Origin of the sequence: Saccharothrix sp. BKS2, assembly GCF_047689505.1 — a bacterium.
GTDB lineage: Bacteria > Actinomycetota > Actinomycetes > Mycobacteriales > Pseudonocardiaceae > Actinosynnema > Actinosynnema lopnurensis.
Genome location: NZ_JAUQOL010000006.1, coordinates 1 through 56,657 on the forward strand (window position 1 = coordinate 1; position 56,657 = coordinate 56,657).

The following is a 56,657-nucleotide window of genomic DNA, read 5'->3' on the forward strand; positions in this document are numbered from 1 at the left end:
TCAAAGGAATCCTCTTGACGAGGATCATAAATTTACTGGCTATTCGGCACGCTGTTGAGTTCTCAAAGAACACGCGCTCACCGTCACTCCGCACTGTTCCCAGTGGCGTCGATCCGGGGCTGGTGTCCCGCGCTCCGTTCCGGTCTGTCCGGCCCGTTCCGCGCTGGCAGAGAGAAAGTTACACGCCGCCCAACGCGGAGACAAATCGGGGTCCGGAAGGGCGGTTTGCGCAGGTAGGACCCCCTGCGAAGGCCCCGAAACCCGATCATGTGTGACCGGGACCACTCACACGAGTTTTCCGTGCGGCGAGGACGGCAGGTGCACGGCCACGGACAGACCCCCGCCGGGCACCGCCGAGGCGTGCACCTGACCCCCGTGAGCTGCGACGGCGGCCCGCACGATGGACAGGCCGAGGCCGGTGCCGGTGCGCGCGGTCCGGTCGGCGCCACCCCGGCGGAACGGCTCGAACAGCTCGTCGACCCGGTCGGGGGCGATGACGGGCCCCGAGGAGGAGACCCGGAGCAGGGTCCACTCGGGCCCGCCCTCGGTCTGCACGTCGATCCACCCGTTGGGCAGGTTGTGCCGGACGGCGTTCTCCAGGAGGTTGCCCGCGATCCGCTCCAGCAGGGCGGGGTCCCCGACGGCGGGCGCCGGGTTGGCGCGGAACGAGATCCGCACGCCGCGCTCCCCCGCCTCGCCCCGCACGGCCCGCCACGCGGACCCGACCACGGCGTTGAGGTCGACGGGCTCGTGGACCGCCAGCCCGAGCCCGTCCGTGCGGGCGAGCAGCAGCAGGGCGCTGACGAGTTGTTCGGCCCGCTCGGTGGCCGCCCGCACCACGGAGGCCATGCGGCGCAGCTCGGCGACGTCGGCGTCCGGGTCGGCCAGCGTCACGTCGAGCTCGGTGCGGACCACCGCGAGGGGGGTGCGCAGCTCGTGGGAGGCGTTGGCGACGAACCGGCGCTGGGACTCGAACGCGGCCTGGAGCCGGTCGAGCATCTCGTCGAAGGTGTCGGCCAGCTCGGCCACCTCGTCGCGGGGGCCGTCCAGGCGCAGGCGCTCCCCCAGCGACTCGGCGGACAGGCGGCGGGCCGCGTCGGTCACGTCGTGCACGGGTTGGAGGACGCGCCCGGTGATGGTCCAGGCGAGCAGCGCGGCGGCGGCCACCACGCACAGGAAAGCGACGGAGCCGGTCCTGAGCACGTCCTCGCGGGCCTGCTCGCCGAGGACGTCCATGAGCAGGGCGGCGTCGACCTCGCGCCCGTCGACGATGACCGTGCTGCCCTCGGCGAAGCGGGGGGAGGACGCGATGACCCGGCCGACGAGGAGCCAGCCGAGCAGGAGCAGCAGGCCGCTGACGAACGCGACCAGGCCGGTCGCGAGGAGGGTGAGGCGCGTCCGCAGCCCGGGTCCGCGCCTGCGGGCCAGCTCAGAGCTCAGCGGAGCCTGCCGTGGGCACCCGGTAGCCGGAGCCGACCACCGTGTCGATGATGCCGGGTTCGCCGAGCTTCTTGCGCAGGGTCATGACGGTGACCCGGACCGTGGTGGTGAACGGGTCGGCGTTCTCGTCCCACACGCGTTCGAGCAGCTCCTCGCTGGAGACCACGGAGCCCTTGGCGGCCAGGAGCACCTCGAGGACGCCGAACTCCTTGCGGGTCAGCTCGACGGGGCGGCCGGCGCGCCGCACGGTGCGGCGGGCGGGGTCCAGCTCGACGTCGCGGGCGGTGAGCAGGGGCGGGGTGGCGGGCGTGGCGCGGCGGGCCAGGGCGCGGACGCGGGCGACCAGCTCGGGGAACGCGAAGGGCTTGGCCAGGTAGTCGTCGGCGCCCAGGGACAGGCCGGCCACGCGGTCGTCCACGCCGGCGCTGGCGGTGAGCATCATGACCCTGGTGAGGGCGCCGGAGCTGAGGATCTCCTTGCAGAGCTCGTCGCCGGACATGCCGGGCAGGTCGCGGTCGAGCACGACCACGTCGTACCGGGTGACGGTCGACTTCTCGTGGCCCGTCTCGCCGTCGTAGGCGACGTCCACGGCCATGCCCTCGCGCCGCAGACCGCGCGCGATCGCGTCGGCCAGCGGCACCTCGTCCTCGACTACCAGGATCCGCACCTCACAAAGGTGCCACATCTTCCTGAGAGGCTGCTTAGTGAGGAACGGGGGAGTTCACGAGATCAAGAAAGGTTCACGGGATCAAGAGCGGTCGCTCGCCGCTGGGCAGGCCGCCGGGGGGAAGGGCGTGGGCTCGTGTTCCCCCGTACGGCCTGCCTGAGGCAACCGCGCTGTCAAGGGGTGTCGCGAAGGGCGTGCGACACCCCTTGACAAGCGCGGTGGGGCTGCGCCCAGGCCATACGGGGGAACACGAGTTGCCCCTGGTGTGGTCTGCGACGCGGTGTGGTGGTGGTTACTTCTCCGCTGTTGCGTTCAGGTCTGCCGGTTCTGCGGCGGCTACCCACTCGGTGATGCGTCGGGCCACGTCCTGGGCGGTCAGGCCGAGGTCGGCCAGGACTTCGTTGCGCTCGCCGTGCTGGTGGAACTGCTGGGGGATGCCCAGGTCGCGCAGCGGGACGTCCACCGAGGCGTCGCGCAGGGCGGCGGCCAGGGCCCAGCCGAAGCCGCCGTGCCTGCCGCCGTCCTCCACGGTGACGACCAGGCGGTGGGACGCGGCCAGGTGGATCAGGTCCTGCTGGACCGGGAAGATCCAGCGGGGGTCCACGACGGTGACGCCGATGCCCTGGTCGGCCAGGCGCTGGGCGGCGGCGACGCCGAGTTCGCCGAAGGCGCCCACGGCGATCAGGAGGACGTCGTCGCCCTCGCGGCGCAGGACGTCGACCGTGCCGACGCGTTCCAGGGCGGGCAGGTCGGGGCCCACCGACGCCTTGGGGTAGCGGATCACGGAGGGGGCGTCGGGGATCTGGACGGCCTCGCGCAGCTGTTCGCGCAGGGAGGCGGCGTCGCGGGGGGCGGCGACGTGGATGCCGGGGACCAGGCCGCAGATGGACAGGTCCCACATGCCGTGGTGGGAGGCGCCGTCGGGGCCGGTGATGCCGGCCCGGTCGAGCACGACGGTGACGCCCTGCCGGTGCATGGCCACGTCGAGGAGGAGCTGGTCGAACGCCCGGTTGAGGAAGGTCGCGTAGATGGCCACCACGGGGTGCATCCCGCCCATGGCGAGGCCGGCGGCGGAGGTCATGGCGTGCTGCTCGGCGATGCCGACGTCGAAGCAGCGGTCGGGGTAGAGGCCGGCGAACTTGTCCAGGCCCGTCGGACCGCGCATGGCCGCGGTGATGGCGACCAGGTCGGGGCGCTCGCCGCCGAGGGTGGCCAGCTCGTCGGCGAACACGTGGGTCCAGGTGCGCTTGGACGGGCCGATGTTCTCGCCGGTGATGGGGTCGATGACGCCGGTGGCGTGCATCTGGTCGGCCTCGTGGTTCTCCGCGGGGGCGAAGCCGTTGCCCTTGCGGGTGACGGTGTGCACGATGACCGGTCCGCCGAAGGACTTGGCGCGGCGCAGGGCCGACTCCAGGGCGGCGTGGTCGTGGCCGTCGACCGGGCCGATGTACTTGAGGCCGAGGTCCTCGAACATCGCCTGCGGGCTGATGGCGTCCTTGATGCCGCGCTTGGCCGCGTGCAGGGCCGCGTAGAGGGGCTTGCCGAGGATCGGGGCGGCCTGGATGGCGTTCTTGCCGCGTTCCAGGGCGCGCTCGTAGCCGGGCTGGAGGCGCAGGGAGGACAGGTGGTCGGCCAGGCCGCCGATGGTGGGCGAGTAGGAGCGGCCGTTGTCGTTGACCACGATCACCACGGGGCGGTCGGTGCCTGAGGCGATGTTGTTCAGCGCCTCCCAGCACATGCCACCGGTCAGGGCGCCGTCGCCGACGACGGCGACGACGTGCCGGCGCTGGCCGGTGAGCTGGTACGCCTTGGCCAGGCCGTCGGCGTAGGACAGGGCGGTCGAGGCGTGACTGTTCTCCTCGACGTCGTGCTCGCTCTCCGCCCGGGAGGGGTAGCCGGACAGGCCGCCCTTCTGGCGCAGGGTGTCGAAGCCCTCGCGGCGGCCGGTGAGGACCTTGTGCACGTAGCTCTGGTGCCCGGTGTCGAACACGACCGAGTCGTGCGGGGAGTCGAAGACCCGGTGCACGGCCATGGTGAGCTCGACGACGCCGAGGTTGGGCCCGAGGTGCCCGCCGGTGCGGGAGACCTTCTCGACGAGGAAGCGCCGGATCTCCTCGGCTAGGCGGACCAGCTCCTCGGCGCCGAGCCGTTTCAGGTCGGCCGGTCCGTGCACGGATTCCAGCAGCGTCACTCGCTCCACCTCGCCCTGTGGTTCCACTCCCCGTTTCGTCCGGTCAGTCTACGGACCACTCGCTGAGACGGTCGGTCGACGCGGTGGGCACCAGCAGCGCGACGCACTCCACGTGGTGCGTCATGGGGAAGGCGTCGAAGGCCCTGAGCCGGGCCAGCTCGTAGCCGTGCGCGGCGAACGCGGCGATGTCGCGGGCCAGGGCGGCCGGGTCGCACGCCACGTACACGACGCGGGAGGGGCGGCGGTCGGCGATCGCGGTGACGACCGCCTTGCCCGCGCCCTTGCGCGGCGGGTCGAGCACGACCACGTCGGGCGGCTGGTCGGTGAGGTCGGGGCCCTCCAGGACGGCTTCGGTGCGGCCGACGTGCCAGCTGACCTGCGGCAGGTCGGCCAGGTCCGTCCGGCCGTCGGCCACCGCGCGGGCCGAGGACTCCACCACGGCCACCGAGCCGGTCGCGCCGACCTGCCCGGCCAGCACGGAGGCGAACAGGCCCATGCCGCCGTAGAGGTCCCAGGCGTGTTCGCCGGGCCGGGCGGCCGCCCACTCCCCCACCACGCGGGCGAAGGTGTCCGCGGCGGCGGGGTGGACCTGCCAGAAGCCGTCCGCGCGCACCCGCCAGGTGCGGCCCGCGGCGCGCTCGGTGGCGATGCCGCTGCCCCGGCGGCGGCGGGCGGGGCCGGGCACGGGGCGGCGGCCGCGGGGGGTGGTGGGCGGGCCGATCTCGATCAGGTGGTCGTGGCCGTCGGCGTCGTGGGTGGCGACCAGCTCGGAGCCGGGCGGCCAGGTGCGGCCGAGCGCGCCGTCCAGGGCTCCGGGCACGGTGATGACGCAGTGGTCGACCGGGATCACCCGGTGGCTGCGGTGGGCGCGGAACCCGGGCCGGCCGCCGGGGCCGACGGCCAGGCGCACCCTGGTGCGCCAGTCCTCGGGGCCGCCGGGCAGGGCCTCGACGACGACCTCGCGGTCCAGGCCGGCCAGCCGCCGGAGCTGCTCGGCCACCACGGCGGCCTTCAGCGCGCGCTGCGCGGGCCACGAGGCGTGCTGCCAGTCGCACCCGCCGCACAGGCCGGGGCGGGCGAACGGGCACGGCGGCTCGACGCGGTCCGGGGACGCCTCGACGACCTCCACGGCGTCGCCGCGGCAGAACGAGCCGCCGGTGTCCTCGGTGATCCGGACCACGACGCGTTCGCCCGGCAGCGCGTGCCGGACGAACACCACGCGGCCCTCGTGCCGGGCCACGCAGTGCCCGCCGTGGGCGACCGCGCCGACCTCGACCTCGATGAGCCGCTGTTCCCAGGTGGTGCTCACGTGCGCTTCCGCTCCTCTTGACCGCGGTTGTCCAGGCCGCGGCGGACCGCGCCGGGCGGGACCACGTCGTCCTTGTGCATGACCTTCCTCGACGAGGCCAGCTGCCACGGCACGCTGGTGACCATGACCCCGGGCTGGAACAGCAGCCTGCCCTTGAGCCGCAGCGCGCTCTGGTTGTGCAGGAACTGCTCCCACCAGTGTCCCACCACGTACTCGGGGATGAACACGGTCACCACGTCGCGCGGGTTGTCGGTGCGCACGCGCCGCACGTAGTCCAGCACCGGCTTGGTGATCTCCCGGTAGGGCGACTCGATCACCTTCAGCGGCACCTTGAAGTTCTCCTTGCCCCAGTCCTGGACCAGGCGGCGGGTGTCGGCCTCGTCCACGTTCACCGTCACCGCCTCCAGGATGTCGGGTCGGGTGGCCTTGGCGTAGGCCAGGGCCCGCAATGTGGGCATGTGCAGCTTGGAGACCAGCACCATGGCGTGGTTGCGGGCGGGCAGCAGCTTCTGCCGCTCCTGCTGGCGCAGCTCCTCGGCGACCCGGTCGTAGTGCTTGCGGATCGCGGTCATCAGGGCGTAGATGGCCGCCATCACCGCGATCGCGATCCAGGCGCCCTTGGTGAACTTCGTGATCAGCACCACCACGAGCACCGACGCCGTCATGGCCAGGCCGAACCCGTTGATGGCCTGCGACCGGCGCATCCGGCGGCGGGCGTCCTCGTCGGTCTCGCCGGCCAGCAGCCGGTTCCAGTGCCGGATCATGCCCGCCTGGCTCATCGTGAACGAGACGAACACGCCCACGATGTAGAGCTGGATGAGCTTGGTGACCTCGGCGTCGAACGCCAGCACCAGGATGATCGCCGCGCCCGCGAGGAAGACGATGCCGTTGCTGAAGGCCAGCCGGTCGCCGCGGGTGTGCAGCTGGCGGGGCAGGTAGCGGTCCTGGGCGAGGATCGAGGCGAGCACCGGGAAGCCGTTGAACGCGGTGTTGGCCGCGAGCACGAGGATCAGCGCGGTGACGGTCGTGATGAAGAAGAAGCCGACCGGGAAGCCCTCGAACACCGCGCCCGCGATCTGGGCGATCATGGTCTTCTGCTCGTAGCCCTCGGGCGCGCCGACCAGCTGGTGCGCCGGGTCCTCGGCCATCTTCACGCCGGTGAGCTGGGCCAGCACGATCAGGCCCATCAGCATGGTGACCGCGATCAGGCCCATCAGCAGCAGCGTGGTGGCCGCGTTGCGCGACTTCGGCTTGCGGAACGCGGGCACGCCGTTGCTGATCGCCTCGACGCCGGTCAGCGCGGCGCAGCCGGAGGAGAACGCGCGCAGCACCAGGAACACGAACGCCAGGCCGACCAGGTGGTCGTCCTCGGCGCGCAGCTCGAAGCCGGCGCTCTCGGCGCGCAGGTCGTCGCCCGCGACGACGCCCCGGTACAGGCCGTAGCCGACCATGAGCAGGACGCCGGCCATGAACGCGTAGGTCGGCACCGCGAATGCGCTGCCCGATTCCCGGATACCCCGGAGGTTGACCGCGGTGAGCAGGACGATGGCGACCACCGCGAACTCGGCCTTGTGGGTGGCCACGAAGGGGATGGCCGAACCGATGTTCGCGGCGGCGGAGGAGATGGAGACGGCGACGGTGAGGATGTAGTCGACCAGCAGCGCGCTCGCGACCGTCAGCCCGGCCCGGCGACCCAGGTTGACCGTGGCCACCTCGTAGTCGCCACCGCCGGAGGGGTAGGCGTGGACGTTCTGCCGGTAGCTCGCCACCACCGTCAGCATGACGACGACCACGACCACGCCCACCCACGGCGCCAGCGAGTAGGCGGACAGCCCGGCGACCGAGAGGACCAGGAAGATCTCCTCCGGCGCGTAGGCCACGCTCGACATCGCGTCCGACGCGAAGACCGGCAGGGCGATGCGCTTGGGCAGCAGCGTGTGGGCTAGCCGATCGCTGCGGAACGGCCTGCCCACCAGGAGGCGTTTGGCCGCGGTTGCGAGCTTGGACACGGGGCGAAAGCGTAAGGGGTCCCCGTCCCCTGGTCGGAGTAGTCGTGGGTAGGTTCTGCGTAAATGTCGCTCAGGAGGCTTTCGTGCACGTGGTGATCATGGGGTGCGGCCGGGTGGGCTCCTCCCTGGCCAGGGCCCTGGAGCGCCTGGACCACCAGGTCGCGGTGATCGACAAGGACGTCCAGTCCTTCCGGCGGCTCGGCGCCGACTTCCACGGGCAGCAGGTCGTCGGCAACGGCTTCGACCAGCGGGTCCTCATCGAGGCGGGCATCGAGCGGGCCGGCGCGTTCGCGGCCGTGTCCAGCGGCGACAACTCGAACATCATCTCGGCGCGGGTGGCGCGGGAGACGTTCGCGGTGGAGGCCGTGGTCGCCCGCATCTACGACGAGAAGCGCGCCGCCGTCTACGAGCGGCTGGGCATCCCGACCGTGGCGACCGTGCCCTGGTCGACCGACCGGTTCCTGCGGATGCTGATCCCCGAGGGCACCGCCACGGTGTGGCGCGACCCGTCCGGCACGGTCGCGGTGCTGCCGCTGGACCTGCACGAGGACTGGGTGGGGCGCTCGGTGCGGGACCTCCAGCAGGTCACCGGCTGCCGGGTGGCGTTCATCATGCGGTTCGGCACGGGGGTGCTGCCGGACTCGAAGACGGTGCTCCAGGCCGATGACCAGGTGTACGTGGCGGCCCTGTCCGGCACCGTCACCGACGTGGCCGCCGCCGCGGCCCAGGCGCCCGAGGAGAGCTGAGTGCGTATCGCCATTGCCGGTGCCGGCGCGGTGGGCCGGTCGATCGCCGCGGAGCTGGTGGCCGACGGTCACCAGGTCATGCTGATCGAGCGGGACCGGAACCACTTCGAACCGCACACCGTGGACCAGGCCGAGTGGGTGCAGGCCGACGCCTGCGAGCTGTCCTCGCTGGAGGACGCCGGGATGCAGCTGTGCGACGTGGTGATCGCCGCGACCGGGGACGACAAGGTCAACCTGGTGGTGTCGCTGCTGGCCAAGACCGAGTTCGCGGTGCGGCGCGTGGTGGCCCGGGTGAACGACCCGGCCAACGAGTGGCTGTTCACCGAGTCGTGGGGCGTGGACGTGGCCGTCTCGACGCCGCGGATCCTGTCGGCGCTGGTCGAGGAGGCCGTGACGGTCGGTGACGTGGTGCGGCTGATGACGCTGCGGCAGGGGCAGGCGAACCTGGTGGAGATCACCCTGCCGGAGGACACGCCGCTGGCCGGGTCGCCGGTGAACTCGCTGGACCTGCCGCGGGACGCCGCCCTGGTCACCGTCCTGCGCGGCGGGAGGGTGATCGTGCCCTCGCCGGACGACACGCTGGAGGGCGGGGACGAGCTGCTGTTCGTGGCGGCGGCGGACGTGGAGCGGGAGATCCGGTCCTCGCTGGGCTACTGAGGGACCGGTGAGCGGGTGCGGGGGTCCCGGGAACGGGACCCCCGCGGCCGCTCAGCGCTCGTCGGGCCTCGCGACCACCCGGTCCTCGTCGGTCGGCCTGGGCGGGGTGGCCAGCTGCTGGTAGACGTCGGGCCGGCCCTCGGCCGCCTGCGCACGCAGGCGCTCCTCGGCCTCCCGGTTCTCCTCCTCCTCGCGGGCGATCGCCGCCTTGAGGCGCTTGTCCGACCGCCGCACCGCCCACACCGTCGCCACCAGCGCCACCGCCATCAGCGGGTAGCCCATGGCCAGCCGCGCCGCGGCCAGCCAGCCCACGGACGCCTCGTCGTACAGCCACCGCTGCACCGCGAACCGGGCGAAGAACACCAGCGCCCACACGAGCGTGGCGATGTCGTAGTCGCGGACGCTGGCGCGGTCCTTGCGCCACGCGCTGCCCTGGCCGTTGAGCATGTTCCAGATCACGCCCGCCAGCGGCCGGCGCACCAGGATCGACAGCACGAACGCGCCGCCGTAGACGAGGCTCTGCCAGATGCCGTACAGGAAGAAGCCCTTGGCGTCGCCGGTCCGGTAGGCGATGAACGCCGCGATGCCGACGCCGAACACCGCCGAGACGGCGGGCTGGACCGACCCCTTGCGCAGGGCCAGCACGACGCCGATGAGCACCGCCGAGCCGAGCGCGGCCCAGATCGCCGGTGTCAACCCGGCGAAGGCGTTCACCAGCACGAACACGACCACCGGGAGCGAGGAGAACGCCAGCCCGCTGACGCCGCCCATCTGCTCCAGCAGCGTGGGCTGCTTCTCCTTCTCATCAGCCTGTGTCATGAAGCGTTCTGCAGCTCGTAGTAGGGGTTGTAGAGCACCTTGCGGCCGTCGCGCACCGCGATCCGGCCCCTGGCCTTGATCGTGCGGCCCGGTTCGATGCCCGCGATCCGGCGGCGGCCCAGCCACACCAGCGTGACGCCCTCGGTGCCGTCGAACAGCTCGGCCTCCAGGGTGGCGGCGGCGTCGCGGGGGCAGAGTTCGACGCTGCGCAGCCTCCCGAGGACCGTCACCTCCTGCCCGGACTTGCAGTCACACGCCCGCACGGCTCCGACCGCCGCGACTTTTCGCGACAGGTCGTCGGCGTCCAACTCGCTTGCGTCGGCGCTCAGCCGACGCACGAGGCGGCGCCAATAGCCGCCCCCGGTACCAGTCATCCCCGACTCCAGGAGAGTGCGCGGGGCCTCGACAGCGAAGCCCGTCTGACAGCCAGGGTAACCAGCCACCCCCGATCGAGTATCCGACTGGGGGAGGATCTACGGCCATGAGCCCGTCGCCCGCCGTTCTCCTGCCCGGCACCGCGTCCGACGAGGTGTTCGTGGCCCGGGTGTTCGGGCGCCCGCTGGCCGAGGCCGGGTTCGCGCCGGCCACGCCCGCGGTGCGGGGGGTGCGGGAGTGCTTCGAGGCGCTGGACGCGGCCTGGTCGGGCACTCCCCTGCTGGTCGGGGGCATCTCGCTGGGCGCGCACGTGGCGACGGCGTGGGCGGTGCGGCACCCCGGGCGGTGCGCGGGCGTGCTGGCGGCGCTGCCCGCGTGGCTCGGCCCGGCGGGGGGCGCGCCGGCCGCGCTGGCGGCGGCGGCGAGCGCGGCGGCGGTGGAGGCCGCGGGGTTGGAGGCGGCGCTGACCGGCGTGGACGGGTGGCTCGGGGAGGAGCTGCGGCGCGCGTGGCCCCGGTACGGGGGGCGGCTGGCGGGCGTGCTGCGGGAGGCCGCGGGGTCGCGCGCGCCTACGGCGGCCGAGCTGGGCGGGGTGGTCGTGCCGGTGGGGGTCGCCGCGTGTGCCGACGACCCCGTTCACCCGTTGGCGATCGCCCGGACGTGGGTGGACGCCCTGCCTCGTGGCGCTCTGCGCACGACGACGTTGGCGGCGCTCGGCGCGGACCCGGAGTCGCTGGGCCGCGCCGCGCTCGCCGCGTACGCCGAGGCGTCGGGGATGGCCCTCCCGGGTTGAGCCGGTCGGACCGCCCCCGCCGGGTCAGCCCTGCTGCTGGGCCTGGATGTGCCGGGCGATGGCCTCGGGCAGCTCGACCGGCAGCGGTGTGCGCACCGGCATCGGCTGCTCACCGCGCACCACGACCGTGTCACGCATCAGCACGTACAGGGCCTGCGCCGCCGGGACGGCCATCTCCTCGTTCGGCGCCGCCGCGATGCCGCGCAGCATCCACCGGGGGCCGTCCACGCCCACCACGCGCAGGTGCACCTCGTTGTTGCGCGCCGAGATCTCCTCGCCCCACTCGCCGTTCTCCCGCAGGATGCGGAAGCCGTCGGACTTGAACTGGGCGATCATCTCGCCGCTGACCTCCGGCCACAGCCGGTCGTTGCGCGGCGCGGCGAACGCGCTCACGGTGAGCTGGCCGACACCGGTGAGCAGGTGCACGGCGCGCACCGCGCCCGCCTGGTCCATCTCCACCTGGAGCTGGGCCCCGTCCGGCACCGGCAGCCGGATCGAGCCCAGGTCGAGCCGGTTCAGGCCGTCGTCGGGGGCCTGCGACTCGTCGAACGGGCCCTCCTCGGGCCCGTCCTCGCCGTCGAACTCGGCCTCGGGTTGCGCCGTCCCCCGGTTCGCGGAGTGCCTACCGCGCTTGCGGCGCTTTCCGAACATCGCCTTCACCCCTCCGTCCGGGCGAGCACCTCGTGCCCGCCAGTAGAGCCGTAGCCGCCGGCCCCGCGCGCGGACCCGGGCAGCTCCTCGACCTCGCGGAACACGGCGTGCTCCACCTTCTGCACCACCAGCTGGGCGATCCGGTCACCGCGCGTGAGCACGATGGGCTCGCGCAGGTCGTGGTTGACCAGGCACACCCTGATCTCGCCCCGGTAGCCCGCGTCGATCGTGCCCGGTGTGTTGACCACGCTCAGCCCGACGCGCGCGGCGAGCCCCGAACGGGGGTGCACGAACGCGGCGTACCCCTCGGGCAGCGCGACGGAGATCCCGGTGCCGACCACGGCGCGCTCACCCGGTTCGATCACCACGTCGGCGGTCGTCACCAGGTCCGCGCCGGCATCACCCGGTCGGGCGTAGGCCGGGAGTGGCACTGAGGGATCGAGCCGGGACAGCAGGACCTCGACGCTGGGCACGGCGCGCGAGACTACCCTGGTGGTGTGAGCGAGAGTGCTGTGACCGCCCCGACCGCCTTCCGCGAGCGGTTGTTCGTGCCGTGGTGGGGCTGGCCGCTGCCGCTGGCCGCGGCGGCCCTGCTGGCCGCCGAGATCCACATGGGGTTCCCGGGCGTGCGGTCGTGGCTGCCCTACGTGGTCCTGCTGCCCCTGGCGGTGCTGCTGCTGGCGCGGCTGGGTTCGGTGAAGGTCGAGGTCTCCGGGGGCGAGCTGCGCGTCGGCGAGGCCCACGTGCCGCTGGAGCTGCTCGGCGAGGTCGAGGTGTTCGACGCGAAGGGCAAGCGCCGGGCCATGGGGCCGAACCTCGACCCGATGGCGTTCGTCGCCCACCGCGGGTGGGTGGGGCCGATGGTGCGGGTGCGGCTGGAGGACCCGCGGGACCCGACGCCGTACTGGCTGTTCAGCGTGCGGTCGGCGGAGGAGCTGGCGGCGGTGCTGCGGAAGCGGTGAGCGCCCGCGGTGGCGTTCGCCGGCGGCCCTGGGCCAACAGGACTGCCCCAACGGGACTGGGCGCCACCCCGGCGGAGGGGTGAGCGCCCAGGTCTGGTCGTCGGTGCTGGTGTCGGTACCGGTGCTGGTCTGGTCGTCGGTGCGGGCCTGGTGGTCGTCGGTGCCGGTTCGGTCGTCGGTGCCGGTCGGGCTCGGGCTCGGTCTGCTCAGGCGCAGTCGCGGCAGATGTACTGACCGCCGACTTCCTCGGCCAGCCTGCTGCGGTGGTGCACCAGGAAGCACTTCGAGCAGGTGAACTCGTCCGCCTGCTTGGGCAGGACCTTGAACGTGAGCTCCTCGCCGGACAGGTCCGCACCAGGCAGCTCGAAGTTCTCGGCGGTCGCGTCCTCGTCGATGTCGACGACCCCGGACTGCGTTTCGTTGCGCCGCGCCTTCAGCTCCTCGAGGGAGTCCTCAGCGAGTTCGTCCGCCTCGCTGCGACGCGGCGCGTCGTAGTCGGTCGCCATCTTTCCTTCACACCCCTGCGGTCAACGGAGACTGTTCGTTCGCTGGTTAACGTCCCAGCGCCCCTGTTTGTGCCCTCCGTCCCCAGTGACGGAGGTCTCGCTCTCGCGGCCGGGCGCCAACCCCCTGTCGTCGACGCTTCCCGGTGTCCGGCCCTGGGCGGAGCGCCGAGAGGGTAGCTCATTGTTCGGGCCGTCGTGCAGCGGGTTCCCCCTAATTGAGCAGAAGGGTGACAGGCCCTTCACACGCTGGCCCTATAGGCTCTGGGGAGGCAGTGACCACCCGTCCCGCACGCCCCACGGCGCCCTGAGCGCCGTCAACCGTCCGCGACCGGGTGACAACGGCGTGCCACCACCGGCCCGAGGCGCGGGGCGGTGGGGCGCGGCCTAGCCTGATCACCATCAGCACTGCGCCAGGGGGAGGTCGGCGGACGTGGGACCCGGTACGGGAGGAAACGGGTCGTCGCGGTACCGGAAGCGGCGGCCGTTGCCGGCGCTGGTCTTGTTCCTCGTGCTGGCCGTGACCGCGGTGGTGGTGTGGAACCGGGTGCTCTCCGAGGCCGGTGACGTGGACGCGGCGATCCGCTGCGACCCGCCCGGCGGGGCGCCCGCGTCGGGCGCGCCGGCGTCGACCACGCCGAGCCCGGGGACGGTGCTGGCGCACGACGCGCTGGACCGCACCGACCCGGTGCCGGCGGGCGAGGTCCACTTCCGGGTGTTCAACGCGAGCACGCAGCGCAACCAGGCGCGGTTCGTGGCGACGACCCTGGTGGAGATGGGGATGACCCAGGCGGCGGACCCGGGCAACGACCCGGTGTACCCGGCGCAGGACATGACCTGCCGCGGGCAGATCCGGTTCGGGGCGCCCGGCGCCGGTGCCGCGCGCACGCTGAGCCTGGTCGAGCCGTGCCTGGAGCTGGTGCGCGACGAGCGGCAGGACGCGACCGTGGACGTGGCGATCGGCAAGAAGTTCGGCGAGGTGAAGCCGAACAGCGACGCCCGCAAGGTGCTCGACCAGCTGGCCGCGTGGGCGGAGCAGCAGCCGGAGCAGCAGGGCGGCCAGGCCGCCGAGGCCGCCGCACCGCCGTCGCTGAACGCCGCGAACCTCCAGGGCGCGCGCGAAGTCCACTGCTGACCCCCGCGTCCTCCACCCGCCGTGCGCGGGGTGGAGGACGCGGTCGGGGTCAGATCCTGGCGAAGTCGGCCTCGACGAGGGCCTGGACGAGGGCCTCGGCGATGCCGGGCGCGGCGGCGAAGGTGGCGTCCGCCCCCAGGGCCGGGTGCTCCCCCGGCAGGTGGACCACGGCGCCCGCCTCGCGGGCGATCAGGGCCCCCGCGGCCCAGTCCCAGCGGTTGAGGGCGTGCTCGGCGTAGGCGTCCAGGCGGCCGGCGGCCACCGCGCACAGGTCCAGGGAGGCCGCGCCCGCCCGGCGCATGTCGCGGACCCGGGTGGACAGGGCGGCCCAGGTGTCGGCCTGCCGCTGTCGGCGGTCGGCCCGGTAGGAGAAGCCGTAACCCAGGAGGGACACGTCCAGGCGGGTGGCGTCGGAGACGGACAGGCGCCGGTCGTCCAGGAACGCGCCGCCGCCCGCCGAGGCGGTCCACAGGTGGCCGGTGGCCGGCTCGTAGACCACCCCCGCGATGGACTCGCCGTCGACCTGGGCGGCGAGCGAGACGGCGTAGTGGGGGATGCCGTAGAGGTAGTTCACCGTGCCGTCGATCGGGTCGACGACCCAGGTCAGGCCCTCGACGGCGGTCTCGCCGCCCTCCTCCTCGCCGAAGACCGGTTCACCCGGGCGCAGCGCCGCGAGCCGCCGGCGCACCAGCTGCTCGGCCGCCCGGTCGCCCGCCGTGACGACGTCGGTCGGGGTGCTCTTGGTGTCGACGTCCGCCACGGCGGAGTCGCGCATGTTCCTCGCCAGGTCACCGGCTTCGCGCGCGACGGCGGCGGCGATCCCGACCAGGGGGAGCGGATCGAAACGCAACTGTTCCTCCTGCGTCACTCTCACGGGACTATCGGAGAAGTGCAGGCTAATCTCAGCGGCCACGGTCACTGAATCGAGTAGGAAGGGCCACGGGGATGGGCATGACCCGCGGGTTCGGCGTGGACATCGGCGGCTCCGGCATCAAGGGCGGGCTCGTGGACCTGGAGGCGGGTGCACTGGAGGGCGAACGCCTGCGCATCACCACGCCGCAGCCGTCGACGCCGGACGCGGTCGCCGACGTGGTCGCCGAGATCGTCGAGAAGTTCGGCTGGGAGGGGCCGGTGGGCGTCACCCTGCCGTGCGTGGTGCAGCACGGCGTGGCCCGCTCCGCCGCCAACGTGGACAAGAAGTGGATCGGGACGGACGCCGCCGGGCTGTTCGCCGCCCGCCTGGGCCGGCCGAAGGAGCAGGTCGTCGTCATGAACGACGCCGACGCCGCGGGCGTGGCCGAGATGCGGTTCGGTTCCGGTCGGGACCGGAACGGGCTGGTGGTGCTGCTGACCTTCGGCACCGGCATCGGCAGCGCCCTGTTCCTGGACGGCAGGCTCGTCCCCAACACCGAGTTCGGGCACCTGGAGGTCGACGGCCACGACGCCGAGACCCGCGCGGCCGCCTCGGTGAAGGAGGACAAGGACCTGACCTGGGCGGAGTGGACGCCCCGGGTGTCCCGGTACATCTCGGTGCTGGAGAACCTGATCTGGCCGGACCTGGTCATCGCGGGCGGCGGGGTGAGCAAGAAGGCCGAGAAGTGGCTCCCGCTGCTGGAGGTGCGGACCGAGGTGGTGGCCGCGGCGCTGAAGAACGACGCGGGCATCGTCGGCGCGGCCGTGGCCGCCGCGCACGACCTGGCGCCCTGACCCACCCTGGGCTCCGCTCAGTACGGGGCCCTGAGCTGCGAGAACGCGTGTCGACCCCCTTCGGTGCACGGCGGGGCGCAACGGCACGCGGTTCTCGTCGTTACAATGGAACGGTGCCCCGCTGACGAACGATCCGGCGGGGGATCCCCCGTACTCCGGCGACCGAGGTTCGCGCCCTTCGGTTTGCCTTGATCGACAGTCGCGAAAGGGCGTACGTGGCAGCCGCGAAGACGACCCAGGCAGCTCAGGCTGACGCCGAGGAGACGCCCAAGGCCACCTCGGCGAGGAAGGCCCCGGCCAAGAAGCCGGTGGCGAAGACCGCCGCGGCGGGCAAGACGACGACGCGGGGACCGCGCAAGGCGGGAGCCAAGGCGGCGCCCGCCGGGCCGGCCAAGGCGAAGAAGGCGGACGGTGACGAGCCGGAGGGCCTCGAAGGGCCCGAGGGCGAGGACCTGGTCGACGACGTCGAACTGATCGACGAGCCGGTCGAGGAGGAGCCCGCCGAGGAGGAGGCCAAGCCCGGCGAGGGCGACTTCGTCTGGGACGAGGAGGAGTCGGAGGCCCTGCGGCAGGCCCGCAAGGACGCCGAGCTGACGGCCTCCGCCGACTCGGTCCGCGCCTACCTCAAGCAGATCGGCAAGGTCGCCCTGCTCAACGCGGAGGAGGAGGTCGAGCTCGCCAAGCGCATCGAGGCCGGCCTCTACGCCGCGGAGCGGGTGCGCCGCGCCGAGGACGAGAGCGAGAAGCTCACCCCGCAGCTGCGCCGCGACCTGCGGTGGATCGTGCGGGACGGCGAGCGGGCCAAGAACCACCTGCTGGAGGCCAACCTCCGCCTGGTGGTGTCGCTGGCCAAGCGCTACACCGGTCGCGGCATGGCGTTCCTGGACCTGATCCAGGAGGGCAACCTGGGCCTGATCCGCGCGGTGGAGAAGTTCGACTACACCAAGGGCTACAAGTTCTCGACGTACGCCACGTGGTGGATCCGCCAGGCGATCACCCGCGCGATGGCCGACCAGGCCCGCACCATCCGCATCCCGGTGCACATGGTCGAGGTCATCAACAAGCTCGGCCGCATACAGCGTGAACTGCTCCAGGACCTGGGCCGCGAGCCCACCCCGGAGGAGCTGGCCAAGGAAATGGACATCACCCCGGAGAAGGTGCTGGAGATCCAGCAGTACGCCCGGGAGCCCATCTCGCTGGACCAGACGATCGGCGACGAGGGCGACAGCCAGCTCGGTGACTTCATCGAGGACTCCGAGGCCGTGGTGGCGGTGGACGCGGTGTCGTTCACGCTGCTCCAGGACCAGCTCCAGTCGGTGCTGGCGACGCTGTCCGAGCGCGAGGCGGGCGTGGTGCGGCTGCGGTTCGGCCTCACCGACGGCCAGCCGCGGACGCTGGACGAGATCGGCCAGGTCTACGGGGTGACGCGGGAGCGCATCCGGCAGATCGAGTCGAAGACGATGTCGAAGCTGCGCCACCCGTCCCGCTCGCAGGTGCTGCGCGACTACCTGGACTAGGCGACGGATCGAGCGAACGCCCCCCGACCACATCGGTCGGGGGGCTTTTCGCGGTGCGGTGACGAGCCGGTGAACCGGACGAAGACGTCCGGATGGTGGAACACGAGGGCGTGTTCGCTCTGGGCTGACCGAAGTGTCACCGATCACACCGGAGCGCTCCCGACGCCCACCTTTCGGCCCAGCGGCGGTGATCCCGATGCCGTATCCGCAGGTCGGAAACCCGTGGCGCGACAGCGGAAAGTGAGGACGCACCCGGTGAACCCGCGGCAGGTCGCAGGTTCGAACCACTCGACCGCCGGGTAGAGGGACAGTGACGCGGGTCGCCACGGCCCAGGGAACACTGACTTACGCCCGTGCGTCTGCAAGAGTGGAAGCAGCGAACACGGCGCACCCGCCAGATGCGAGGTGGTCGCAGCTAGGTGTGAGGGCACCGATCCCCGGTGCCGGGACGGAGGGAGATTTCCATGACTACCACGCTCACCCGCCCCGCGTTGACCGCTGCCGACCGCTGCGACCGCTGCGGGGCCGCTGCCCAGGTTCGCGCCGTACTCCCCTCCGGGGGCGAGCTGCTGTTCTGCGGGCACCACGCCCGCGAGCACAGCACGAAGCTGCGCGAGCTCGCTGCCGAGTTGCAGCAGGGCTGAACACCGCGAGCCGCCCTCGGCTCGTGGCACCCTAGCCGTCTGGGGCGGGGATCCCACCGGGATCCCCGCCCCCTGCATGTCCGGCCCTCGAGGACCGTTCCCGGATCCCGGGAACGGGTCGGCCCCCGGGAACGGGTCCGGGGGCCTGGGAACGGGTCCGGCCCGAGGACGGGTTCGGCCCGGGAACGGGTCGGGGTCTGGGAACGGGTTCGGCCCGGGGACCGGTCGGGGCCTGGGAACGGACCGGACACCGGGAACGGGTCCGGCCCGGGGAGCGGGTCCGGGAACGGGTCAGACCTCGCCCAGCACGGGCTCGAAGGCCAGTTCGGCCGCCCCGACGAGCTTCGCGTCCCGGCCCAGCGGTGACGACTCGATGCGGGTGCCGCCGACCGCGCGCGACACCAGGGACCGCTCCTGCACGGTCCGCCGCAACCGGTCCACCAAGGACTCGGGCAGCGCGGTGAACAGGTCCCCCAGCACCACCAGCTCGGGCCCCAGCATGTTGACCGCGGTCACCAGGCCCATGGCCAGCCACTCGGTGAACTCGCCGAGGCGGTGCGCCACCGAGTCCGGCGAGCCCGCCAGCGAGCGCAGCTCGGCCACCACGGCGCCGCGCGGGGAGTCCTCGGGCAGCGCCAGCGCCCGGCACAGGGCCGCCTCGCCGACCTCGGTCTCCCAGCAGCCGTGGCAGCCGCAGTAGCAGCGCCTGCCGCCGGGGCGGACCACCATGTGGCCCAGCTCGCCCACGTAGCCGCCGGTGCCGCGCAGCGGTTGCCCGCTGGAGATGACGCCGCCGCCGATGCCGACGTCGGCGGAGATGTAGACGACGTCGGACGAGCCGCGGGCGGCGCCCCGGGTGTGCTCGGCCAGCGCGCCGAGCTCCGCGTCGTTGCCGATCTGCACGGGCACCTTCAGCACCGCGGCCAGCCGCTCGCCCAGGGCCACGTCGGTCCAGTGCAGGTTGGGCGCCTCGTGCACGAGCCCGTCCGAGCGGCGCACCACGCCGGGCACGGACACGCCGACCCCGACGGCCCGCGCGTCCAGCTCGTCGGCCAGCAGCTTGGCCGAGTCGGCGATGTGCGTGATCACCTCGCCGGGGTCGCGGGACCGGTGGTGCAGGTTCCACGAGTCCCGGCCGAGGATGTCGCCGCCCAGGCCCACCATGGCCATCGCCACCTGCTCGACGCGGATGTCGATGGCCATGACCACGGCGGCGTGGGGTTGGGGCAGCACCAGCAGGGACGGGCGGCCCGCGCCGGAGCGCTGGGCGGGCACCCGCTCGGCGACCACACCGGACTCGGCCAGGCCGTCCACCAGGGCTTTGATCGTGCTGCGGTTGAGACCCAGCTCAGCCGCCAGCGACGCCCTGGTGGACGGTCCGTCCACGTGCAGCCGGCGCAGCAGCGCCGAGCGGTTGTGCCTGCGGACCTCGTCCGGCCGGGCACCCGCGGTCGGTGAACTCACGTCAACGGGTGGAACTCGCCGCCCGGCGACGGGACAGCGCGTCGATGCTCGCGGCCAGCAGCAGCACCAGGCCGGTGACCACGTACACGACGGCGGCGGGCTGCTTGAGCAGGCCCATGCCGTTGTAGATGGTGGCGAGCACCGCGCCGCCGATGACCGCGTCGCGCAGCCTGCCCTTGCCGCCGAACAGCGACACGCCGCCGATCACGGCCGCGCCGACCGCCATCAGCAGGGTGTTGCCGCCACCGGCGTTCGGGTCGACCGAGCCGACCTTCGAGGAGTACACGATGGCGCCGATGGCCGAGGCGGAGGAGGCGATCACGAAGACGCTCATCCGGATCTGGGCCACGTTGATGCCGGCGCGGCGGGCGGCTTCCTGGTTGCCGCCGACGGCGTAGACGTGGCGGCCGTAGCGGGTGCGCTCCAGCACGAACGTGCCGAGGACCAGGAGCACGAGCACGAGCGGCACCACGTACGGGACACCGGCGATGACGACGAAGTCGCTGGCCGAGCGGTTCACCGTCAGCGCGTAGGTGGCGGCCGCGGCGAGCACCACGACGATGCCGACCTTGGTCAGGATCAGCGGGGTGGGCTGGGCGACCAGGCCCCTGCGCAGCCGGCTGAAGTGGCGGCCGAGCACGAGCGCGGCGTAACCGCCCGCGGCGATGGCGAACAGCGCCCAGGAGCCCGCGGTGCTGAGGTTGCCGTTGGCGACGTTGAACAGCACGTCGTTGCGCAGGCCGAGGGTGCCGCCGTCGCCGATGAGCTGGAGGACGACGCCGCTCCAGGTCAGGAACAGGCCGAGGGTCACCACGAACGACGGGATGCCGACCTTCGCGACCAGGAAGCCGGTGACGGAGCCGATCGCGGCGCCGACGCAGATGGCGAGCAGGATCTCGACCCACGGGTTGGCCGGGACGCCGATCAGCGAGACCAGGAGCGCGAAGCCGGCCATGCCGGCGGCGGGCCAGAGCTTCACGGCCGCGGCGAGCGCGATCGCCAGCACCAGCACGGCGCAGTACATGATGAAGACGGTGTTGCCCATGCCGCCGAGCAGGTTGCCGTTCTCGACCAGGTGCAGCGCCATCACCGACGCGGTGACGCCGGAGGCGGTGCCCGCGGACAGGTCGATCTCGCCCAGCAGGAGCACGAACACCAGGCCCATGGCGATGATGACGATGCTCGCGCCCTGCGCGAGGAGGTTGGCGATGTTGCCCAGCGTCAGGAAGGTGTCCGCCAGGGAGCTGAACACGATCAGCAGCACCACCAGGCCGAGCAGCGCGGGCAGGGAGCCGAGCTCGCCGCCGCGCAGGCGGGCCACGTAGTCCCGCAGCGCCTCGCCGGTGGACTGGGAGGTGGTGTCGATGCCGAAGTCGGAGATGGCGCCCTGGGGGTCCTTGGGCGACGTCTCGCTGGTGGTGTTGGTCATGCTGCGTTCCTCGTCCTGAGCCCTCGGCGTCAGATGGTGGCGGATTCGGCCCGGGCGATGCCCAGGTCCCCGGAGCGGCCGGCGGTGATCAGCTCGACCACCTGGCCGTGCGTGACGTCCTTGGTGTTGACCTCGGCGGCCATGCGGCCCAGGTAGAGGCACGCGATGCGGTCCGCGACCTCGAACACGTCGTTCATGTTGTGGCTGATCAGCACCACGCCCAGGCCCTGCTCGGCCAGCCGGCGCACCAGGTCGAGCACCTGGCGGGTCTGCGCGACGCCCAGCGCCGCGGTCGGCTCGTCGAGCAGCACGACCCGGCTGTTCCACAGCACGGCCTTGGCGATGGCGACGGTCTGCCGCTGGCCGCCGGACAGCGACGAGACCTGCGTGCGCACGGACTTGACCGTGCGGACCGACAGCGAGGTCAGCGTCCGGCGGGCGGCCTGCTCCATGTCGGCCTCGTCGAGCATCCCCAGCTTGCCGCGCTCGCGGCCCAGGAACATGTTCTGGACGATGTCGAGGTTGTCGCACAGCGCCAGGTCCTGGTACACGACCTCGATGCCCATGTCCGCGGCCTCGCGCGGGCCCGAGATGTGGACCTGCTTGCCGTCGAACAGCACCGTGCCCGAGTCGGTCGGGTGGATGCCCGCGATGCACTTGACCAGCGTGGACTTGCCCGCGCCGTTGTCGCCGACGAGGGCGGTGACCTGCCCGGGGTGAACGGCGAAATCGATGTCGTGCAGCACGTGCACGGGACCGAAGGTCTTGTTGATGCCGCGCAGCTCGAGGATCGGCTCGCTCACTGGTTTCCTCCTGTGTCCCCACTCGCGGGTGGGCGCGCCGGGGCGGGGTGCGGCAACCGCACCCCGCCCCGGCGCGAGCGTGGACTACTTGATGCCGAGCTCGGTGCAGGTGGCGGCGAGGTCGGTGACGCAGACCTCACTGGCCTTGACGAAGCCGGCGTCCACCACGGTCTTGACGTTCTCCTTGGTGATCAGCTGGGCCTCCAGCAGCACCGACTTGACGGTGCGGCTGCCCTTGGTGTCCTCGACCGAACCGGTGGCGAGCGCGTCGGCGCCGGCCTTGTCGCCCTTGGCCAGGGCGGCGGCCAGCTTCGCGGTGGCGTTGGCCTCGGCGTCGATCGGCTTGAACACGGTCATGAACTGGTCGCCGCGCAGGACGGCCTGGAGGCCCTCCGGGGTGGCGTCCTGGCCGGTGACCGGGACCTTGCCGTTCAGGCCGTACTTCTTGAGCACGGTGATGACCGCGCCGGCGAGGCCGTCGTTGGCGGCCACGACGCCGTCGACCTTCTGGCCGTTGCCGGTCAGGATCTGCTCGAAGGTCACGCCGCCCTGCTGGTTGTCCCAGTCCGGGATGGCCTGCGACTGGACCAGCTTGTAGTCGCCGGAGCCGTACTTGGGCTCCAGGACCTTCTTCTGGCCGTTGTGGAACAGGGTGGCGTTGTTGTCGGTCGGGGCGCCCTCGATCTCGATGACCTCGGCGGGCTTCTTGCCCGGCGCCAGCTTCTCCAGGCCCTGGACCAGGCCCTGGCCCTGGAGCTCGCCGACCTTCTCGTTGTCGAACGAGACGTAGTAGTCGGAGCTGCCGCCCAGGTTCAGGCGGTCGTAGTCGATGACCGGGATGCCCGACGACTTGGCCTTCTGCGCGACCGACGCGCCGACCTCGCTGTTCGGGGTGGCGATGATCAGGACCTTGACGCCGGCGTTGATCATGCCGTCCGCCAGGGTCGAGAACTTCTGCACGTCGCCCTGGGCGTTCTGGATGTCGGGGTCGAGCCCCTCGGCCTTGAGCGCCTTCTCCAGCAGCGGCTTGTCGAAGCCCTCCCAGCGGGCCGAGGACTTGGTCTCCGGGAGGATGACGCCGACCTTCGTGCCACCGCCCGAGGCGCTGTCCGTGTTGGTGTCCGTCGTGGTGTCGCCACCCGTGGACGTGTTCGCGCCACAAGCCGTCATGGCCAACGCAAGGCCCGTGCTTGCGGCGATGAGAGCGAGGCTCTTGCTGCGCATCCAGCCATCCCTTTCACGCAGGTGCATAAATGTTGTGGCGCACAACGTATGCCCCCACCCACGGTGACCGGAAGCACACTTGACCGATAAAGAGGGCACGATGCGCTAACAGCGAGGTAACCGAACGGACATCCAACTACGCCGAACGGCCCAGTTGGTCACATCCGGTCACGAAAGGGACGGTTCGGGGGTTTGTTCTGGCCCGCAACGGCCGGAACCGGTACCGCCGGGAAAGATCATCAAGACCGTGACGCGGGGTGGCTCACCACGAACGCAGCGTGGCGATCCGCTCCTCCAACTGCTCGATGCTGGCCATCGCCGTGGGCGGGCCGCCGCAGTACTCGCGCAGCTGGTTGTGGATCTTGCCGTGCGGCTTCCTGGTGCGGTGGTGGTGCATGGCCACCAGCGTGTTGAGCTCCTTGCGCAGCTGCGCCAGCCGCTCCTGCACGCTCGCGGGGCGGGCCGCCGGGGCGATCGGCGCGGGCGCGGCGGCGGCCGCCGCGTTCCGCTTGCTCGCCTCCACCAGCTGCTTCTCCTGCCGCTGCCGCAGCAGCGCGCGCACCTGGTCGGGCTCCAGCAGACCGGGCAGGCCCAGGTACTCCTGCTCCTCGTCGCTGCCCGCGAACGCCGCCGTGCCGAACGAGGAACCGTCGTAGATCACCTGGTCCAGCTCGGCCGACGCGCCCAGCGAGGTGAACGCGCGCTCCTCCTCGCCCGGCTCGTCGTCGACCCTGTTGGCCTGCGACAGCAGGTCGTCGTCCCAGCCGTCCTTCTCGCGGTGGGGCTTGCCCAGGACGTGGTCGCGCTGCGCCTCCAGCTCGCTGGCCAGGCCGAGCAGCACCGGCACGCTGGGCAGGAACACGCTGGCCGTCTCACCCCTGGCCCGCGCCCGCACGAACCGGCCGATGGCCTGGGCGAAGAACAGCGGGGTGGAGGCGCTGGTCGCGTACACGCCGACAGCCAGCCGCGGCACGTCGACGCCCTCCGACACCATGCGCACCGCGATCAGCCAGCGCTCCTGCGAGGCGGCGAACTCGGCGATGCGGCCCGACGCCTTGGGGTCGTCGGAGAGCACCAGGGTGGCCGCCTGGCCGGTGACGCGCTGGAGCACCTCGGCGTACGCCTTGGCCACGGTCTGGTCGGTCGCGATGACCAGGCCGCCCGCGTCGGGGATGCCGCCGTTGCGCAGCTGCGTCAGCCGCACGTCGGCGGCCTTGAGCACCGAGGGCATCCACTCGCCCGACGGGTCCAGCGCCACCCGCCACGCCCGCGCGGTCTGCTCCTGGGTCAGCGGCTCGCCCAGCCGCGCGGAGAACTCCTCCCCCGCGCTCGTGCGCCACGCCGCCTCGCCCGAGTAGGCCAGGAAGATCACCGGCCGGACCACGCCGTCCTTGAGGGCGTCGGCGTAGCCGTAGGAGTGGTCGGCCCGGCTGCGCTGCGCGCCGTCCGGGCCCGGCTCGTAGGTGACGAACGGGATCGGCGAGTCGTCCGAGCGGAACGGGGTGCCGGTCAGGCACAGCCGCCGCACCGCCGGGGTGAACGCCTCCCGGATCGCGTCGCCCCAGGACTTGGCGTCGCCGCCGTGGTGGATCTCGTCGAGCAGGACCAGCGTCTTGCGGTTCTCCGTGCGCACCCGGTGCAGCATCGGGTGCGCCGCGACCTGCGCGTACGTCAGCGCGACGCCGTGGAAGTCGCGGGAGGTGACCGCGTTGGTGTTGCGGAAGTTCGAGTCGATGGCGATGCCCGCCTCGGCCGCCGCCCGCGCCCACTGGTGCTTGAGGTGCTCGGTGGGCGTGACGATGGTGATCGCCTCGACCGTGCGGTCGGCCAGCAGCTCGGCCGCCACGCGCAGGCCGAACGTGGTCTTGCCCGCGCCGGGCGTCGCGACGGCCAGGAAGTCCTTGGGCCGGGCGGCCAGGTACTTGGTCAGCGCGCGGCGCTGCCAGGCGCGGAGCGGGCGGGTTGCGACGACCTGCGGCTGCGACAACCTCGGAACCCCTCCAGCGCTGATCACCTGCGGTGCGGACCTGCGTGATCACCTGCGGTGCGGACATGCGAATGCCCTCGGTGCGGGTGACCGTCGAGGGCGAGGGACAGCCTACCCGCTGCGGCCGCCCCGCACGGCTCGCGGCACGGACCCGGGTTCCGGTGACGCGGAATCGGCCCGGATGCACCATGCTTGACCTCGCGATGGGTTCGCCTCGGGACGACAGGGCGCGCAGCTCGGGCCGCAAGGGTCCACTGCGCCTGTTGGCGCGCACCTGGTCCAAGGCGTGGGCGGGCAGCATCTTCTCCGAATCCGCCGAGGCCGCGTTCTGGCAGACCCTGTCGTTCCCGCCGCTGCTGCTGGGCCTGCTGGGCAGCCTGGGCTACGTCGGCGACTGGCTCGGGCCGGACGTGGTGGGCGCGGTCAAGGACCGGATCATCTCCACCTGCCGGACGATCTTCAGCCAGGACGTGGTCAACGGGGTGATCGTGCCCACCGTCGACCAGGTGCTGACCACCGGCAAGGGCGAGATCGTCTCGGTCGGCTTCCTGATCTCGCTGTGGGCCGGGTCCTCGGCGATGTCGTCGTTCGTGGACGCGATCACGGCCGCGCACGACCAGTACGGGGTGCGCAACGAGGTGTGGCAGCGGATCTTCGCGCTGCTGCTCTACATGGCGAGCCTGGTGCTGCTGGTCATCGGCCTGCCGGTGCTGGCGCTGGGCCCGGACGTGCTGCCGCGGCTGTTCCCCGACTCGTGGGAGCCGACGATCGGCAGCTGGCTGAGCGCGTTCTACTACCCCGCCATCGGGGTGCTGCTGGTGCTGGCGCTGGCCACGCTCTACAAGGTGGCGCTGCCGAACAAGCTGCCGTGGCACCGGCTGGTACCGGGGGCCGTGCTGGCGATGGCGGTGTTCCTGCTGTCGTCGATCGGGCTGCGGCTCTACATCCGGTGGATCACCACCACCGGCTACACCTACGGCGCGCTGGCCACGCCCATCGCGTTCCTGCTGTTCGCGTTCTTCATCGGGTTGGCGATCACCCTCGGGGCCTACTTCAACAGCGCGTTGCAGGAGATGTGGCCGGCGCGGATGACCCGGCGGCAGCGGCGGCGGTGGCAGCGGCTGGAGATCGAGCGGGCGGCCGAGCGCATCCGGTCCGGCGAGGACCGGCGGGTGCGGGAGCGGGGCGGACCGGGGGCGGAGGACCCGCCCGCGAACGTCACCGGCGTCACCGGCGGCCCCGCCGGGCACCTGGCCGAGCACCCCGCCGACCGTCCCGCCGAGAACCCCGCGGCGCCCGCGGTGAACGGCGTCGCGGAGCCCACCGTGCCGCTGGGGGTCGAGCGGCCGGAGGAACCCCCGCCCGTGCGGCGGCTCCTGGACTGATCGGCTCCCCGGCACCGAGCCCGGGGCTCGGGGCTCCGAACCCGGCTCAGGACGACGACGCCCCGGTGCCGGTCCGCGCGGGACCGGCACCGGGGCGTCGGGAATCGGGGCGTCGGGGGTCGGGGACCTACTCTCCGCCGCCGCCCGCGGGCAGGCCGTCGTAGATCCGCTTGCAGTCCGGGCACACGGGCGAGCCCGGCTTGGGCGACTTCGTCACCGGGAAGACCTCGCCGCACAGGGCCACCACGTGCGTGCCCATGACCGCGCTTTCCGCGATCTTGTTCTTGCGCACGTAGTGGAACATCTTCGGGGCGTCGTCACCGGTGTGGTCGGTGCCTTCCGGCCGGGTCTCCACCTCGGGGAGGGTCTGCGTACTCACCCGCCCAGCGTACCTGGGAAGATGGCCGCTCGTGAGCACGCCGAGCATCACCGAAGAGGTCGAATCCGCCCTGGCCGGGAACCGGCCGGTGGTGGCGCTGGAGAGCACGATCCTGTCGCACGGGCTGCCGCCCGGCCGCAACCGCCAGGTCGCCACCCGGATCGAGGACGCGGTGCGCGCGGCGGGCGCGGTGCCCGCCACGATCGCCGTGCTGGGCGGGGTGCCGAAGGTCGGGCTGACCGCCGCGGAGCTGGACCGGGTCTGCGACCCGGCGAACGACCTGGTGAAGCTGTCGCGGCGGGACCTGGGCGCGGCGTTCGCGCTCCGGCGGGACGGGGCGACCACGGTCGCCGGCACGGCCGCGCTGGCGCACGCCGCCGGCATCGGCGTGTTCGCGACCGGCGGGCTGGGCGGGGTGCACCGGGGCGCGCGGGAGACCTGGGACGTGTCCGCGGACCTGGACGTGCTGGCGACCACGCCGGTGCTGGTGGTGTGCTCCGGGGTCAAGTCGATCCTCGACGTCGGGGCCACGCTGGAGCTGCTGGAGACCCGGTCGGTGCCCGTGCTGGGGTACCGGGTGGACCGGTTCCCGGCGTTCTACCGGCGCGAGTCCGCGTTCGACGTGCCGTGGCGGGTCGAGTCGGCCGCCGAGGCCGCCGCGGTGGTGGCGGCGCACCGCGCCGGGGTGACCGGGTCGTCGGGCGTGCTGCTGGCCAACCCCGTGCCCGCGGCCTTCGAGATGCCCGCCGACCTGCACGAGCGGCTGTTGACCGAGGGGCTGGAGCTGCTGCGGTCGCGCGGCGTGCACGGCAAGCAGGTCACGCCCGTGCTGCTGGAGCACTTCCACACCGCCAGCGGCGGGGTGAGCCTGGACACCAACGAGGAGCTGGTGGTGTCCAACGCGGTGCTGGCCGCCGAGGTGGCCGTGGAGCTGGCCGCGGCGGGGGGCGGTCGGTGACCGCGGTCGTGGTCGTGGGCGACGCCGGGCTGGACGTGGTGGCCCGGCACACCGGCCCCGTCGTGCACGGCGGCGACACGCGGGCCTCGGTGACCATCGAACCCGGCGGGGCCGGCGCGAACACCGCGGCGTGGCTGGCCTCCTGCGGCGCGTCCCCGGTGCTGCTCACCCGGGTCGGCGCGGACCCGGCGGGCAGGCAGGTCCGGGCCGAGCTGACCGCCGCCGGGGTGCGGTGCGCGTTCGTGGTGGACCCCGGCGCGGCGACGTGCTGCGTGGTGGTGCTGGTGGACGGCGCCGGGCAGCGGACCATGCTGCCCGACCGGGGCGCCAACGCCCGGTTCTCCCCCGGCGACGTGGACCCCGCGCTGCTGGGCGGCGCCTCCCACCTGCACCTGTCCGGGTACGTGCTGCTGGACGCGTCGTCGCGGGCCGCCGGGGTGGCGGCGCTGCGGGCGGCGCGGGAGGCCGGGTTGACCACGTCGGTGGACCCGCAGTCGGCCGCGCTGTTCTACGACGGCTTCCTGGACGACGTGCGGGGCGTGGACCTGCTGCTGCCCAACACCGAGGAACTGGTGGGGCTCACCGGGTCGGCGTCGCCCGGAGCCGCGCGGGACCTGCTGGACGTGGTGGGCGCGGTGGCGCTGACGGCCGGTGCGGGCGGGGCGAGCTGGGTGGACGCGGACGGGGTGGTGTCGGTGCCCGCCGAGGACGTGGCGTGCGTGGACTCGACCGGGGCCGGTGACGCGTTCGACGCCGGGCTGCTGGCGGCGTGGCTGACCGGGGCGTCCCGGCGGGACGCCCTGCTGGCCGGTGTGCGGGCGGCGGCGCGGGCCGTGTCGGCGGTGGGGGCGCAGCCCGCCGGCCCGCCACCGCCGGGTTCGCTCAGCCGTCGATGACCTGGTGCGGGCGCGCCTCGACGGCGCGGTGCTCGCGCACGAAGCGGTTGGGCTTCTCCGCCTTGCGGGGCGGCCGGTCGTTGGCGATCAGGACCGCCATCCAGGGCAGCGGCACGGACAGCACCAGGAAGGCGAGCGCCAGCCACCAGGTCTCGTAGAAGACCATCGCCAGGACCAGGCACGGGATGCGGGCGCCCATCACGATCGCGTACTTGCGCTTGCGGGCGGCGTGCTGCTCCTCGTAGGAGGGAGCCGCCGCGGTGATGAGCACCGGTGTGCTGTCGCGCTCGGGGTTGGTCACGACATCACCTCCAATGGCTCCATGGTCCCACCAGGGACCGGGGACGACACAACGGGTGGAGGGTGATTCGCGCCGCGGTTGCGGCCGTTCGGGTCCGTGGCGGACCATCCCGCCTGTGGTGGCGCTGGATCGGCTGGTGGACGTGCTGGGGAGCCTGGGCACGCACCTGTGCTGCGCGCCGCGCGGGCGGGACGTGGAGCTGCGGGGCGTGGCGCTGCACGACCCGGCCGAGCACACCGCGGCGGCGCCCGACGACGTGCTGCTCGGGCTGGGGCTGCCCTCCCACGCCGCGGCGGCCCGGCTGGTCGGCGGGACCGCGGCGGCGGCGGTCGTGCTGCACGGGTCGCCGCCGCTGGACGAGCGGGTGATCACGGCGGCGCGGCGGTCCGGGGCGGCCGTGCTGCTGGTGGACCCGTCGGTGCCGTGGGGGCAGCTGGCGAACGTGGCGCAGACGCTGGTGCTGGGCGGGCAGGGCGCCGGCGACCTGTTCGCGGTGGCCGACGCGATCGCGGCGGTGGTCGGCGGGCCGGTGACCATCGAGGACCAGCAGTCGCGGGTGCTGGCCTACTCGTACCGGCAGCAGGACGTGGACCAGGTGCGGGTGCAGACCATCCTGGGTCGGCGGGTGCCGGAGGAGGCGCGGCGGGCGCTGGACTCCTACGGGGTGTTCGCGCACCTGGCGCGGTCCGACGAGCCGATCTTCGTGCCGAAGCTGACCGACCAGCTCGGCGGGCGGCTGGTGGCGGCCGTGCGGGCGGGGCGCGAGCTGCTGGGGTCGGTGTGGGTGGAGGTCGACGCGGCGGTGGACGCGGTCCGGCACGCGGCCCTGGTGGACGGGGCGCGGACGGCGGCGCTGCACCTGCTGCGGGCGCGGGCGTCGGCGGACCTGGAGCGGCAGGCAGAGGCGGACCTGGTGATCGAGGCGCTGGAGGGGGGCGCGCCGGGCACCCTGGCCCGGCTGGGGCTGCCGTCGACGGGGTTGCGGGTGATCGCGGTGCAGGCGCACGCCGGGGAGGGCGAGCACGGGGCGGCGCTGCTGGCGTTCTCCCGGGCGACCTCGGGGTTCGGCTGGTCGCGGCCCGGCCGCTCGGCGCTGTTCGGCAACGTCCTCTACACCGTGCTGCCGTGCGACGAGGACGCCGCGGCGGCGGTGGACTGGGTCCGCGCCCTGGCCCGTGAACTCCCCGCCGAGGCGGTGGTGGAGGCGGGCATCGGGGGCCGCGCGGACGCCGGCTCGCTGACCGCGTCGCGCACGGAGGCCGACGAGTGCCTGGCCCTGTCCACCGGCGACCCGGTCGTCTACGACCGGTCCTGGTCCCTGGTCCTGCTGCGGCGGCTGGCGAGCGTCGCCCGGACCGGCCGCGTGCCCACCCGGGGCCCGGTGGCCGACCTGCTGCGGCACGACGCCGAGCACGGCACGCACTACGCGCCCACCCTCCGGGCCTGGCTGGCCGCGCAGGGCGACGCGCGCGAGGCGGCCCGCGCCCTGGCCGTGCACCCCAACACCCTGCGCTACCGGATGCAGCGCATGTCCGAGGTGACCGCCGTCCCCCTGGACGACCCGACCCAACGCCTGGCCATGGCCATAGCCCTGACCATCACCCCACCCCCCTAGACCCCCGCGAGTCGTACGTCCAGACCTCGCGTGTCGTACGTCCAGACCCCCCGAGTTACACGTTCAGACCCCCGCGAGTCGAACGTTCACGACCACCGTGTCGAACACTCGGGACAGGCGAGTTCACCATTCGCGGCCGTGCGAGGGTTACTCGCAAGTAACCGCTGACCAGGCACGGAACGACGCGAATGGTGAACTCGGGGGTCCTGAACGTACGACACGGTGGGTCTGAACGTACGACTCGCGGGGTCTGGGCGTACGACTCGCGCGGGGTGGGCGGGCGGGGGTGGGTGGGGCGGGGGACGATGGCGCGGTGGTTCCTGATCTTTCTGTTGAGTTGACCGGTCGGTTGCGCGAGGCGTTCCTGGAGGTGGGGTACGACGCGGACGGGGTGCTGGGGGTGCTGGGGCCCCGGGCCCACGCGGCGCTGGGGAGGGGCGAGCCGGAGGCCGCGCGGCGGGCGTCGCGGGACGCCGGCCCGCTGGGCACGCTGATCCGGCTGTTCCTGCTCGGGGACGCCGAGGACGAGAAGGCCGTGCGGCGGGCGCTGCCCGGGGTGGACCTGGACGCGGCGATCGGCAACGAGGTGCTGCGCGGCGACGGGGCCGAACTGCGGGCGGGGCTGGACGTCCGGCCCTACGGCGACGACGAGGGGTCGTGGTGGGTCGTCGCCGACCTGGACTCCGAGCAGCGCGGCGGACCGGTGCCCGCCGACCACGTGCTGGGCGTCGGGCACGCCTCGATCAGCCTCGCCCGCGCCACCTCCCGGCGGCCCGTCGGGACCCTGCTGGACCTGGGCACGGGGTGCGGGGTGCAGGCCCTGCACGCGAGCAGGCACGCGGGGCGGATCACCGCGACCGACCTGTCCGAACGCGCGCTGGCCCTGGCCGCGGGCACGTTCCGGCTCAACGAGGTCGACGTGGAGCTGCGCCGGGGCGAGTGGTTCGCCCCCCTGCGGGGGCGCCGGTTCGACCAGGTGGTGTGCAACCCGCCGTTCGTGGTGGGCCCGCCGCGCGTCGACTACGTCTACCGCGACTCCGGGCTGGAGGGCGACGACGCGAGCGCACTGGTCGTGCGCCAGATGCCGGCGTTCCTGGCCGAGGGCGGCGTGGGCCAGCTGCTCGCCTCCTGGCTGCACCGCCGGGGCGAGGACTGGGCCGACCGCGTCAGCGCCTGGCTGCCCCGCGGCGGCGGCGTGGACGCCTGGTTCGTGCAGCGCGACGTGGCCGACCCGGCGCTCTACGTCGGCACCTGGCTGCGCGACGCCGGGGTGGACCCGCGCGGCGACGAGGGCCGCGCCAAGGCGGGCGCCTGGCTGGACTGGTTCGCCGAGAACGAGGTGGAGGGCGTCGGCTTCGGCTTCGTCACGCTGCGCCGCACCGACACCGAGCACCCCGAGGTCGTCTGCGAGGACCTGCGCCACGCCTACGACGACCCGCTGGGCCCGGAGTCGGCCGCCTGGCTCGACCGGGTGGCCTGGCTGCGCGCCCACGGCAACGACGACCTCCTCGCGACCAGGTTCACGGTGCCGCCCACCGTGCTGCTGGAGGAGGTCTCGGAGCCCACCGGGGACGGCTGGGAGGCGGTCGTGCGCCGCCTGCACCGCACCGACGGGCCCGGCTGGCAGCACGAGCTGGACGAGACCGCGGCGCGGCTGCTGGCGGGCTGCCGCGGCGCGCTGCCGCTGGCGGACCTGATCGCGCTGCTCGCCTACGCCCAGGACCTGGACGAGGACGCGCTGACCGCGGCGGCCCTGCCGGTGGTGCGCGACCTGGTCCGGCACGGGATGGTGGCGCCCGCGTGAGGGCCGTTGTGGCGAGGGTCACAGAGGCGTCCGTGGTGGTGGCCGGTGAGATCGTGGGCGAGATCGCCGAGCCGGGCCTGTTGGTCCTGCTCGGCGTGCACGTCGACGACACCGCCGAGCAGGCGTCGCCGATGGCCCGGAAGTTGCACGAGCTGCGCGTGCTGCGGGACGAGCAGTCGTGCGCCTCCACGGGCGCGCCGCTGCTCGTGGTAAGCCAGTTCACCCTCTACGGCGAGACGAGGAAGGGCAGGCGGCCTTCGTGGACGGCCGCCGCGCGCCCGGAGCACGCCGCGCCGTTGGTGGACGCGGTGGTGTCGGAACTGCGGTCGAGGGGCGCCCGAGTTCAAACAGGACGGTTCGGCGCCATGATGTCCGTGCGGAGTGTGAACGACGGCCCGTTCACCGTGTTGGTCGAAGTCTAGATCCTTCTCAGGCAATCCTCAGGATTCACCGGGCAACCGCTGTGACGGCAGTGACGTCTTCAAGGTCGAGGAAGCGGGAACCATTTCGGTCGGGTTTGCGTTCTCCTCAGTGTCAGACCACCGAAAGGTGGGACCGCGCAGCGCAGCGCGGAGTGCGCGACACGACCGCACTGCCAGCCCGCGACAAGGGGGAGGGAGCTCCATGACCGTCCCGAAGGTCTTCGACCGCGAGGTCGGGAACGAGCAGACCACGACCAGCGCCGAGATGGACCTCGACGCCCAGGGACCGGCCGCCGACCTCGTTCGGGTGTACCTGAACGGCATCGGCAAGACGGCGCTGCTGACAGCCGCCGAGGAAGTGGAACTCGCGAAGCGCATCGAAGCGGGGGTGTTCGCGCAGCACATGCTGGAGACCAAGTCCGGTCTGCCCGATGTGCGCCGCGGCGAACTTCGTGCGCTGATCCGCGATGGCCACGTCGCCAAGAACCACCTTCTCGAAGCGAATCTGCGGTTGGTCGTATCGCTGGCGAAGCGGTACACCGGTCGCGGAATGCCGCTGCTGGACCTGATCCAGGAAGGGAACCTGGGTTTGATCCGCGCGGTCGAGAAGTTCGACTACACCAAGGGTTTCAAGTTCTCCACCTACGCCACCTGGTGGATCCGCCAGGCGATCACCCGCGGAATGGCGGACCAGGGCCGCACCATCCGGCTCCCGGTCCACCTGGTGGAGCAGGTCAACAAGCTGGCGCGGATCAAGCGCGACCTGCACCAGCAGCTCGGCCGCGAGGCGACCACCGAGGAGCTGGCCCGGGAGTCCGGCCTGACCCCGGAGAAGGTGTCCGACCTGCTCGACCACGCCCGTGACCCGGTGAGCCTCGACATGCCCGTCGGCGCCGAGGAGGACGCCCCGCTGGGCGACTTCATCGAGGACTCCGACGCCACGGACGCGGAGAGCGCGGTCATCTCCGGCCTGCTCCAGGACGACCTGCGCCGGGTGCTGGCCACGCTGGAGCCGCGCGAGCAGTCCGTGATCCGGCTGCGCTACGGCCTGGAGGACGGCCAGCCGCGCACGCTCGACCAGATCGGCAAGCAGTTCGGCCTGTCCCGCGAGCGGGTGCGGCAGATCGAGCGCGAGGTCATGGCGAAGCTGCGGCAGGGCGACCGCGCCGCCCGGCTGCGCGCCTACGCCAGCTGACGGGCCGGCCCCGGGGAGCAACGCGGTTTCACCCGTTCAGCCGGGTTGACGCGCGGCGCTCGCCGGGGCACGGTCGGGCATTGCGAGCCACGCGACACCTCCGCCCCATCTCGCGGGGTGTCGCACACCGAGGAAGGTCGGGGCGGTCGGGGGCCGGCCCGGCCTTCCGTGTTCCCGCCCCCGGTCCGCAGAACCCCGGGTACCCGGAACCGTGGGCACTCAGAGCTCCAGGTACTCGGCCAGCTTCGCCCGGAAGAACGCGACGTGGGCCTCCCGCTCCTCGCCGGTGTACCCGCGCGGCACGCCCTCCACGATCATGACCAGGCACAGGTACGCCCGGTAGAGCGCGATCCTGGCCCGCTCCGCCGCGGTGAACCCGGCCACGCCGTAACCGGCCAGGTAGTCCTCGTCCGGCTCGGTGAACAGGGCGACGGACACGACCTCGGCCAGCGGGTCGCCGAAGAACGCGCGCTCCGGGTCGATGATCCCCTCCACCCGGCCGTCGGCCACGAAGACGTTGCCCTCCCACAGGTCGAAGTGCACCAGGACTGGTGACGTCACCTCGTCGAGCAGGTGGGCGCGGGCGGCGAACGCCGGGCGCACGTCGGGCAGCTCCACGCCGAACCGGTCGGCGTCGGCGAGCACCGCGGCGACCATGTTCCCGAACGCCTCCCGCCACGTCGCCCCGCCCGGCCCCTGGACGTAGCCGAACGAGTCGCCGGTGACGCCGTGCAGCCGGCGCACGATCCCGCCCAGCTCGCGGCGCAGCGCGGCCCGCTCGGCGTCGGACAGCTCGGCGGCGTGCCACGGCGTGCCGCGCAGGGCGGTCATCACGAGCAGCCCGTCCTCGTGCAGCAGGACCCGGGGCGCGGGCACCCCGCGGTCGGCCATCAGCCCGAACACCAGGGCCTCGGTCCGCATCAGGTCGCGCTCGTAGGTGAGCAGCGGCACACCCGTCGGCGGCGCCACCTTGAGCACGACCTCGCGGCCGTCGGCGGCGGTGAGCCGGTAGGCGGTGTTGAACATGCCGTCGGTCAGCTCGACGTGCGCCGCGAGCGGCGAGCCGAGCACGCGGCGGAGCAGGGCGTCGAGCTCGGGCTCGGGCAGTTCGCGCTTGGTGAGGCTGAAGACCACGACGCGAATCACACCACGGCCTGGCGGACGCGGCGGCGTGATCGGTATAGGTTCGGCGGAACCCGAACGCGCGCAAGGGAGCCCGCGACGTGCCCGCAGCGAACCCACCGCACAACCTCCTGGCCCCGGCCTTCGAGTACCGCGAGGTACTGCCGCTGGCCAGGGACAACCACACCGAGTACCGCCTGGTCAGCCCGGACGGGGTGTCGGTGGTCGAGGCCGCCGGCCGGACGTTCCTCCAGGTGGAGCCGGCGGCGCTGACGCTGCTCGCCAAGGAGGCGGTCCGCGACATCCAGCACCTGCTGCGCCCCTCGCACCTGGCGCAGTTGCGCGCGATCGTCGACGACCCCGAGGCCAGCGGCAACGACCGGTTCGTCGCCATGGACCTGCTGCGCAACGCGTGCATCGCGGCGGGCGGCGTGCTGCCGATGTGCCAGGACACCGGCACCGCGATCGTGATGGGCAAGCGGACCGAGTCCGTGCTCACCGGCGGCACCGACGAGGAGGCCCTGTCCCGGGGCATCTTCGAGGCGTACCAGGAGCTGAACCTGCGGTACTCGCAGATGGCGCCGGTCACCTTCTGGGACGAGAAGAACACCGGCACCAACCTGCCCGCGCAGATCGACCTGTTCACCGCGCCCGGCACGGAGCCGAAGTACGAGTTCCTGTTCATGGCCAAGGGCGGCGGCTCGGCCAACAAGACGTTCCTCTACCAGGAGACGAAGGCGCTGCTGAACCCGTCGCGGCTGGCGAGGTTCCTGGACGAGAAGCTGCGCTCGCTGGGCACGGCCGCGTGCCCGCCGTACCACCTGGCCGTGGTCGTCGGCGGCCTCTCGGCCGAGCAGAACCTGAAGGTCGCCAAGCTCGCCTCCGCCCGCTACCTGGACGGCCTGCCCACGGAGGGCTCGGCGGCCGGCCACGCGTTCCGGGACGTGGACCTGGAGCAGCAGGTGCTGGAGCTGACCCGGAACTTCGGCATCGGCGCCCAGTTCGGCGGCAAGTACTTCTGCCACGACGTGCGCGTGGTCCGGCTGCCCCGGCACGGCGCGTCGTGCCCGGTCGGCATCGCGGTGTCGTGCTCGGCCGACCGGCAGGCCAAGGCGAAGATCACGCCCGAGGGCCTGTTCCTGGAGCAGCTGGAGCGCGACCCGGCCCACTTCCTGCCGGAGGTGACGGGCGAGGACCTGTCCGACGAGGTCGTGCGGGTCGACCTGACCCGCCCGATGGCGGAGATCCGCGAGACGCTGTCGCGGCTGCCGGTGAAGACCCGCGTGTCGCTGACCGGCCCGCTGGTGGTGGCCCGCGACATCGCGCACGCCAAGATCAAGGAGCGCCTGGACGCGGGCGAGCCGGTGCCGCAGTACCTGAAGGACCACCCGGTGTACTACGCGGGCCCGGCCAAGACGCCCGAGGGCTACGCGTCCGGCTCGTTCGGCCCCACCACCGCCGGCCGGATGGACTCCTACGTGGAGCAGTTCCAGGCGGCGGGCGGCTCGCTGGTGATGCTGGCCAAGGGCAACCGGTCCCGGCAGGTCACCGACGCCTGCCGGGCGCACGGCGGGTTCTACCTGGGCTCGATCGGCGGCCCGGCGGCGCGGCTGGCGCAGGACTGCATCCGCAAGGTCGAGGTGCTGGAGTACGCCGAGCTGGGCATGGAGGCGGTCTGGCGAATCGAGGTGGAGGACTTCCCCGCGTTCGTCGTGGTGGACGACAAGGGCAACGACTTCTTCGCCGAGACCTCCGCCCCGACGCTCCAGATCAGCTTCCGGAGGTGACGGCGGGCCGCGGGCGGGGATCGGCCCCGCCCGCGGCCCGACCGGTCGGGGAAGACGGGTCGGGGACGCGGGCCGAAGACGTGGATCGGGGACGCGGGCCGGGGACGCGGGCCGGGGGAACGCGGGTCGCGGGACGCGGGTCAGGCCGTGTCCTCGCGTGACTCCAGCACCACCGTCCGGTCACCCAGCGGCGCGTCGAGGGTGACGTTCAGCGGCACGTCCCGCAGCTCCTGCGTGCAGACCACGCCCTCGGCGGGCGGGTAGTAGGTGGTCACCAGGGTGATCCGGACCTGGTCGGCGGACTGGGCGGTGACCTCGGCACCGGCGGTCTTGCAGCCGCCGGCCAGGCCGACCACGCGCAGCGTGCGGCCGTCCGCCGAGGCGGAGACCTGCCGCTCGTAGGTGTCGGGCAGCGTCCCGCCGTCGACCCTCGGGGTCGGCACCGGGGTCTCACCGCCGGGCAGGGGTACGGCGCCGCTCTGGGGCGGCGGCTCGGGCGCCGGTTCGGTCGTCCCGGGCGCACCGGGCGTCGAACCGCCGGTCGGGGGCCCGGATGACAACGTTGTCGACGGCGCCGACGAGGTCGTGCCGCCCGGGGTGGACGACGAGTCGGTGGGGCCGGTGCACCCGGCGAGCACGAGCGCGGCGAGGGCGACGGCGACCTTGGCGTTCCTCATGGTTGGAGGACGGTACTCGCCGCACCCGGGGTTGCAGGGAATGGCGCCCGGCCGACCGGGGGCAGGTCGACCGGGCGCCGTGGAAAGGGGGCCTCGCCCTACTTGGTGTCCTGCCGGGTGGTCAGCACGACCTCCCGCTCCCCGAGCGGCGCGTCCAGCTTGGCCGTCAGCGGCGGGAAGCGGATGTCCATGGTGCAGACCTGCTGGTCGGCGGGCGTGGTCTCGACCAGCACGACCTCGACGGTCTCGGGGCCCTGCGCGGCGATCTCGACGCTCGCCTTGCCGCAGCCCGCCTCCTGCGCGAGGACGCCGATCGTGCTGCCGTCGCCCTCGGTCCAGACGGTCTTGGGCGCGTCGGCGGGCACGGCGCTCGCGTCGACCCGGTCCTGCGGCACCTCCGCGCCGCCGGGCGGCACGGGGCTCTCGAACTCGGGTTCCTCCGGTGCGGAGGTGGTCGGCGAGGCCGACGTGGTCAGCGTCGGGCCGCCTTCGGCACCGACGGGCGTCGGGGTGGACGAGGCGCAGCCGACGAGCGCGACCAGCAACGCGCCCGCGCCGACAGCGGTTCCCAGGCTTCTCATGCACAGGGGACGGAACGGGCGCCGCGGCGGGTTGCCCGGCCCTTTTGACAGTTACCCGTCCGGGTGAGTGAACGGCCGTGCGCGCCGCGTCGCGGACGACGCGGCGCGCACCGCCTGCCCGGGGGTCAGCCCAGGGCGCTCCGGACACCCGCCACCGCGTGCCGCAGCGCGTCCAACCGCCGGGCCGAGGCCAGCCCGGCGTGGTACAGGTGGAACTCCTCCACGCCCGCCTCGGCGTAGGCCAGCCACTCCTCGAGCAACTCCTCGCCGTCCACCGGCTTCGGCGGCAGCGCGAGCACGTACGCGGCGGTGCGCACGTCACCCGCTTCCGCGCGCAGCGCGCGGATGGCCGGCAGCGACGCGTCCACCCCCGGCCAGCAGGTCGTCGTGAGCACGTCGACGTCGGCGTCGACGCCACCGGCCACCGTGGCGAACGGGCCGGTGCCCCACGGGTCCGCGGTGGCGTGCACCGCGACGCGCACCCCCGGGGCCGTGGACCGGACCAGCCCGACCAGTTCCCGGCGCAGGGAGCGGGAGAGGTCCGCGCGCGCCTCGCGCACCTGCTCCGCCCGCTCCCCCAGCGCCTCCTCGACGCTGTCCGCCCCCCGGTCGACCCCGGCGCGGACCGCCGCGCGCAGGCCCTCGGGATCGGGGAGGCGGTCGGCGCAGGCCGCGCAGAAGCAGAGGGACAGCAGCTTCTGCTGGACCGGCGTCCAGTCCGCGCCGTCGGTCTTCTCGTGGTGCCCGCCGTGGAAGAAGCCGAGCGGACCGCACGCCTCCAGCACCACGCCGTCCGGCCGGCCCAGTTCCAGCACCTCGGACACCAGCGTCCGGGTGTAGGCCACCACGTCCTCGTGGGACGGGCACAGCGCGTACGGGTAGCGGTCGCCGAAGGCGTTGCGGACCACCAGGTCGGGGTTCGCCTCGCCCAGCCGGCTGCTGTGGGTCAGCACGGTCCACGCGTACACCGGCAGCCCGGCCGCCCTCAGCGCCTCCGACGCCTCGCCGTAGGTGTTGTCGCCGTCCACCCAGGAGGGCGTGGCGGGCGCCAGCCGCCGGCCCCGCCAGACCTCCTCGCGAACGGGCAGGTAGAACGCGGCGTGCCGCGCGTCGACCAGGCGGTGCCGCGGGTGGAACGGGGTCGCGGCGCGCACGGTGTGGTACGACGAGGCCAGGGCCACGGCGTCGACGCCGAGCGAGGCCACCCGCTCGACCGCGGCCGGGTCCCCGACCACGTCCCAGGGGTACAGGTGGGCGACGGTCCTCACCACCGGGGGCGCTTCCTCTCGTAGGACGGGTCGTGCCGTTGCATGTAACCGGTGTCGTCGCGCTGGACGAGGCCGCACCTCCGGTAGTTCTCGGCCGCCCGCGCGAGCGCGTCGCGGTCCAGCTCCACCCCGAGGCCCGGCGCCGTGGGCACCGGCACCGCGCCGTCCACGAAGGTGAACGGCTCGGTGATCACGTCGTCCGCCGAGTTCCACGGGTAATGCGTGTCGCACGCGTAGTTCAGGTTCGGCGTGGCCGCGGCCAGGTGTGTCATGGCGGCCAGGCTGATCCCGAGGTGCGAGTTGGAGTGCATGGACAGGCCGAGGCCGAACGTCCGGCAGATCCCGGCCAGCTCCTTGGAGCGCGACAGGCCGCCCCAGTAGTGGTGGTCGGACAGGATGACCTGCACCGCGCCGCGCTCCACCGCCGGGGCGATGTGCTCGAACGCGATCACGCACATGTTCGTGGCCAGCGGCATGGGCGCGCCCGCCGCCACCCGCGCCATGCCGTCGATGTCCGGCGCCGGGTCCTCCAGGTACTCGACCACGCCGTCCAGCTCGGCCGCGACCTTGAGCGAGGTCTCGGGCGTCCAGGCCGCGTTGGGGTCCAGCCGCAGCGGGTGGTCCGGGAACGCCTCGCGCAGGGCGTGGACCGCCTCGACCTCCAGGTGCGGCGCGTACACGCCGCCCTTGAGCTTGATCGAGCCGAAGCCGTGCTCGGCGACCAGCATCCGCGCCTGGGTGACGATGCCGGCGGGGTCCAGCGCCTCGCCGAACGCGTCGTGCTCGGCCTCCGGGTGCCCCGCCCACTTGTAGAACAGGTAGGCGCTGTAGGGGACGGCGTCGCGGACGCGCCCGCCGAGCAGGTCGCTGACCGGTCGGCCCAACGCCTTGCCGCGGATGTCCCAGGTGGCCACCTCGAAGGAGGCGAACACCCGGTCCACCGTGGACTCGACGGTGAGCGGGCCGGTCAGGCCGTGCCGGTCCGAGCCCGCCTCGCCGCCCAGGGCGGCCGCGACCCGCGCGTGCAGGCCGTTGAGGTCGTGGACGTCCAGGCCGGTCAGCGCGGGCGCGGCGGCGCGCACGCGGTTGAGGTGGCCGAGGTCGCCGTAGGTCTCGCCCAGGCCGGAGACGCCCTCGTCCGTGTGGACCTCGACGATCGTGCGCAGCGCCCACGGCTCGTGCACGCCCACCGAGTTCAGCAGCGGCGGATCTCGGAAGGCCACCGGCGTGACGGTGACGTCGGTGATCCTCATGAGGCGATGCTCCGCCCCGCGGCCACGACCTTCTCCAGCTGCGCCACGTGCTCCGGCGTCGGGTCGAGCAGCGGCGGGCGGACGCCGCCGACGTCCAGGCCGGTGGCCCGCACGGCGGCCTTGACCAGCGCCACCGCGTAGCCCGGGACCTGGTCGCGCAGCTCCACCAGCGGCTTGTAGAACTCGTTGAGGTAGCGGGTGACCAGCTCCCGGTCGCCGGCCTGCACGGCCTGGTAGAAGCCGAGGGAGATCTCCGGCGCGAACGCGAACACCGCCGACGAGTACAGGTCCACGCCGATGCCCCGGTACGCGGGCACGGTCAGCTCCGCGGTCGGCAGGCCGTTGAAGAACTGGAACGGCTTGCTGACGTTCCGGCGCACCGCCAGCACGATGCGCTGGAGCAGGTCGATGTCGCCGAGCCCGTCCTTGAAGCCGACCACGGTCGGCAGGCAGGCGACCTCGACCGCCGTCTCCGGCGTGAACACCGCGTTGTTGCGCTGGTAGACGATCAGCGGCAGGCCGGTCGCGCCCGCCACCTCCGCGACGTACCGGACCAGGCCCTTGGCCGGGCTGGTGACCAGGTACGGCGGCAGCAGCAGCAGGCCGTCCGCACCGGCCCGCTCCGCGGCCTCGGCGTACCTGCGGGCCGTGGGCAGCGGACCACCCGCGCCCGCGAACACCGGCACCCGGCCCGCCGTGGCCCCGACCGCGACGGCGACCGCCCGTTCGACCTCCGCGAGCTCCATCGCGTGGAACTCACCCGTGCCGCAGGCGACGAACACGCCGCCCGCGCCCGCCGCCACCCCGCGCTTGACGTGCTCGGCCAGCACGTCCTCCGCTAGCGCGCCGTCCGCGTCGAACGGCGTCACCGGGAAGAACAGCACCCCATCGAGTTGCATACCCAGACCTTCATCCCTTGATCGCTCCGGTGGTGATCCCACGCCGGAAGGACTTCCGCGGCGACCGGCGCCGCACGAGCGCCGGCGCCGTCAACGCTCCGGTCGCCGCTCCCCCGCCGCACCGGCGTCGTCCGAGCACGACGGCGGCGCGGTGGGGCGGTGCGGCGACCGGTGGGTCGGCGGCGGTGGTCCGAGGGGGCCGGAGCCGTCCCAGGACCTCGGTGGAACCGAAGACCGCGACCACACCCGGCGCGGGCTTGCCCGGCGGTGAGGTGGTCCGGGTGGTGGCCCGGGACCTCCTCGGGGCCGGCCGCGGTCGTGCGGTGACGACCGCGGGCCTCCTCTCTCGCCAGCGCACAGGCGGCGAACGCGCTGACGGCGAGGTGGAGCGGGAGGGCGCCACCGGTGGTGCGCACCGGGTGGCGCCTGCCGCGGTCGGGGACCGCGGTGGCGGGGCCGGTCGAAGAGCTGTCGGCCGGTCCGGTCGGGTTGATCGGGTCGGCCCGGCCGGTGGGTGGGGCGGCGGGCCCCGGCACGACCGGCTGACCGGTGGACCCGCGGGTGGCGGGGCTCGCCGGCCTGCCCGCGACCGGACGGACCGCGGTGGACCCCCGTGCGGTGGACCCCCGTGCGGTGGACCCCCGTGCGGTGGACCCCCGTGCGGTGGACCCCCGTGCGGTGAGCCCGCACGCGGCAGGTCCCCGCGCGGCGGAGCCCTGTGCGGCGAACCCGCGTGCGGCAGGTCCCCGTGCGGCAGACCCACGTGCGGCGAATCCCGGGGCAGCCGGTCCCACGGCGGTGGACCGGCGCGCGGCGAGCTCACCGCGGGCGGGTCCGGGAGCGACCGCTCCCGTGAGGCGACCCCGGTGGGGCCGCCTCACGGGGTGGGTGACGACGGCACCGCCGCCACCGGCCGTCGCACCCACGTCGTGAGCGGTGCGGACCGCGGTCACCGGGTCGTCCCCCACTCGGGTGGGGGACCCCCGGGCGCGGTGCGCCGCTGGATCGGCTCCTCGAAGTCGGCCAGGATCTGGGTGGGGACCCCGGTCGGGTGCCCGGTGGTGCGCGGTGAGGGAGCGCGGGAGGGCAGGGCGGACCCCGGCGCGGTCAGCGCAGCGGCAGCGTCGACGGACCGGCGGGGGACTCTCATGAACCCTGAACTCCTGTCCACGTCCTCATCGTTCATATATGTGAAGCGGGGTCGTACTTGTGAACGTACTGGCCGGACTGTAAGAATCGGCGCAGCGACGTGTCAAGTGCGTTGCGGCAACGTTTCCCGTGGAGGATCAGGTGACTTCTCCCGCGTCACCCGCTCGGCCGAACGCGGTCAAGTCGGCCGATCGGACAGTGGAACTGCTGGAAGTGCTCTCGGCCTCGGACCGGCCGCTGACGCTGACCGAGCTGCACCGCGAGCTCAGCTACCCCAAGTCGAGCCTCTACATGCTGTTGCAGACGCTCGTGGCACGCGGGTGGGTCGAGCTGGACCAGACCCGCGGCACGTACGGCATCGGCGTGCGCGCCCTGCTCGTCGGCACCTCGTACCTCGACCACGACCCGGTGGTGCAGGTCGCCATCCGGGTGATGGAGCAGGTGCGCCGGGAGATCAACGAGACGGTGCACCTGGCGCGGCTCGACGGCGGCGACGTGGTGTACCTCGCCAGTCGCGAGTCCGAGCACCACCTGCGGGTGGTCTCCCGCGTCGGCCGCCGGCTGCCCGCGCACTCGACCTCGCTGGGCAAGGCGCTGCTGGCGGCGCGGGCGCCCGCCGAGGTGGACGCGATCCTGCCCGCCCGGCTGGAGCCGCTGACGCCCAACACGATCGTGGAACGCCCGGCGCTGCACGCGCAGCTGGCCGGGTTCCGGTCGGTCGGGTACGCCCACGAGCGCGAGGAGAACACGCCCGGCCTGGGCTGCTTCGCCGTGGCGCTGCCCTACCGCAACCCCGTGCTCGACGCGATGAGCTGCTCGGTGCCGCTGGGCCGGCTCGACCCGGAGCACGAGCGCCAGGTCATCGACGCGCTGCTGCACGGCGCGCGCACCATCACCGAACTGCTCCGCCAGTTCGGCCGCTGACACCCGACGTCCTTCGGAAAGGGCCGCACGTGACCGCACGAATCCTGATCACCGGAGCAGCCGGCACAGTCGGCACGCTCATGCGCACCCGGCTGGCCGCGCCCGACCGGGTGCTGCGCCTGCTGGACATCGCGCCGCTGCCGGCCGCCGAGGACGGCGAGCGGGTCGAGGTGGTGACGGCGTCGGTGACCGACCAGGCCGCGATGGACGCGGCCTGCGAGGGCGTGGACGCGGTGATCCACCTGGGCGGGCACAGCCTGGAGCGCCCGTGGGCCGACATCCTCGACGTGAACATCAACGGCACCCACGTGGTGCTGGAGGCGGCGCGGCGGGCCGGCGTGGGCCGGGTCCTGCTGGCCAGCTCCAACCACGCCGTCGGCTACCACCGGCGGGGCGACGGCGAGGCGCCGGACTACCTGTTCCCGCAGCCCGACACGTACTACGGCGTGAGCAAGGTGGCGATGGAGGGGCTGGGCAGCCTCTACGCGTCGCGGTACGGCTTGGACGTGGTCGCGGTGCGGATCGGGTCGTGCTTCGAGAAGCCGCGCGACTTCCGGATGCTGTCCACGTGGCTGTCGCCCGACGACGCCGCCCGGCTGTTCGAAGCCTGCCTGGCCGCGCCGTCGCCCGGCTTCCGGGTCGTCTGGGGCGTCTCGGCCAACACCCGCAGGTGGTTCTCGCTCACCGAGGCGGAGGCGCTCGGCTACAAGCCGGAGGACGACTCCGAGGTCTACGCCGAGGAGATCCTCGCGGCCGGCGGCGAACCGCCGGCGGACTCGGCGGCACGCGTCTACCTCGGTGGCGCCTGGTGCACGCCGGACTTCGACACGGCGGTCAAGGAGCACGGCCGGTGAGCGACATCCAGGGGTACGACCCGCGGACCGGCGAGCCCCACGGCGAGCCCGTCCCGGAGACGACGGACAGCGGGGTCGACGCGGCCGCGCGCGCCGCGGCCGCCGCGTTCGGTTCCTGGTCCGCGCTGTCGGCCCGCGAACGGGCGGACCACCTCGACGCGGTGGCCGACGCCCTGGACGCGGAGGCGGAGGCGCTGATCGACCTGGCCGACGCGGAGACCGCGCTCGGCCGGCCGCGCCTGACCACGGAGCTCAAGCGCAGCACCAACCAGCTGCGGCTGTTCGGCGACGTGCTGCGCGAGGGCAGCTGGGTGGAGGCGACGCTGGACACGCCGAACCCGGACATCATCCCGCCGCGCCCGGCGCTGCGCCGCCTGCTGCGCCCGCTCGGGCCGGTCGGCGTGTTCGCCGCCTCGAACTTCCCGTTCGCGTTCTCGGTGATGGGCGGCGACTCGGCCTCCGCGCTGGCGGCCGGCTGCCCGGTGGTGCTCAAGGCGCACCCGTCGCACCCCGGCACCTCGCGGGAGACCGCGCGCGTCGTGGCCGCCGTGCTGCCGGAGGGCGTCTTCGGCGTCGTGCACGGCCAGCAGGCCGGCGTGGCGCTGGTCAAGCACCCCGCCATCAAGGCCGTGGGCTTCACCGGGTCCACCGCGGGCGGCCGGGCGCTGTTCGACCTCGCCGCCGGCCGGCCCGAGCCGATCCCGTTCTACGGCGAGCTGGGCAGCGTCAACCCCACCGTCGTCCTGCCGGGGGCCGCCGCCGCGCGGCCGGAGGGCTTCGCCGCCGACTTCGCCGGTTCGCTGACGATGGGCGTGGGGCAGTTCTGCACCAACCCCGGCCTGCTGTTCGCGCCGGAGTCGCTGGTGCCCGCGCTGGGCGAGGCCGTGTCCGCCGCGGTCGGCGGCCCGATGCTCAACGAGCGCATGTGCGACGCCTACCGCTCGGGCACCGACAGCCTCGGCGCGTCGGGCCTGGTGTCGCCGGTCGGCGAGGGCACCGCGCCCGACGAGGGCTGGAGCGTGCCGCCCCGCCTGTACTCGGTGCCGCTGGCCACGTTCGCGGACAACCTGGAGAAGCTCGCCGAGGAGCATTTCGGCCCGGCGGCGGTCGTGGTCACCTACTCCTCCCCCGAGGAGCTGCTCGACGTGCTGCCGCACCTGCCCGGGTCGCTCACCGGCACCCTGCACGCCGACGACACCGAGCACGAGCTGGCCGGGCGCGTGGCCGAGGCCCTGCGGCCCGTGGCCGGGCGGCTGATCTTCAACGGGTGGCCGACCGGTGTCGCGGTGGCCTGGGGGATGCACCACGGCGGGCCGTGGCCGTCGACCACGAGCGCGCTGCACACCTCCGTGGGCGCCACGGCGATCCGGCGCTGGCTGGCGCCGGTGACCTACCAGTCGTGGCCCGAGGACCTGCTGCCGCCGGAGCTGCGGGCCGACAACCCGCTGGGCATCCCGCGACGGGTCGACGGGGTGCTGGGCGTGCACTGAGCCGAGGACCGACGGGGCCCGGGACCGGCGGAGGTCCCGGGCCCCCGTCCTGCCCGGGTGGGCGGGTCTTCGTGGGGTCGTGGGGTCCGGCGGCACCGCGGACCTGGCCGCGACGGCGCGGTTCGCGTGCTCGTCCCGGCGGAGGGTTCCCGCGGCGGGCACTCCGACCGGGAGTCCACAGTGGACTGGACGGGGCGTTCACACCCGTGGTCGGACCAGTGGTCCGCGAAAGCGCGGCCCCGGCGGGTCCCCGCGCCCGCCGAGGCCCGAACGGTGAAATCCACCGTTCAAACCGAATGGAAAAAAATCACCCGCTCGGGTGAACGAAGTGCCGTCCGGAACCGGAACTCGGAATCCCGGGAGGGACGGTTGGAGCGCTCAACACGGTGTCGACCCGACCCGACCGCCGTTGCGCCGACCGGACCAGGCGATCACCGGCGGGGGTGAGGGACAAGCCCTCGACCGGATCACGACCACCCCCTTCCGCGCGGTGGTGGAGGAGCGGGACGACGGGTCGTCGGCGGTGCTCAGGGTTGTCGGATGAAGGTGAGGAAAGCCCGGAAAGGACGGTCCCCAAAGGTCAGTCTCGGACCAGGTCGCTTGCTGTCCCTGACCAGGGTCGCGGTCCGGCCGATGGCCAGTTCGACGCAGTTGTTGCCCGCGCCGGAGTAGGAGCTTCTGCGCCACGTCTTGTCGATGATCATGAGTCCTTCAGTGCGGTTGCCAGTTTTCTGATCAACGAGGCCGACTCCTTGGGCGACAGGGCGACCTCGTTCACCATTTTCTCGAAGTGCAAGAGGTACTTCTGCACGTCGGCGCGATTGTCCACCCACTTGCCGCCACCCGCGTACTCCAGGTACACGGCCGAAGGCTCGCTGTCCTCGAAGCGGAGGGCGGTCGCGCCGCCGCCGGACATGGTCCCGTGGGCGCCCGCGCCGAACGGGACCACCTGGATGGTGATGTTGTCCTGCCGGCCCACGTCGAGCAAACGCGACAACTGCTCGCGCATGACGGCCGGCCCGCCCACCACGCGGTGCAGGGCGGCCTCGTCGATCACCGCGTGCAGGCGCAGACCGGGCAGGCGCCGCTGGCGGTTCGCCAGGGCCGCGGCCACCTGCTCGGCCGACACCGACGAGTCCATGAACCGCCGCCCGGCGTGCCTGATCGCCGCCGCGTAGGCCGGGGTCTGGAGCAGACCGGGGATGACGATCATCTCGATCGTGCGCACCTCGGTGGCGTCCGCCTCCTGCCGGGCGTAGGTGCGCGCCTCGGGCGTGTAGGCGGCGGCGTACACCAGGCGGGTGCCGTCCTGCTTCGCGTCCTCCCACAGCGCCTCGGCCTCGCGGCGCTCGGCCTCGGTGGCGCCGTACAGGGCGAGCAGGGCGCTCAGTTCGGTCCAACTCGGACTGATGTAGCCGTTCTCCATGCGCGAGAGGGTCGACTGCGTCTTGCGCGTCAGGGCGTGGTAGTCGACCTCGGTCTTGCCGGCGCGTTTGCGGAGCGCGTTGAGGAACTGGCCTAACTTGCGCTTGCGTCGGGTTTGGACGGCTGCCATGCGGGTCTCTCCTCGTTGGAAAAGAACTGGGACCACACTAGTGCCGTTCGGCCGATTGGCCAGATCACTCGTTCGAGCACTTATACGGTGCATATCCGCCCTATTGCCATGAACTGCCGGCGGGGCGGTGCGGTCGCGGGTTGGGCGCCCGCGACGCGCGCCGCGCCGCGCCGCTCCCCCGGCTCAGCCCACCGGCCCGCCCCGCCGGCCGCCCCCGGGCCCGTCGCGGGCGGGCGACCGGGCACGGACCCGGGGCCCGTTCCGGCCCGTTCCGGCCCGATCCGCTCCCGATCACCACCGGTCCGGTACCGGTTCCGCGCCGCCCCCCCCGGAACGGTCCACTGTGGTCACGCGGTGATCACCCGGTGATCGACCGTGGTCGCGCGGCCACGCGGTCCAAGATCATCGCGCGGGTGCTTCCGGACGACCCCGGGAACCCTTGGACCACAAGCCCTCCGCGCCCAACCCGGGATCAGGCACAGACCCGGAACCCCGTCAAGAGATGAACAGGTTTCGAGTCGGACGCCCGATGGGTAGTCCCGTGACATCCGAAGCCGTGAGGAGGCAGAGATGTCCACCGGCACCATCATCGGCATCATCCTGGTCGTGCTGGTCGTACTGGTCGCGGTGGCGCTGCTGGTCAGGAAGTCCTTGCAGCGCAAGAGGTTGCGCGAGCGGTTCGGCCCGGAGTACGAGCGGGTGGTGCAGCGGACCGACAACCGCATGGTCGCCGAACGCGAGCTCGCCGAGCGCGAGCGCGAGCACTCGAAGCTGGAGCTGCGACAGCTCACGCCAGCCTCGCGCGACAGCTACGAGCGCAACTGGACCAGCGTGCAGGAGCAGTTCGTCGACTCCCCGTCGGCCGCGGTGGGCCAGGCGGACCGCCTGGTGACCGACCTCATGGCCGAACGCGGCTACCCCACCGAGGGGTACGAGCGCCAGGCTTCGCTGCTGTCGGTCGAGCACGCCCGCGCCATCGAGCACTACCGGGAGGCGCACGAGATCTCGCAGCGCCACGAGCGCGGCGACGCCTCCACCGAAGACCTCCGCAACGCCATGGTCCACTACCGGGCCCTCTTCGAGGACCTGCTGGGCGACCGCCACGAGGGCGGGCGCCGGGAAGGAGCGCGGTGATGACCGAACGGCGCCTGACCACCGAGGACTTCGCGGCCCCCCGCGGGGCCGCCGACCAGGACGGCGCGATCGTCCCGCAGCGGGACCAGCGCGACGAGCAGGTGGTCGACCGGCACGACACCGTCGACGACACGTCCGCCGGTCACCACGACACCGGTGTCCACGGGGACAGCGGCTACCACGAGGACAGCGGCTACCACGGCAGCGGCGGTCACCACGACACCGATGTCCACGACAGCGGCTTCCACGACAGCGGTCACCAGGACAGCGGCCACGAGCCCGGCGCCCACCACGGCGACCACGACCACCGGCCCCAGGGGCACGACCGGGACGACCCGGCCCCCGACCAGCGCGACGACGTCGGGCCGGGAGCGGTCGGGCACGGGCAGTACGGCGAGCACCCGGTCGACCGGGAACCGGTCGAGCCCTCGGCGACCTCCACGACGGCGGGCGACGCCCCGCTGTTCGGCACCGAGGACTCGGCGAACTACCAGGCCGAGTGGCGCGCGTTGCAGGCCGACTTCGTGGACGACCCCCGCGAGGCCGTGCAGCGGGCCGACGAGCTGGTCGCCCAGGTGATCCAGAACCTGGCCACCACGTTCGCCGAGCACAAGCGCTCGCTGGAGGGCCAGTGGCAGGAGGGCGCGCAGGTCGACACCGAGGAGCTGCGCCAGGCCCTCAAGCGCTACCGCTCGTTCTTCGACCGGTTGCTCTCGGTGTGACCGGCACGTCCCGGAGCACGGCCCGGCTCAGGTGAGGAGTCTCCCCGTGGTGCATCTGGCGACCCAGGTGCACCACGGGTGAACCACCTAGCCGGGCAGCTCCCGGATCTCCATCTCCAGGACGTCGATCTCGTCGGTGATCGCCTCGTCCAGCATCCGGTCGAGCAGGTCGGCGCAGTCACCGGAGGCCACCCCGAACCGGGGCACCAGCTCCCACCAGACCGCGGGGTTGTTCCAGAACGACCCGGACCCCTGGTCGACGCCCTCCAGGCACCGCAGCCGGGGGTCGTCGTCCGAGAGCCGGCGCACGAAGTCGACGAGCCGGGCGAGCGCGTTGGGGTTGAGCACCGGTACCGCGCCGTACCCGCGCAGGCAGTCCTCGAGCTCCGCCAGGAACTCTTCCTTGAACGTCACGGCGGCACCCCCGCTTCCCCCGCGGCGCTGCGGGTGAGGAGGACTCACGTCCCCCGGCGCCAACGTTACCCCCGCGGGGGCACGCCGAAATTCCTGCCAACGGGCGTTTCCCGGGCTCCGTCCGCCGATCTTCACCCGACAGGGCGCGTCCGTTGCGGCTACGCGTCCACAGTGGACCGCGGGGCCCGGCCAGGTCGTCAGCCCGAGCGGAGGCGCGCCGCGAAGCTGAACCGGTCCCCCCGGTACAGCGAACGGGACCGCTCGACCGGTTCGCCATCGTTGTCATAAGACACGCGGTGCAGCAGGAGCATCGGCAGCGCCGGGTTCGTGCCGATCAGCAGCGCCTCGCGCGGGGTCGCCAGCACGGTCTCCACGCGCTCCTCGGCCTCGGCGAACCCGACCCCGAGCCGGTCGCGCAGGCACGCGTGCAGCGAGGTCGTCGGGTCGAACACGTCCAGCAGCGTCGGGAACCGGGCCTCGGCCAGGTAGGTCGACCCCAACCCGACCCGCTCGTCGTCGGCCAGCAGCACGCGCTCCAGGTGGATGACCGCGTCACCGCGCCGCACCCGCAGGTCCCGGGCCAGCACCTCGTCGGCGGGCAGGCGCTCGACGGTGATCACGCCGCGGGCCGGCGCCACGCCTTGGCCGCGCATCCCCTCGGTGTAGCTGACCAGCGACAGCGGGTGCACCAGCTTGGGCGGCGCGACGTAGGTGCCGCTGCCCCGGCGCCGTTGCAGCCTGCCCTCCACGACCAGCTCGGCGACGGCCTGGCGGAGGGTGACCCGCGAGACCGAGAACCGCTCGGCCAGGTCCCGCTCCGACGGCAGGGCCGCGCCCTCCCCCAGCGCCTCGACGAGCCACAGCAGCTCGGTCTTGACCGCGTAGTAACGGGGGACGCGACCGTGTTCGGGGACGCCCGCGCGGACCGGTCCGTCCGCGCGGTAGTGGGGCATGGGGCGCGAGGTGGGCACGAAGTCGAGCCTACGGGGACGTCCGCGCCGGTCAGACCGCTATCGGGGTGGGTCCGGCGTCACGGTGCGAGCTCCGGCGGGTCCGGGATGGCGTAACCGGATTCACCCACGTTGGTCTCCAGGGACTTCCGCCACTCGCCGGAGTCGATCATCTTCCGGACGGCCGCCGCGACCTTCGCCCGGCTGTCGGCGTCGCCCTTGCGCATCCCGATGCCGTACTCCTCCGTGCTGAAGGGCTGGTTGACCACCCTGAGCAGCTCCGGGTTCTGCGCGGCGTAGCCGGCGAGGATCACGTCGTCGGTCGACAGCGCGTCCACCTGCTCGGCCAGCAGCGCGGTGACGCAATCACTGAAGTTGGGGTACTCCACCAGCTGCACCGACTGCGCGAACCGGTCCTTCACGTACTGGGCCGAGGTGGTGTTGTCGACCGAGCACAGCTTGAGGTTGCCCGAGTTGAGCGAGTCGGGGCCGGTGATGCGCTCGTCGGTGAGCCGGACCAGGAGGTCCTGCCCGGCGACGAAGTACGGGCCGACGAAGTCGATGACCTCCTTGCGCTTGTCGGTGATGGAGTAGCTGGACACGACGAGGTCCGCGGCCCCGCTGGTCAGCAGGGTCTCGCGGGCGGAGGGGAGGGCCTCGGTGAAGGTGATGCCGCTCTCCTCGACCCCCAGCTCCCGGGCCACGTAGCGGGCCACGTCCACGTCGAAGCCCCGGTACGAGCCGTCGAGGCGCCGCACGCCCAGGCCCGGCTGGTCGTAGGCCACCGCGATGGTCAGCCGGCCGGAGCTGTCCGCCTTCCCGGCGAGGGTCGTGTCGTCGCCCGAGGAGCACGACGCGAGGACCAGGACGGCGGAGCACGCGACCACGAGGGCGCGCAGGTGTGCCAGGACCATTCTTCCCCTTTTCGGGCTCCTACCTCGGATGTGCGGAACCTAGGGGGCCACCGGGGGTCCGTCCATAGGGACGGCCAAAATGGGAAGTCATGATCGTTCAAGGGTTGCGGTGCGGCGCCCGGACCGTGACGGCGCGGGTTCGCACCGCTCCGGCGGGTGGCCGTTCGGCGGTTTCCGGCGGCTCGCGGTCGGTGGTGCGGACTCGGCGGCTCGCGATCAGTGGCTCGCGCCGGGCGACCGCAGGCGCCGCGGGCCGGTGTCGTGCCGGGACGGCGGCGGTCCGAGGGTGACGCGGGCGCTGCCGACGTACGCGCCCGCCGCGCTGGCGAGCACCGGTTCCAGCGCCACCTCCCGGATCTCCGGCAGGTCCTCGGCGAGCGCGGCCAAGCGCAGCACCAGCTCCTGGAGCGCGACCAGGTCGGCGGGTTCGTCGCCGCGGTACCCGGCCAGCAGCGGTGCGGCCTTGGGCGCGCGCACGAGCGCGGCCGCGTCGGCGTCGGTGAGCGGGACGGCCCGGTAGGCGCGGTCCCCGAGCAGGTCGCTGACCAGGCCGGACAACCCGAAGGAGACCAGGCTGCCGAACGAGGGGTCGTCCTGGAGGCCGAGCACGCAGGAGATCCCCTTGGGCACCATGCGCTGCACGTACACGTCGGGCCCGGCGGAGACCTCGGCGAGCATCGCGTAGGCGCCGCGCACCGCCTCGTCACCGGTCAGGTCCAGCCGCACGCCGACCAGGTCGGTGCGGTGGCGCAGTCGGTCGTCGGTGGACTTCAGCGCCACCGGGTAGCCGAGTTCGGCGGCGGCGCGGGCGGCGTCGTCGGCGGAGGAGACCACGCGGAACGGCACGACGTCCACGCCGTAGCAGGCCAGCAGCCGCACGGCGGTGTCGTCGTCGAGGCGCCGCTCGCCGGTCTCGGCCGGCCGCAGTTCCGCGACCAGCCGCCGGGCGGTGTCGGCGTCGACGCCGGCGGGCCGGGTGAAGGTGCCCTGCGGCGCCGAGCGCCAGCGCGCGTAGCGGGTGGCGCGGGCCAGGGCGAGCACGGCGCGCTCCGGGCTCGGGTAGGAGGGCACGGAGCCGCGGCCGGGCGCGCCGCCGGGACCGGGCACGGCCAGCTCGTCCGGCACGCCCTCCACGGCGAGGAAGGTGGAGGCGATGGGCTTGGTGCGCCCGCCGCGCTCCACGACCTCGCGCAGGGCGCGGGCGAACGCCGTGCCGGGCACGGTCAGCGGGGGCACGAACACGACCACCAGCGCGTCGGCGCCCGGGTCGGCGAGGGCTTCCTCGACGGCCGCGGCGAACGCCTCGGGCCCGGCCTGCGCGCCCACGTCGACCGGGTCGCCCGCCAGTTCCAGGCCTTGGGCCAGGGCGGTGTCGGCGGCCAGCAGGCCGATGGCGGTGGAGTTGCCCACGACGGCCACCCGCGGCCCGGCGGGCAGGGGCTGGTGGGCCAGCAGCAGGGCGGTGTCGAACAGCTGGGCCAGGGACTCGACGCGGATGACGCCCGCCTGCTCGAACAGCGCCTGCACGCTGGCCTCGTCGACGGGCACGGAGGTGGCGGCGAGCGCGGGCGTGACGGCGTGCCGCCCGGACTTCACCGCGACGATCGGCTTGGTGCGGCCGAGCCGGCGGGCGAGGCGGGCGAACTTGCGCGGGTTGCCGAACGACTCCAGGTACAGCAGGACCACGTCGGTGGCGGGGTCGGTCTCCCAGTACTGGAGCAGGTCGTTGCCGGAGACGTCGGCGCGGTTGCCCGCGGAGACGAACGTGGACAGGCCCAGGCCGCGCTGGGCGGCGGTGGCCAGGATGGCGGTGCCCAGCGCGCCGGACTGGCAGAAGAAGCCGGTGCGGCCGCGGACCGGGAGCGCGGGCGCGAGGGTGGCGTTGAGGCGCACGCCCGCGTCGGTGTTGATCACGCCGAGGGCGTTGGGGCCGACCACGCGCATCCCGTGGGCGCGGGCCTCGTCGACGAGCCTGCGCTCCGCGCCGCGGCCGTCCGGACCGGTCTCGCCGAACCCCGAGGTGACGACGACCAGCGCTTTCACGCCCTTGGCCAGGCAGGCGTCCATGACCTCGTCCACGCGCGGCGCGGGCACCGCGACGACCGCCAGGTCCACGTCGTCGGGGATCTCCAGCACCGAGGGGTAGGCGCGGACGCCGCGCACGGAGCGGTGCTCGGCGTTGACCGGGTAGACGGGACCGGTGAAGTCCGCGGTGAGCAGGTTGGTCAGCACCGCGTGGCCGATCTTGGTGCGGTCGGTGGAGGCGCCGATGACCGCGATGGAGCGGGGGTGCAGCAGGTTGTGCACGCTGCGCGCCTCGGCGGCCTGCTCGCGGGCGCGGGCGACCTCGACCGACTGCTCGGTGGGGTCGATGTCGAACTCCAGGTGCAGCGCGCCCTCGTCGAAGGCGCGGCTGACGCTGTAGCCGGCGTCGCGGAAGACGCGCACCATCTGGCCGTTCTCGGCCAGCACCTCGGCGGTGAAGCGGCTCAGGCCGCGTTCGCGGGCGGCGGCGGCCAGGTGCTCCAGCAGGATCGAGCCGAGGCCGCGGCCCTGGTGGGTGTCCTCGACCACGAAGGCGACCTCGGCGGAGCTCCCGCCGCCGAGCCGGTCGTAGCGGCCCACGGCCACGACGTCGTCGCCGAGGAACGCGGCGAGGGCGACGCGGTCGCTGTGGTCGACGGTGCTGAAGCGGTCGAGGTCGCGCTTGGGCATCCGCGGGTAGGGGCCGAAGTAGCGGAAGTAGCGGGTGCGCTCGGACAGCCGGCCGTGGAAGGCGAGCAGGCGTTCGGCGTCGTCGGGGGTGATGGGGCGCAGGTGGACCGTGCCGCCGTCGCTGAGCACGACGTCGGCCTCCCAGGACCTCGGGTAGTCGAACGGGTCCACCGGTGATCAGTCCCTCGGGTCGTCGGGGTCCAGGCCGTGCAGGGGGAACAGCGCGCGCCGGGTGTCCCGGACCGCCAGGTCGGCAGGGGTGTCCAGCTCGCCGCCCCAGGGCCGGAAGTCGGTGTCGGCCCCGTCGGTCATCACGGTCGGCAGGGGCCGGTCCGGCGCGAGCGAGGAGGCGTGGGACACCCAGCCGGCGGGCAGCGGGGTGTTCGGGTCGAGGTCGCGGTCCAGGACGGTGGCCAGCAGGTGGGTCCAACTGCGCGGCACCACGCGCAGCAGCTCGTACCCGCCGCCGCCCAGGGCGAGCCACCTCCCGCCCGCGACCTCGTCGGCCAGGGCGCGCAGCCGCCGGTAGATGGCGCGGTGGCCGTCCACGGTGAGCGCCAGGTCGGCCAGCGGGTCCTCGCGGTGGGTGTCGACGCCGCACTGGGTGACCAGCAGCTGCGGGCGGAAGGCGCGCAGCAGGGCGGGGACGGTGGCGTCGAAGGCCCGCAGCCAGGCGCGGTCGTGGGAGCCGGCGGGCAGGGCGAGGTTGACGCTGGTGCCCTCCGCCCCCGGGCCGCCCAGCTCGGCCGGGCGGCCGGTGCCGGGCCACAGGGTCAGCGGGCTCTGGTGCAGGGAGGCGGTGAGCACGCGCGGGTCGTCGTAGAAGGCGGCCTGCACGCCGTCGCCGTGGTGCACATCGGTGTCGACGTAGGCGATGCGGTCGAAGCCGTTGTCCAGCAGCCACGAGATCGCCACCGCGCAGTCGTTGTAGACGCAGAAGCCGGCGGCGTGGTCGCGCATGGCGTGGTGCAGGCCGCCGGCGATGTTGACGGCGCGGTCGACCTCGCCGCTCGCGATCCTGCGCGCGGCGGCCAGCGAACCGCCCACCACCAGCGCCGACGCCTCGTGCATCCGGGTGAACACGGGGTTGTCCGGGGTGCCCAGGCCGTGGCCCACGTCCCAGCCGGCCATCGGCGCGGCGCGCACCGCGTTGAGGTAGGAGGGCTCGTGGACGCGCTCGATCTCGGGGTCGGGGGCCGGGTCGGGCGAGATCAGGTCGACGCCGTCCAGCACGCCCAGCTCCGCGGCGAGCCGGACGGTCAGGTCGAGCCGGACCGGGTTGAGCGGGTGGTCGTCGCCCAGGTCGTAGCCGAGGAAGGACTCGTCCCAGACGACAGCGGCTGCCTTGCCCATGTCGGCAACCTAACCCACGCCGGAGGCGGTGGTGTGATCACAGGTTGGTCGCCCCCGGCGTGCGGGCGCGCCGGGGGCACCTAGAGTCTGCCCCGGGCCCGCCGGGACGAGGCGGCTCACGACCGCGGCCACCGAACGTGGAACCGCGCACGCCGGAACGAGGTCAGAACGACATGCACCTGCGACGAGTCCCCGCCCTCACCGCTGCGCTGGCCCTCGCGCTCACGTTCGGCCTCTCCGCGTGCGCGACGACCGTCACCGGCAAGCCGCTCGCCGCCGAGGGCGGGTCGGAGTCGGGGGCGGAGGAGACCGCGTCCGGGAGGCCGTCGTCGTCGCGGACCGTCGAGAGGCCGACCGTGTCGCGGGCGCCCGCGACCACGGGGACGCGGGAGCCGGCGGGCGACGTGAAGATCACCACGCGGAAGAAGACCGAGGGCTTCGACGACTGCGCGATCCTCTCGCCCGCGGAGGTGGCCGCCGCGGTGGGCGCGGCCAAGGGCGGCGAGCCGGGGTGCGTGCAGAGCACCGAGGACCCGTTCACCGTGGTGCTGTTCATGCTGACGCTGGCCGAGCACGAGAACGAGGGCGAGGCGCGCTCGATCGAGGTCGGCGGGAACACCGCGTACGAGATCAAGGAGGGCGGCGGCGACTGCACGGTCATGGTCATGCTGACCGACGACCCGGACGTGATCACGCCGGCGTTCATGGCGAGCGTGTCCCCCCTCGACGGCGGCGACCCGTGCCCGATGGCGCTGAACCTGGCCACCAAGGCGTTCGAGAAGATCCCGAACGCCTGACCCACCCGCGAGTCGAACGTCCAGGACCACCGTGTCGAACCTCCAGGACCCCCGAGTTCCACGTTCGCGCACCCGTCACGAGCCCCCGGCCGTGACGCGGATGTAGAACTCG

The 56,657-nt window shown here is 73.2% G+C and carries 55 protein-coding genes; 23 read left to right on the top strand and 32 right to left on the bottom strand.

The annotated features are described in order from the left end of the window. Window positions 1–285: 285 nt before the first annotated feature. From Q5530_RS13510 to Q5530_RS13530, 5 genes are all read right to left on the bottom strand, one after another. On the bottom strand, window positions 286–1,440 hold the full coding sequence (locus Q5530_RS13510; protein ID WP_415363053.1) for a sensor histidine kinase: 1,155 nt from the start codon (window positions 1,438–1,440) through the stop codon (window positions 286–288). Beyond that, a complete protein-coding gene (locus Q5530_RS13515) occupies window positions 1,430–2,107 on the bottom strand; it encodes a response regulator transcription factor (protein WP_380643683.1) in 678 nt (225 codons plus the stop codon). Before Q5530_RS13515 ends, Q5530_RS13510 begins: the two co-directional genes overlap by 11 nt. Window positions 2,108–2,399: 292 nt before the next feature. Continuing rightward, entirely contained in the window at window positions 2,400–4,298 is a 1,899-nt protein-coding gene (gene dxs, locus Q5530_RS13520; RefSeq protein WP_415362542.1) for a 1-deoxy-D-xylulose-5-phosphate synthase, read from the bottom strand. A gap of 43 nt (window positions 4,299–4,341) precedes the next feature. Beyond that, window positions 4,342–5,607, bottom strand: a complete 1,266-nt coding sequence (locus Q5530_RS13525; RefSeq protein ID WP_415362543.1) for a class I SAM-dependent RNA methyltransferase — start codon at window positions 5,605–5,607, stop codon at window positions 4,342–4,344. Then, complete coding sequence (locus Q5530_RS13530; protein WP_415362544.1) at window positions 5,604–7,616, bottom strand: APC family permease; 2,013 nt, start codon at window positions 7,614–7,616, stop codon at window positions 5,604–5,606. The genes Q5530_RS13525 and Q5530_RS13530 overlap by 4 nt, the downstream gene beginning before the upstream one ends. A gap of 83 nt (window positions 7,617–7,699) precedes the next feature. Here Q5530_RS13530 and Q5530_RS13535 point away from each other — a divergent pair, with 83 nt between their 5' ends. Both Q5530_RS13535 and Q5530_RS13540 read left to right on the top strand, forming a co-directional pair. Further along, complete coding sequence (locus tag Q5530_RS13535) at window positions 7,700–8,362, top strand: potassium channel family protein (RefSeq protein ID WP_380643673.1); 663 nt, start codon at window positions 7,700–7,702, stop codon at window positions 8,360–8,362. After that, window positions 8,363–9,019, top strand: coding sequence for a potassium channel family protein (locus Q5530_RS13540; RefSeq protein ID WP_380643671.1), 657 nt, complete (start codon window positions 8,363–8,365; stop codon window positions 9,017–9,019). A 51-nt stretch (window positions 9,020–9,070) separates the two neighbouring features. Here the strand turns inward: Q5530_RS13540 and Q5530_RS13545 are convergent, their stop codons facing one another. Further along, window positions 9,071–9,838, bottom strand: coding sequence for a DUF3159 domain-containing protein (locus tag Q5530_RS13545; protein WP_415362545.1), 768 nt, complete (start codon window positions 9,836–9,838; stop codon window positions 9,071–9,073). After that, entirely contained in the window at window positions 9,835–10,212 is a 378-nt protein-coding gene (locus tag Q5530_RS13550; RefSeq protein WP_415362546.1) for an OB-fold nucleic acid binding domain-containing protein, read from the bottom strand. The genes Q5530_RS13545 and Q5530_RS13550 overlap by 4 nt, the downstream gene beginning before the upstream one ends. Window positions 10,213–10,319: 107 nt before the next feature. Between Q5530_RS13550 and Q5530_RS13555 the strand changes: the two genes are divergently transcribed. Beyond that, window positions 10,320–11,006, top strand: a complete 687-nt coding sequence (locus Q5530_RS13555) for an alpha/beta hydrolase (RefSeq protein WP_415362547.1) — start codon at window positions 10,320–10,322, stop codon at window positions 11,004–11,006. A gap of 24 nt (window positions 11,007–11,030) precedes the next feature. On the opposite strand, the gene Q5530_RS13560 is transcribed toward Q5530_RS13555, so the two are convergent. Both Q5530_RS13560 and dut read right to left on the bottom strand, forming a co-directional pair. Further along, the gene (locus tag Q5530_RS13560) at window positions 11,031–11,657 is read right to left on the bottom strand and encodes a DUF3710 domain-containing protein (protein ID WP_415362548.1); all 627 of its coding nucleotides are present in this window, start codon (window positions 11,655–11,657) and stop codon (window positions 11,031–11,033) included. A 5-nt stretch (window positions 11,658–11,662) separates the two neighbouring features. Continuing rightward, on the bottom strand, window positions 11,663–12,130 hold the full coding sequence (gene dut, locus Q5530_RS13565) for a dUTP diphosphatase (RefSeq protein ID WP_380636471.1): 468 nt from the start codon (window positions 12,128–12,130) through the stop codon (window positions 11,663–11,665). Between the two features lie 24 nt (window positions 12,131–12,154). Between dut and Q5530_RS13570 the strand changes: the two genes are divergently transcribed. After that, complete coding sequence (locus Q5530_RS13570; protein WP_415362549.1) at window positions 12,155–12,619, top strand: DUF3093 domain-containing protein; 465 nt, start codon at window positions 12,155–12,157, stop codon at window positions 12,617–12,619. A gap of 206 nt (window positions 12,620–12,825) precedes the next feature. Here the strand turns inward: Q5530_RS13570 and Q5530_RS13575 are convergent, their stop codons facing one another. Next, a complete protein-coding gene (locus Q5530_RS13575; RefSeq protein WP_344042363.1) occupies window positions 12,826–13,125 on the bottom strand; it encodes a DUF4193 domain-containing protein in 300 nt (99 codons plus the stop codon). A 430-nt stretch (window positions 13,126–13,555) separates the two neighbouring features. Between Q5530_RS13575 and cei the strand changes: the two genes are divergently transcribed. Then, entirely contained in the window at window positions 13,556–14,257 is a 702-nt protein-coding gene (cei, locus tag Q5530_RS13580; protein WP_415362550.1) for an envelope integrity protein Cei, read from the top strand. A 49-nt stretch (window positions 14,258–14,306) separates the two neighbouring features. Here the strand turns inward: cei and Q5530_RS13585 are convergent, their stop codons facing one another. Next, window positions 14,307–15,107 (bottom strand): inositol monophosphatase family protein, encoded by an 801-nt coding sequence (locus tag Q5530_RS13585; RefSeq protein ID WP_415362551.1) that lies wholly within the window; start codon window positions 15,105–15,107, stop codon window positions 14,307–14,309. A gap of 95 nt (window positions 15,108–15,202) precedes the next feature. Here Q5530_RS13585 and ppgK point away from each other — a divergent pair, with 95 nt between their 5' ends. The 3 genes from ppgK (at window position 15,203) to Q5530_RS13600 (ending at window position 18,125) form a co-directional block, all read left to right on the top strand. Next, the gene (gene ppgK, locus Q5530_RS13590; protein ID WP_380636463.1) at window positions 15,203–15,964 is read left to right on the top strand and encodes a polyphosphate--glucose phosphotransferase; all 762 of its coding nucleotides are present in this window, start codon (window positions 15,203–15,205) and stop codon (window positions 15,962–15,964) included. 215 nt (window positions 15,965–16,179) lie between these two features. After that, on the top strand, window positions 16,180–17,481 hold the full coding sequence (locus Q5530_RS13595; RefSeq protein ID WP_380636461.1) for an RNA polymerase sigma factor: 1,302 nt from the start codon (window positions 16,180–16,182) through the stop codon (window positions 17,479–17,481). A gap of 464 nt (window positions 17,482–17,945) precedes the next feature. Beyond that, the gene (locus tag Q5530_RS13600; RefSeq protein WP_015800348.1) at window positions 17,946–18,125 is read left to right on the top strand and encodes a hypothetical protein; all 180 of its coding nucleotides are present in this window, start codon (window positions 17,946–17,948) and stop codon (window positions 18,123–18,125) included. A gap of 291 nt (window positions 18,126–18,416) precedes the next feature. On the opposite strand, the gene Q5530_RS13605 is transcribed toward Q5530_RS13600, so the two are convergent. The 5 genes from Q5530_RS13605 to Q5530_RS13625 form a co-directional block, all read right to left on the bottom strand. After that, entirely contained in the window at window positions 18,417–19,589 is a 1,173-nt protein-coding gene (locus tag Q5530_RS13605; protein ID WP_380636459.1) for an ROK family protein, read from the bottom strand. Between the two features lies 1 nt (window position 19,590). Next, on the bottom strand, window positions 19,591–21,018 hold the full coding sequence (locus Q5530_RS13610) for a sugar ABC transporter permease (RefSeq protein WP_415362552.1): 1,428 nt from the start codon (window positions 21,016–21,018) through the stop codon (window positions 19,591–19,593). Window positions 21,019–21,047: 29 nt separating this feature from the next. After that, entirely contained in the window at window positions 21,048–21,821 is a 774-nt protein-coding gene (locus Q5530_RS13615; protein WP_380636456.1) for an ATP-binding cassette domain-containing protein, read from the bottom strand. An 84-nt stretch (window positions 21,822–21,905) separates the two neighbouring features. Continuing rightward, complete coding sequence (locus Q5530_RS13620) at window positions 21,906–23,045, bottom strand: sugar ABC transporter substrate-binding protein (protein WP_415362553.1); 1,140 nt, start codon at window positions 23,043–23,045, stop codon at window positions 21,906–21,908. Between the two features lie 262 nt (window positions 23,046–23,307). Further along, window positions 23,308–25,032, bottom strand: coding sequence for a DEAD/DEAH box helicase (locus Q5530_RS13625; RefSeq protein ID WP_415362554.1), 1,725 nt, complete (start codon window positions 25,030–25,032; stop codon window positions 23,308–23,310). 188 nt (window positions 25,033–25,220) lie between these two features. Between Q5530_RS13625 and Q5530_RS13630 the strand changes: the two genes are divergently transcribed. Continuing rightward, window positions 25,221–26,417: a YihY/virulence factor BrkB family protein gene (locus tag Q5530_RS13630; protein WP_415362555.1), complete on the top strand. Its 1,197-nt coding sequence runs from the start codon at window positions 25,221–25,223 to the stop codon at window positions 26,415–26,417. A gap of 127 nt (window positions 26,418–26,544) precedes the next feature. Here Q5530_RS13630 and Q5530_RS13635 read toward each other — a convergent pair whose 3' ends face one another. After that, a complete protein-coding gene (locus Q5530_RS13635) occupies window positions 26,545–26,796 on the bottom strand; it encodes a DUF3039 domain-containing protein (RefSeq protein ID WP_415362556.1) in 252 nt (83 codons plus the stop codon). 31 nt (window positions 26,797–26,827) lie between these two features. On the opposite strand from Q5530_RS13635, the gene Q5530_RS13640 reads away from it, so the two are divergent. Both Q5530_RS13640 and Q5530_RS13645 read left to right on the top strand, forming a co-directional pair. Continuing rightward, a complete protein-coding gene (locus tag Q5530_RS13640) occupies window positions 26,828–27,754 on the top strand; it encodes a pseudouridine-5'-phosphate glycosidase (protein WP_415362557.1) in 927 nt (308 codons plus the stop codon). Continuing rightward, a complete protein-coding gene (locus tag Q5530_RS13645; RefSeq protein ID WP_380636445.1) occupies window positions 27,751–28,650 on the top strand; it encodes a carbohydrate kinase family protein in 900 nt (299 codons plus the stop codon). Before Q5530_RS13640 ends, Q5530_RS13645 begins: the two co-directional genes overlap by 4 nt. Here Q5530_RS13645 and Q5530_RS13650 read toward each other — a convergent pair. Further along, complete coding sequence (locus Q5530_RS13650; protein ID WP_380636443.1) at window positions 28,637–28,951, bottom strand: DUF3099 domain-containing protein; 315 nt, start codon at window positions 28,949–28,951, stop codon at window positions 28,637–28,639. The genes Q5530_RS13645 and Q5530_RS13650 overlap by 14 nt on opposite strands. Before the next feature lie 115 nt (window positions 28,952–29,066). On the opposite strand from Q5530_RS13650, the gene Q5530_RS13655 reads away from it, so the two are divergent. The 4 genes from Q5530_RS13655 (at window position 29,067) to Q5530_RS13670 (ending at window position 33,987) form a co-directional block, all read left to right on the top strand. Beyond that, a complete protein-coding gene (locus Q5530_RS13655) occupies window positions 29,067–30,566 on the top strand; it encodes a PucR family transcriptional regulator (protein WP_415362558.1) in 1,500 nt (499 codons plus the stop codon). 313 nt (window positions 30,567–30,879) lie between these two features. Next, window positions 30,880–32,370, top strand: a complete 1,491-nt coding sequence (locus Q5530_RS13660; RefSeq protein WP_415362559.1) for a methyltransferase — start codon at window positions 30,880–30,882, stop codon at window positions 32,368–32,370. Further along, window positions 32,367–32,792 carry a D-aminoacyl-tRNA deacylase gene (dtd, locus tag Q5530_RS13665; RefSeq protein ID WP_415362560.1) on the top strand — a complete coding sequence of 142 codons (426 nt, stop codon included), beginning with the start codon at window positions 32,367–32,369 and terminating at the stop codon, window positions 32,790–32,792. The genes Q5530_RS13660 and dtd overlap by 4 nt, the downstream gene beginning before the upstream one ends. Window positions 32,793–32,994: 202 nt before the next feature. Then, window positions 32,995–33,987 carry a sigma-70 family RNA polymerase sigma factor gene (locus Q5530_RS13670; protein WP_380636437.1) on the top strand — a complete coding sequence of 331 codons (993 nt, stop codon included), beginning with the start codon at window positions 32,995–32,997 and terminating at the stop codon, window positions 33,985–33,987. Window positions 33,988–34,206: 219 nt separating this feature from the next. On the opposite strand, the gene Q5530_RS13675 is transcribed toward Q5530_RS13670, so the two are convergent. Continuing rightward, complete coding sequence (locus Q5530_RS13675) at window positions 34,207–35,121, bottom strand: phosphotransferase family protein (protein WP_415362561.1); 915 nt, start codon at window positions 35,119–35,121, stop codon at window positions 34,207–34,209. An 89-nt stretch (window positions 35,122–35,210) separates the two neighbouring features. Between Q5530_RS13675 and Q5530_RS13680 the strand changes: the two genes are divergently transcribed. Continuing rightward, window positions 35,211–36,896 carry a fumarate hydratase gene (locus tag Q5530_RS13680; protein WP_415362562.1) on the top strand — a complete coding sequence of 562 codons (1,686 nt, stop codon included), beginning with the start codon at window positions 35,211–35,213 and terminating at the stop codon, window positions 36,894–36,896. A 140-nt stretch (window positions 36,897–37,036) separates the two neighbouring features. Here the strand turns inward: Q5530_RS13680 and Q5530_RS13685 are convergent, their stop codons facing one another. The 6 genes from Q5530_RS13685 to Q5530_RS13710 form a co-directional block, all read right to left on the bottom strand. Then, window positions 37,037–37,573, bottom strand: coding sequence for a hypothetical protein (locus tag Q5530_RS13685; RefSeq protein ID WP_415362563.1), 537 nt, complete (start codon window positions 37,571–37,573; stop codon window positions 37,037–37,039). Between the two features lie 98 nt (window positions 37,574–37,671). Then, the gene (locus tag Q5530_RS13690; RefSeq protein ID WP_415362564.1) at window positions 37,672–38,154 is read right to left on the bottom strand and encodes a hypothetical protein; all 483 of its coding nucleotides are present in this window, start codon (window positions 38,152–38,154) and stop codon (window positions 37,672–37,674) included. Between the two features lie 125 nt (window positions 38,155–38,279). Next, window positions 38,280–39,425, bottom strand: a complete 1,146-nt coding sequence (locus Q5530_RS13695; RefSeq protein ID WP_415362565.1) for a hypothetical protein — start codon at window positions 39,423–39,425, stop codon at window positions 38,280–38,282. Continuing rightward, the gene (locus tag Q5530_RS13700) at window positions 39,419–40,675 is read right to left on the bottom strand and encodes a glucarate dehydratase family protein (protein WP_415362566.1); all 1,257 of its coding nucleotides are present in this window, start codon (window positions 40,673–40,675) and stop codon (window positions 39,419–39,421) included. Before Q5530_RS13700 ends, Q5530_RS13695 begins: the two co-directional genes overlap by 7 nt. Beyond that, window positions 40,672–41,574: a 5-dehydro-4-deoxyglucarate dehydratase gene (locus Q5530_RS13705; RefSeq protein ID WP_415362567.1), complete on the bottom strand. Its 903-nt coding sequence runs from the start codon at window positions 41,572–41,574 to the stop codon at window positions 40,672–40,674. Before Q5530_RS13705 ends, Q5530_RS13700 begins: the two co-directional genes overlap by 4 nt. A gap of 949 nt (window positions 41,575–42,523) precedes the next feature. Next, window positions 42,524–42,724 carry a hypothetical protein gene (locus Q5530_RS13710; protein ID WP_415362568.1) on the bottom strand — a complete coding sequence of 67 codons (201 nt, stop codon included), beginning with the start codon at window positions 42,722–42,724 and terminating at the stop codon, window positions 42,524–42,526. Window positions 42,725–42,864: 140 nt separating this feature from the next. On the opposite strand from Q5530_RS13710, the gene Q5530_RS13715 reads away from it, so the two are divergent. The 4 genes from Q5530_RS13715 to Q5530_RS13730 all read left to right on the top strand — a co-directional run bounded on the left by Q5530_RS13715 (window position 42,865) and on the right by Q5530_RS13730 (window position 46,535). Continuing rightward, window positions 42,865–43,647 carry an IclR family transcriptional regulator gene (locus Q5530_RS13715; RefSeq protein WP_415362569.1) on the top strand — a complete coding sequence of 261 codons (783 nt, stop codon included), beginning with the start codon at window positions 42,865–42,867 and terminating at the stop codon, window positions 43,645–43,647. A 29-nt stretch (window positions 43,648–43,676) separates the two neighbouring features. Next, the gene (locus tag Q5530_RS13720) at window positions 43,677–44,501 is read left to right on the top strand and encodes an NAD-dependent epimerase/dehydratase family protein (RefSeq protein ID WP_415362570.1); all 825 of its coding nucleotides are present in this window, start codon (window positions 43,677–43,679) and stop codon (window positions 44,499–44,501) included. Next, the gene (locus Q5530_RS13725) at window positions 44,498–45,991 is read left to right on the top strand and encodes an aldehyde dehydrogenase (NADP(+)) (RefSeq protein ID WP_415362571.1); all 1,494 of its coding nucleotides are present in this window, start codon (window positions 44,498–44,500) and stop codon (window positions 45,989–45,991) included. Before Q5530_RS13720 ends, Q5530_RS13725 begins: the two co-directional genes overlap by 4 nt. A 409-nt stretch (window positions 45,992–46,400) precedes the next feature. Further along, window positions 46,401–46,535 carry a hypothetical protein gene (locus Q5530_RS13730; protein WP_415363073.1) on the top strand — a complete coding sequence of 45 codons (135 nt, stop codon included), beginning with the start codon at window positions 46,401–46,403 and terminating at the stop codon, window positions 46,533–46,535. On the opposite strand, the gene Q5530_RS13735 is transcribed toward Q5530_RS13730, so the two are convergent. Both Q5530_RS13735 and Q5530_RS13740 read right to left on the bottom strand, forming a co-directional pair. Further along, window positions 46,519–46,695 carry a DUF397 domain-containing protein gene (locus Q5530_RS13735; protein ID WP_415362572.1) on the bottom strand — a complete coding sequence of 59 codons (177 nt, stop codon included), beginning with the start codon at window positions 46,693–46,695 and terminating at the stop codon, window positions 46,519–46,521. The two genes, Q5530_RS13730 and Q5530_RS13735, sit on opposite strands and share 17 nt — an antisense overlap. After that, the gene (locus Q5530_RS13740; RefSeq protein ID WP_380636409.1) at window positions 46,692–47,546 is read right to left on the bottom strand and encodes a helix-turn-helix domain-containing protein; all 855 of its coding nucleotides are present in this window, start codon (window positions 47,544–47,546) and stop codon (window positions 46,692–46,694) included. Before Q5530_RS13740 ends, Q5530_RS13735 begins: the two co-directional genes overlap by 4 nt. A 570-nt stretch (window positions 47,547–48,116) precedes the next feature. Here Q5530_RS13740 and Q5530_RS13745 point away from each other — a divergent pair. Beyond that, window positions 48,117–48,680, top strand: coding sequence for a hypothetical protein (locus Q5530_RS13745; RefSeq protein WP_415362573.1), 564 nt, complete (start codon window positions 48,117–48,119; stop codon window positions 48,678–48,680). After that, entirely contained in the window at window positions 48,680–49,402 is a 723-nt protein-coding gene (locus Q5530_RS13750; protein WP_415362574.1) for a hypothetical protein, read from the top strand. The genes Q5530_RS13745 and Q5530_RS13750 overlap by 1 nt, the downstream gene beginning before the upstream one ends. Before the next feature lie 87 nt (window positions 49,403–49,489). Here the strand turns inward: Q5530_RS13750 and Q5530_RS13755 are convergent, their stop codons facing one another. The 5 genes from Q5530_RS13755 to Q5530_RS13775 all read right to left on the bottom strand — a co-directional run bounded on the left by Q5530_RS13755 (window position 49,490) and on the right by Q5530_RS13775 (window position 55,748). Further along, window positions 49,490–49,816 carry a hypothetical protein gene (locus Q5530_RS13755; protein WP_415362575.1) on the bottom strand — a complete coding sequence of 109 codons (327 nt, stop codon included), beginning with the start codon at window positions 49,814–49,816 and terminating at the stop codon, window positions 49,490–49,492. A gap of 197 nt (window positions 49,817–50,013) precedes the next feature. Continuing rightward, window positions 50,014–50,787, bottom strand: coding sequence for a GntR family transcriptional regulator (locus Q5530_RS13760; protein ID WP_415362576.1), 774 nt, complete (start codon window positions 50,785–50,787; stop codon window positions 50,014–50,016). A gap of 59 nt (window positions 50,788–50,846) precedes the next feature. Then, window positions 50,847–51,680, bottom strand: coding sequence for a glutamate ABC transporter substrate-binding protein (locus Q5530_RS13765; RefSeq protein WP_415362577.1), 834 nt, complete (start codon window positions 51,678–51,680; stop codon window positions 50,847–50,849). Between the two features lie 216 nt (window positions 51,681–51,896). Beyond that, entirely contained in the window at window positions 51,897–54,566 is a 2,670-nt protein-coding gene (locus Q5530_RS13770; RefSeq protein ID WP_415362578.1) for a GNAT family N-acetyltransferase, read from the bottom strand. A gap of 6 nt (window positions 54,567–54,572) precedes the next feature. Then, entirely contained in the window at window positions 54,573–55,748 is a 1,176-nt protein-coding gene (locus Q5530_RS13775; RefSeq protein ID WP_415362579.1) for an acetoin utilization protein AcuC, read from the bottom strand. A gap of 173 nt (window positions 55,749–55,921) precedes the next feature. On the opposite strand from Q5530_RS13775, the gene Q5530_RS13780 reads away from it, so the two are divergent. Further along, complete coding sequence (locus Q5530_RS13780) at window positions 55,922–56,545, top strand: DUF3558 family protein (protein WP_415362580.1); 624 nt, start codon at window positions 55,922–55,924, stop codon at window positions 56,543–56,545. The last annotated feature ends 112 nt before the right edge of the window (window positions 56,546–56,657 follow it).

Coding starts and splice junctions, on each gene's coding strand:
- Q5530_RS13545 (WP_415362545.1), bottom strand. CDS start 9,838: ATGACACAGGCTGATGAGAAGGAGAAGCAGCCCACGCTGCTGGAGCAG.
- Q5530_RS13550 (WP_415362546.1), bottom strand. CDS start 10,212: ATGACTGGTACCGGGGGCGGCTATTGGCGCCGCCTCGTGCGTCGGCTG.
- Q5530_RS13555 (WP_415362547.1), top strand. CDS start 10,320: ATGAGCCCGTCGCCCGCCGTTCTCCTGCCCGGCACCGCGTCCGACGAG.
- Q5530_RS13560 (WP_415362548.1), bottom strand. CDS start 11,657: ATGTTCGGAAAGCGCCGCAAGCGCGGTAGGCACTCCGCGAACCGGGGG.
- Q5530_RS13575 (WP_344042363.1), bottom strand. CDS start 13,125: ATGGCGACCGACTACGACGCGCCGCGTCGCAGCGAGGCGGACGAACTC.
- ppgK (WP_380636463.1), top strand. CDS start 15,203: ATGGGCATGACCCGCGGGTTCGGCGTGGACATCGGCGGCTCCGGCATC.
- Q5530_RS13600 (WP_015800348.1), top strand. CDS start 17,946: ATGACTACCACGCTCACCCGCCCCGCGTTGACCGCTGCCGACCGCTGC.
- Q5530_RS13610 (WP_415362552.1), bottom strand. CDS start 21,018: ATGACCAACACCACCAGCGAGACGTCGCCCAAGGACCCCCAGGGCGCC.
- Q5530_RS13620 (WP_415362553.1), bottom strand. CDS start 23,045: ATGCGCAGCAAGAGCCTCGCTCTCATCGCCGCAAGCACGGGCCTTGCG.
- Q5530_RS13630 (WP_415362555.1), top strand. CDS start 25,221: ATGCTTGACCTCGCGATGGGTTCGCCTCGGGACGACAGGGCGCGCAGC.
- Q5530_RS13670 (WP_380636437.1), top strand. CDS start 32,995: ATGACCGTCCCGAAGGTCTTCGACCGCGAGGTCGGGAACGAGCAGACC.
- Q5530_RS13685 (WP_415362563.1), bottom strand. CDS start 37,573: ATGAGGAACGCCAAGGTCGCCGTCGCCCTCGCCGCGCTCGTGCTCGCC.
- Q5530_RS13690 (WP_415362564.1), bottom strand. CDS start 38,154: ATGAGAAGCCTGGGAACCGCTGTCGGCGCGGGCGCGTTGCTGGTCGCG.
- Q5530_RS13700 (WP_415362566.1), bottom strand. CDS start 40,675: ATGAGGATCACCGACGTCACCGTCACGCCGGTGGCCTTCCGAGATCCG.
- Q5530_RS13705 (WP_415362567.1), bottom strand. CDS start 41,574: ATGCAACTCGATGGGGTGCTGTTCTTCCCGGTGACGCCGTTCGACGCG.
- Q5530_RS13710 (WP_415362568.1), bottom strand. CDS start 42,724: ATGAGAGTCCCCCGCCGGTCCGTCGACGCTGCCGCTGCGCTGACCGCG.
- Q5530_RS13735 (WP_415362572.1), bottom strand. CDS start 46,695: ATGATCATCGACAAGACGTGGCGCAGAAGCTCCTACTCCGGCGCGGGC.
- Q5530_RS13740 (WP_380636409.1), bottom strand. CDS start 47,546: ATGGCAGCCGTCCAAACCCGACGCAAGCGCAAGTTAGGCCAGTTCCTC.
- Q5530_RS13745 (WP_415362573.1), top strand. CDS start 48,117: ATGTCCACCGGCACCATCATCGGCATCATCCTGGTCGTGCTGGTCGTA.
- Q5530_RS13750 (WP_415362574.1), top strand. CDS start 48,680: ATGACCGAACGGCGCCTGACCACCGAGGACTTCGCGGCCCCCCGCGGG.
- Q5530_RS13765 (WP_415362577.1), bottom strand. CDS start 51,680: ATGGTCCTGGCACACCTGCGCGCCCTCGTGGTCGCGTGCTCCGCCGTC.
- Q5530_RS13775 (WP_415362579.1), bottom strand. CDS start 55,748: ATGGGCAAGGCAGCCGCTGTCGTCTGGGACGAGTCCTTCCTCGGCTAC.
- Q5530_RS13780 (WP_415362580.1), top strand. CDS start 55,922: ATGCACCTGCGACGAGTCCCCGCCCTCACCGCTGCGCTGGCCCTCGCG.